Origin of the sequence: Allobaculum sp. (assembly GCF_047010065.1) — a bacterium.
In the GTDB taxonomy this organism is placed as follows: Bacteria; Bacillota_I; Bacilli_A; order Erysipelotrichales; family Erysipelotrichaceae; genus Allobaculum; species Allobaculum fili.
In genome coordinates this window covers 1-40,945 of the sequence record NZ_JBKXLD010000005.1, presented here as the reverse complement: position 1 = coordinate 40,945, position 40,945 = coordinate 1, and the positions used below count along the sequence as shown (strand labels likewise).

The window sequence follows — 40,945 nt, the reverse complement described above, 5'->3', positions numbered from 1 at the left end:
GAAAAGTAGATTTTTGAAACAGTAAATGGAACGCTCGTTTTTATCAGTTCAATGGTTGCGTTTACTATTTCAATTCATCCAATTCACCATTTTTATATGGATTTTTTTCACTCTATTCGTTTCTTTTTAAGATTCTGATTTTTTAAGACACGTTTGGACGGCTATTCCCTGTCGCCATGTGCGGATCTGAGAGTAGCTGCTATCCTCAGATTCGTAAAAAAGCAGGATACTTTCGTTTTCTGAAAGTATCCTGCCGTATTGAAAAACTAAAATCTGTTTTTGAAGCTTACCAGGCGATGATTTCCACGCCGTCATCGTGAACCGCAATCGTATGTTCCCATTGTGCTGAGAGCTTGCCGTCATCCGTATAGGAGGTCCAGTCGTTATCAGCGTCGATGAACAGACTGCATACGCCTTCATTGATCATCGGTTCAATGGTGAACACCATTCCCGGTGCAAGAATGATGCCCGTCCCGCGTGTTCCCACATGCTGGACCATCGGATCTTCATGGAAGTCGTTGCCGACTCCGTGACCGCAGTAGTCCAGAACGACGGAATAGCCGTTGGCGTGCGCGATTTCCTGAATTGCTGCGCCGACATCTCCAAGATGTCCCCACGGCTTCACGGCCGCAATGCCTGCTTCCAGACATTCTTTCGTCACATCCACCAGCTTTTTGGCTGCCGGGCTGACTTCGCCAATGCAGAACATGCGCGATGCATCCGCATAATGGCCGTTTACGATCGTCGTGCAGTCGACGTTGACAATATCGCCGTCTTCCAGAACGGTATCGTCTGGAATGCCGTGGCAAACCTGATCGTTAATCGACGTGCAGCAGCTTTTCGGAAAGCCTTCGTAGCCCAGACAGGCCGGAATGCCGCCGTGCTCGATCGTGTAGTCATGAACCATCTTGTCAATTTCGTTGGTCGTCATGCCCGCCTTGATTTTGGACTGCACCAGGTCGAGCGCGCCGTTATTGACTTTCGCCGCTTCACGGATCCACTTCAGATCTTCTTCGGACTTGATCATTTTATGCGTGGGCACCTTGCACCCTTTTTTCTTCAGGTCCATCAGTGTCCGGTCAAACGCTTCATGACACTTTTTGTATTTCTTTCCGCTTCCGCACCAGCACGGATCGTTACGCATGGTCATGTTTAGTTCCTTCTTTCTCCATCTGAACAATCAGAATTCTGTCTTTTCCATTGATATCCTTAAGGACTGTTACTTCCGCTTCCGGGAAGAACTTGGCAGCCAGCGTTTTCAGACGATCGCCCTGGTCCCAGCCCATTTCAAAGCACATCACGCCGCCCGGATTGAGCACCTGATCCGCTTTCTGGAAAATCTTCCGGTAAAAGTAAAGGCCATCTTCGCCGCCAAACAGCGCCACGTTCGGTTCATAGTCCACAACGCTGTGATCCATTTTTTCATTTTTCGGAATATAAGGCGGATTAGACACCAGAAGGTCACAGTGCATATTGCGGGAAATAAACGGATCCAGCATATCGCCCTGTACAAAAACAACCGAACCGCCTAACCGTTCATTGTTGGCGTAGGCCGTTTCGAGGGCTTCCCGGGAAATATCGGAAGCGAACACGTCGATCTGATCGTTTTCCAGGGAAAGGGTAATTCCGATGGCGCCGCTTCCGGTGGCTACATCAAACACAACAGGGTGTTCAATCTGCTCGCACAGCACATCGCACTGAATCAGAACCTGCCCGGTCAGTTCTTCTGTTTCCGGACGGGGGATCAGCACGTTTTCATTGACGGTAAAGTCGTATCCATAAAAGTTTTCATAGCCAAGGACATAGCCGAGCGGTTCGCCTTTTTCCATGCGGTGAATCCCCTCAAGATAGTCGGTCTGAATTTCCGGATCGACTTCTTCATCCATATCCATATACAGATTGATGTCCTTTTTCTGGCAGAGCTCGTTGAGCAGAAGCATCGCCGCCTGATCGGACTGACCAGCCGCTACCATGCGATCCTTGCCTTCGCTCAGAAGATCGCGGTAACGCATCATGACAGCGATTCTCCAGCCAGCTTCGCCTGCTGGTCCGCTTTCTGCAGCGCCTGCATCAGATCTTCCAGACGGCCGTCAATAATGCGGTCGAGCTGGTTTACGGTATAGCCGATGCGATGATCGGTGACACGGTTCTGCGGATAGTTGTACGTACGAATTTTTTCCGCGCGATCGCCGGTACCGATTTTGGTCTTGCGCTCTGCCTCGTTCTTTTCGTCGATGGCGCGCTGATGTTCTTCTTTGACACGTGCAGCGATCGTTGCCAGAGCCGTCGCACGGTTTTCATGCTGGGAACGGCCGTCCTGGCATTTAACGACGATGCCGGTCGGCTTATGAATAATGCGGACAGCGGAGTCCGTTTTGTTTACGTGCTGACCGCCGGCTCCGGACGCACGCATGGTCTCGATTTCCAGATCGTTCATATCGATATCGAAATCTTCTTCATCAATTTCCGGATAGCACAGAACTGTCGCGGTCGAAGTCTGAATGCGTCCCTGCGACTCAGTCTTTGGAACGCGCTGTACACGGTGCGATCCGCTCTCATATTTCAAAGTGCCATAGGCATGCTGGCCGCTGACTTTAAAAGCAATCAGAGAATAGCCGCCGGCTTCGGATTCTTCTGCATCCGTCACTTCGACTTTCCAGCCTTTGCCTTCAGCGTACTTGGCGTACATGCGGTACAGGTCACCTGCGAAAATATTGGCTTCGTCGCCGCCGGCTGCTCCGCGGATTTCCATGAATGCGTTATGAGAATCGTTCGGATCGGTCGGAACGAGCAGAAGTTCGAGGCGAGCAATATAATCGTCAATTTTCGGTTCGAGTTCCGTGATTTCCATCTGGGCCATTTCCCGGATTTCCTTATCATGTTCTTCGAGAAGCACGCGGGCGTCCTCCAGTTCCGAAACTGCTGCTTTGTATTCGTTATAGGTTTCTACAATCGGTGTCAGTTCGTTGGCTTCCCGTCCAAGTTTGGACATCTGCCGGCGATCGCTGACAACCGTTGGATCCATCATTTTTTCATTAATCTCATCCAGACGCGCTGCAAGCCTGTCGAGACGTTCTTCCATTTTTGCCATTGTTTATCTCATCCTTCCCTCTGAGTCTGTATTCTTGTTCGTATCGTTTTCATTATAGCAAACAGCTTTTCGCTCACCCTTTGTCAAGTCTTTTATGATTTTTTTGTGCCCGCTCTGAGGTTTCGGACAATTTCCCCCTGCGCCGGGCAAGGTTGAAGCCCCTATCCGTTCCGGATAGAATAATAGGTAAGCGTTATGAATATTTCACTTTCGCTCCGCAGGATATGCGGGTAAAGGAGAACCTATGAAACATAAAGTCCGCAAAGCGGTCATTCCGGCAGCAGGTTTTGGAACGCGCTTTCTCCCGGCGACCAAGGCCATCCCGAAGGAAATGCTTCCCATCGTGGATATTCCCACGATTCAGTACATTATTGAAGAGGCCGTAAATTCCGGCATCGAAGAAATCTGCCTGATTACCAATTCCTACAAGCAGAGCATTGAAAACCATTTTGACCGCTCCTTTGAACTGGAAGAAAAGCTCAAAGCCAGCAACGATCTGGAACATCTGGAAATGATCCAGAAAATTACCGATATGGTCAACATCGTATCGGTTCGTCAGAAAACGCCAAAAGGTCTTGGCCACGCCATTCTCTGTGCCAAGAGCTTTGTCGGCAATGAACCGTTCGCCGTTCTGCTCGGCGATGACATCGTCATCAATGCCGGTGGACCAGGCGCCATTCGCCAGCTCATGGACGTGTATGAAACGACCGGATGCAGCGTTGTCGGCGTTCAGCCAGTCGCTGAAGAAAATGTCTCCAAGTACGGCATTATCGACCCGCTGGAAAAAATCGAAGACGGCCTGATGACCGTTTCCACGTTCGTTGAAAAGCCCGCGCAGGAAGACGCGCCAAGCAACATGGCCATTCTTGGCCGCTACGTTCTTGGACCGGACATTTTCGAAAAGCTCGAAACCCAGGCAGCCGGCAAAGGCAACGAAATCCAGCTGACCGATGCCATTGACCGTCTGGCCAAGGAAGATACCGTCTACGCCTGCCAGTTCGACGGCAGACGCTATGACGTCGGCGATCGCAAAGGCTTCCTCCAGGCGCAGATCGAATTCGCACTCAACCGCGACGATACGCGCGAAGCCATGGAAGACATCATTGAATCGCTCGGCTATAAGAAAGTAAGCAAGTAGCATGATCACCGATACGCATTGCCATCTTACGTGTGACGAACTGTACGAAAACGCGGTGCCGCTGATCGAAAGCGCCCTGGAACAGGGCGTAGATCTGATGATGATCATGTGCACGAACCGTAAGGAATACGACCGGGCGCTTGCGCTGAAAAAACAGTATCCCGAAAATCTGAAAGTCGCCTGGGGCTTTTTCCCTGAAGACGCCAGAGAGATCACAGAAGAAGATCTCGAAGAGCTGAGAAAAGAAGCCGCCTGCGGCAATATGGATGTTCTGGGCGAAATCGGCCTGGACTATTACTGGGACATGTCGTTTAAAGAAGAACAGAAGGCCCTCTTCAAAGCTCAGCTCGATATCGCGGCCGAAACGGGGCTTCCGGTTTCCATACATATGCGGGACGCCGCAAAGGATTCCCTGGATATTCTTAAAGCCCATGCCCGTACGCCGATCATCTTCCACTGCTATTCCGGTTCAACGGAAACCATGAGAGAAGCCCTCAAACTGGATTCCATGATTTCCTTTGCGGGACCCATCACCTTTAAAAACAATAAACAGGGGCCTGCCAATGTCATCGCCTGTCCGCCCGAAAGAATTTTAAGCGAAACCGATTCGCCGTATCTCGCCCCGGTTCCGTATCGCGGCAAGCGAAATCAGCCTGCCTATGTCAAAGCGACGCTTGAAAAAATGGCTGAGTTAAAAGAAATGGATTCCGATGATCTGGCCCGACAGATCCGCGCCAACTTCCTGTCTCTTTTTCAAAACGGATCCGAATGAACGCATTCCACAGAATGCATTCCCGCGAATCGACCATCAGAAGCCGACCGTAGCCGACAGCGGATTCGATCGTAAATTCTGGAAACAAAAAACCGCCTGACGGCGGTTTTCTTTTTGTCGATTTATATCCCGCGGAAGACTGGAGAGTTCCAGAAATCCCAGACGAGCGTTTCCAATTCGATTTGGAATTAGTGACGGTTGTCGTCTTCGTGAACGAGAGCTGTCTGCAGCGCGTAGGACAGCGATTCGTTGAGCTCAACCGCTTCGATGGCAGCAGCTGCAAGCGGAGCAACGGAAAGAACTACCATTTCATCGTACAGTTTTGCGTTTTCAGTCTGATCGATGGTGTTCGTAACGATGAATTCACTCAGGCCGGAGTTTTTCAGACGTTCAATCGCCGGTCCGGAAAGTACGCCGTGTGCGCAGGCTGCGATAACTTCTTTCGCGCCTTTTTCGTAAAGCATGTTGATGCCGCTGGTCAGTGTGCCGGCGGTATCGACCATATCATCGATGACAACTGCAACTTTTCCGTCAACTTCACCAAGCAGGTTCATGGCAACCGCAACGTTTGGTTTTGGACGACGCTTGTCAATGATGGCAACCGGAGCGCCGAGGCGGTCAGCCAGACGACGGGCACGAACGGTTCCGCCGTGGTCAGGAGAAACAACGACAACATCTTCGATGTTCAGACCTGGTTTGTGTTTGAGGTATTCACTGATCAGAGACAGCGTATTGATGTCATCTGCCGGAATATCGAAATAGCCCTGAATCTGGGCAGCATGGAGATCCATGGTGATCACGCGGTTTGCACCGGCGCGTTCAAGAAGCGAAGCCACCAGTTTGGCTGTAATCGGCTGACGCGGTTTCGCCTTGCGGTCCTGTCTGGCGTAGCCAAAATACGGAATAACACAGTTGATGGAACGAGCCGAAGCACGCTTGCAGGCATCGATACCGATCAGAAGCTCCATAAGATTGGCGTTTACCGGGCGATTGGTACTCTGTACAAAGAATACGTCTTTTCCACGTACAGACTCACCGAGTTCAACAAGAATTTCTCCATCAGCAAAATGATGAACATCACATTTTCCAAGGGGGATTTCAAGAATCTCACAGATTTCTCTGGCCAGATTGCGGCTGCTGGTCAGCGCGAATACAACGGTTGAATTTTTAAGCTCATCTTTGTTTAACATGCTTGCGTACCTGTTCCTTCCTCATTTCCTGCGGGTTCCTCATCCAGGGCATTTGAAATCATTTCGTTCTGGACTTTGCACATCTGCAGGCGGACACCATCACCGATGACACTGTCTTTAATCCAGGTCTGGGGGAAAATTTCGACATAATTGCCCAGCGCCGTTTTGCCAAGGATTTCCGTATCCGGATAAATCACGGTATCGTGACCGATTTTCACATCCTGGCCGATAACCGTTCGCTGCGGATCTACAATTTGCACGCCGGCTAACATATGTCTGCGGTTAATTCTGTCTTTCATCCAGCGATATACATCGTACAGTTCGCTGACGGTATTAATGCCCGCCATCTCATCCGGATCCGAAGCGGCAATGGCATCCACGTGCTTGCCTTTTTCATTGAGAATTCGAACCAGATCCGTCAGATAGTATTCATTCTGGGCATTATCGGTTGTCAGCTCGCTGAGCGCATCAAAAAGATCTCGGTTGTTAAAGCAGTAAACGCCCGCGTTGATCTCTCGGATTTCTTTCTGCTCGGGAGTGCAGTCGCGAGCTTCGACGATCTCTTTTACCGCACCGGTTTCATTGCGGACAACTCTTCCGTAATTTCCGCCCTCTTCCAGTATGGCACTCAGAAGAACAAGAGCCTTTCCCTGTGCTTGGTCATAAAGCATTTCGAGGGTTTCCGGCTGGAGACAGGGGACATCTCCATTCATGACGAGCGTATAGCCGTCTTCGTCCTTGAGGGCCGAAACCTGCATGACCGCATGTCCGGTTCCGAGCTGCTCCTTCTGCAGCGCAAACTCTTCTTCGGGGAAAGCGTCCATTAAGGACTGTGCCTGATAGCCGGCAACAATGACAATCCTCTCTGCGCCTGCTTTTTTCAGCGCGCCAAGAGGATAAGCCAGAATCGGTCGGTCAATCAGATCATGCATTACTTTGTTTTTTTCCGACTTCATCCGGGTTCCTTTGCCGGCAGCCAGAATAATCGCATTCCGTTTTGTCATGGGACCACCTTTCGCAGGTATTCTAACACATCCCCGACATTCCTCCTCTTTGTTCAGGTTTTTTAGACAAAATCAAAAATGGCTTTTGATAAAACAGCAGATTCTCCTCAAAGCGTCTTCAAAAGGACCATGTCTGCGGCATGCCGGCATGGAAAAAGCCGGAAAAGCGATGACAATTTCGCTTTTTCCGGCTTTTCAAACGGTTCTGGAGCCGATCCGACGGACTTTCTTTTTCCGTCCGAACCGATCGCATTAATCAATGGAATCGTATTCGCTCTGCAGCTCGTTGATCTTGTTGTTCTTGTTATTGATTTCGGTTTCTACCGGGGAAGCTTCTGCCACAATCGCCTGCCAGTCGTTGTAGGCCGAATCCATTGCGGACTTCGCATCCGATTCGGAGCGCTGGGCATCGATCAGCGTATTGGTCGCGGAAGAAAGCTGGCTGTTGAGCGAATTGACGCTGTCGAGATCTTTCTGAAGGCTATTGATCTGCGACTGCAGCTGCTCTTTGTCCGCACCTGAACCGCCAGTATCCGATCCGTCGCCGGCATTAATGGCGTTGATCTGATCCTGGAGATCCTTGATCTGAGCACGAATACTGTCCGCGCTTGGATAGCTGTTCAGATCGTCCTGAATCTGATTGACTTTGCTCTGGGCTGTGTTTGTGGCCTGAACTGCCTGATCGTACGCATTCTTTTTGGAGTTGTACGTGTTTTCCGCATCGTTCTTTCGCTTATTGATACCGTCCAGCTTGCCCTGCAGAACCGCCACGTCGCCGCTGAGCGACTCGATTTCATCGCGGAGTTCCGCTTTTCGTTCCGCGTTTTTCACATCGGAGTTGGAAGAAGAAGGCTTCTGCTGAGCGCCGGCTTCAGCAAGCAGTTCATCAAACGTCTTGGACGTTCTCGCCAGCAGCTGTTCATTGATTTTTCGCTTTTCATCTTCGGAAAGCTTGTCATACACGGAACGGAAATCCAGAACCTGCTGCTTGTTGTCATCGGTAAGGCCGTTAAAGCTTTCTGCCCAGCTAAGGAGGTCGTTGTAGCCTTTGCTGGTCTGGGTCTGCGCGCCGGAGTTCATAAAATGAACCGCCATGTAGCCGCCGACCGAAACCACAGCGATCGCCAGCGCGATACCAGCAATAATGCCGACGGTCCTCATATTGTTTTTCGATTTTTTACGTGAATGCGAAGAGCGGGAAGGCGCCGGACGCGAAGAGCCGCGGGAATCGTGGTGACGGACTCTTACATGACGGTCTTCTTCATCGTAGTCGTCATAATCGTCCTCTTCGTCGTCGTACGAATCGTCATAGTCGTCGTAATCGTCGTCTTCGTCCTCGCGTACGTATTCCCGGTGAAGGAGCGGTTCATCTTTTTCCAGCAGACCGGCGATTTCATCGCTGTGCATCGTTACCGGTTTGGTCTGACCGATTTCGTCTTCTTCTGCCGGCGCAGCGCCGTTAAACACGCGCGTCTGCTCGCCCGGCTGAGCCGGAGCGCTCTGCGGCGCGCCAAACTCGCGGGTCATCCCCGCATTCTGGGCATACTGGTCTTCCGCCGAAGGGGCGGTTTCTTCTTTGGACGCAAAAAACGAATCGGATCCGTTTGGCGCACTGCCAGGCTTTTCTGTATAGATCACCTGGGGCGTTCCATTTTTCGCCGCTTCGTTTTCCGAACGCGCTTTATTGCGTGCGGCCGACGAATACGTCTGCTGGAACTGTTCCGATGTTTCTCTTGCCCGCTGAATGCGTTCAATCCGTTCTTTGTTCCGCGCAAAATCATCCATCTTTTTTTCAATTTCTTCGTTTCCGCTCAATGAATCCAGCAGGGAATCAAAATTATCATCACGGTTCTGATCGCTCATTGAAAAACCCCCCTTTATATTCCGGGTGCATGATCCGACAGCCGGTCTGCACGCCTTTGTTCTGTATCTTCTATGAAATCGATGTGTTCGAAATACGGAAAGGCTTTCGCGCTCTCCTGACTCTGTATACAGGTACCCCTTTTAGTTTATTGTACTGAATTTGCGCCTTTATCCTGCCGTTCAACCCTAAAGAAAAATCATTGTGGGTTATTCGCTTTCTTTTAGAATGTCGACCCGGATTTTGGCGGCAGAGGCTTTCTTTATAATGCCTGATTCTTTCTTCGGCTTCTCTAAAAGTTCTGCTAACATTTGCCTTCCCCCTGCATAAATCTCGGAAAAACGGATAGAAACGATGCCCGATTTGGATGAAAAACCGATTAAAGACGAAGTACAGACGATCGTATTATCATTTCCTTTTTGCATTTTGTTTACGCCTGCCCGTCAAAAAAGCCGGATCTGCGTCCGGCTTTTCTGTACGATCGCCACTTCTGAGTCCTGTCGGATGCGCTATTGAGCGGATGCTCCGATTGATCGTTTATCCCGCTGCTCGATCTGTCATCCTGTCTTTTTCCCTTCACCTTTTAAGACAGCGCTTCAGATGCTTTCGGTCGGCATCTTCTTTCTTCTGCATCAGGATCCAGATTTCCCGGCAGTCGTTATCTTCGAGGATTTCCTCGATTTGCGCATACGAAAGTCCCGTATAGCTTAAGGCTGTATAGAAAGTCGAAGGCCGCTTTCGTCGGCCTGTCTTTAACCGGCGCTTTTGCGCCAGCCGGTTCTGCCACAACAGCGCGCGCCGTCCAAAAAACGCTTCAAAAACCTGCGTGGAACACGCTTCTGCCTCAGCCACGCGAACCGGACGCCGGCAAAGCGCAGAAAGTTCGTCTTCGTGGCCATCGAGAAAACCGGAGGCGGCTTCCAGATCGCCGTTTTGCAAAATTCTTCGCAGAATGCGGTCGCATTCGCTGTTTCGATAGTACAAAATGCGCAGACGGCGCCCTTTTTTACGGATATCGATATTGGCCGTTTCCCGTAAAGCCGCGCACTGCGGGCAGAGCGCATCCGGTCCTCTTAAAAGAAACGGGAGCGTTTCGCAGCCGGAAAATTCTGATCCGCACCAGAGACAGAATTCATGTAGCGCAGCTGGCGAATGCAGGCATCGAGCGCTCTGGAGGGCGATTCGATTAAGGCGATTCCTTCGCCGGAGGGATCTTTGAAGCTTCTCCCGGCGCGCCCGAAGATCTGAATCAGAGAGGCGCTGGTGAACACCGGATGATCGGCCCGGTACACCGCGACCTGGACGGAGGGAACGGTGATTCCCCGTTCGAGAAGAGTTGTACATATGAGAACCATCGTCTTTCGGGCATGAAATTCAGCCATGACTTCATCTTTGTTTTTCGTTTTGGAATGAATAACAGAGCAGGGAAAAAACAGACGGATGACCGGCTTCATCCAGCGGGTATCCGCAATACGGGGGACAAAAAGCAGAACCTGCTTGCCGTTTTGAATGTACCGGCGGCAGTACGCGATTAAAATCAGCACCTGCTTCAGCTTCGATCCTCGTTTCACGACAGGAACGCAAAGCGGATGACGATGGGGCCGCAAGAAGAGATTGACCATTTCCATCTCACCCCGTTCGATGGCTTCCAGACTTTTCGCGTCCGGTGTGGCTGACAGCAGCATGCGCTGCCCGATACAGCTTTGGAGGGCGATCGCTTCCAGCACTTCGTTTCCTGCATACGGAAACGCGTCGAGTTCATCCAGAATGAGCAGATCGAAGCTGTAGGGGAAACGGTAAAGCTGATGCGTCGTGCACACGATCAGATCGCCGTCCGTTTCATCAGTAAAGCCCTCGCAGATCTGAACGATGTGCAGCTCCGGAAAGTTTTTGCGAAGCCGTTCGGCGATTTCCATCACCACCTGACGGCGGGAAATCGCAAAGCACACTTTCTTGCCCTGGGCCAGATACGCGCAGATGCTTTCAAGCGTCAGTTCCGTTTTTCCGCATCCAGCTGCCGCGTACACGAGCAGATCCCGATGGCTCTGCAAAATGGAAAGCGATCGGGCGGATGCTTCTTTCTGCAGCGGCGTCAGTTCAAATTCCAGAACCGGCTTTCCTTTCCACACACGATGGGACAGACTGGGCGCCTGTGGTTTCTGTCCGGCTTTCAGCGCGCCAAAATCCAGACATTTGCGGCAGTACCAGAAACCGTCATGGAAAAAGAAAAGCTTCGGATCCCGGTTGTGGCAGCGCAGACATTCCCGTCTGGGACTTTCTTCCTTCTTTGAAATCCGCTGAGCGGAATGCGTCGTCTGATTTTTGAATGGGTCATTTTCCATATTCTGTTTCCGCCTTTTCCAGTACTGCCAGTCGAACGGTCCGTCCGAGGACTGGATCTCCTGCTGTCTGGATATACGAAAGAAAGTCATCCGAATAAAGACGAGAACAAAGACCAAAGAAAACGCAGGCAAAAGAAAGCACAGACAAAAGAAAAACGGAAAAAGAACCGCGCTAAACTTCATCGACACATAATAAAAAAGCGCTCGTTATGAGCGCCTTGTGTGCAAAATGATCCTGAAACAGCGTTAAGCTTATTTCTTGTCGTTGCGTCCGTATTTTCTGTTGAACTTTTCAATACGTCCCTGGGCAGCCGCGAAACGCTGACGGCCTGTGTAGAACGGATGGCAGTTGCTGCAGGTATCTACGCGAAGGGTGTCACCTTTGATGGTGGAGCCGCTTTCGAATGTGTTACCGCAGGAAGAGCATACAACAGTTACGGTATGGTAATCAGGATGGATTCCCTTTTTCATCGCCATATCCTCCTTCCGCCTTAAATCAGGTGCTGATTTAAAGTAAGTGCCTATGCATTATAGCAATCCCCAATTTCCATCGCAACCCGGAAAACAATTTCTCTTTTTTTCCGTCATTATGCCGTATTTATCCCGTTTTTTTTGGTTTGTATAGAAGACCTGCGTGAAAAAAACACAGCCGGTCAGTTGGTGTCAGATGTGATTCGAATGGCAATATGCGACAATTGGAAAGACATACCGGACATAATGAATGTCCAGTTCATACAGAATTTCTTCCGCTCCATTAAGCGCAGACCCTTCTGTCTAACCGGTTTATTCCCTGCCCTGCTTCTTTATTTTCCATGAAGAAGGCGGCAGTCAAATATAAGGAGAGTATTCATGAACCCGTTATCGCATTCCCATTATGACTATCTGATTGTCGGCGCCGGCCTGTACGGTGCTGTATTTGCCCGCCAGGCTTACGATGCCGGCAAGAAGGTTCTCGTTCTCGAACGTCGTCCTCATATTGCCGGAAACGTGTATACCCGTCTTGACCATAACATTCATGTCCACGAATACGGTGCACACATTTTCCATACGGACAATGAAGAAGTCTGGAACTACATCAATCGCTTTGCCCGCTTCAGCCGCTACACCCACAGCGTCATCGCCAACTTTAAAGGCGAGATGTATTCCCTGCCTTTCAATATGTATACCTTCAATAAAATGTGGGACGTCCGCACCCCGAAGGAAGCCAGAGCCATGATCGAAAAGCAGCGTCAGGAAATCACCGGCGAACCGAAAAACCTGGAAGAGCAGGCGATTTCTCTGGTCGGACGCGATGTCTTTGAAAAACTCGTAAAAGGCTACACGGAAAAACAGTGGGGCCGCGACTGCAAAGATCTGCCGCCCTTTATCATCCGCCGTCTTCCGGTACGTCTGACGTATGACAACAGATATTTCAATGCGCTCTATCAGGGCATTCCGCAGGGCGGCTATACCGATCTTGTCGGACGCATGCTCGAAGGCGTGGACGTGCTCACGAATACCGATTATCTGAAGGCCCGTGAAAAATGGGACGCGCTTGCCGATCGGATTGTTTACACCGGTGCGATTGATGAATTTTTCGATTATTCCCTCGGCCATCTCGAATACCGTTCCGTCCGTTTTGAAATGGAAACGCTCGATGAACCGGATTTTCAGGGAACTTCGGTTGTGAACTACACCGATCGCGAAACGCCTTTTACCCGCATTCTCGAATTCAAGCATTTCGAAGATCTCGGCAGCGATTGCACCATCATCGCCCGCGAGTATTCCAGCGAATGGAAGCCAGGTGATGAACCGTACTACCCCATCAATGATGAAAAGAACGGTACGCTCTATGCCCGCTACAAAGAACTGGCGAATACGCGCAAGAATGTTCTTTTTGGCGGCCGTCTTGGCGAATACCGTTACTACGACATGGACGGTGTTATTGCCTCTGCTCTGGATGCAGCCAGAAAGGAACTGGCTTAATTTTCAGATCTTCAAACTTTCCAGACTCTGTATATGGCTTTGCCTGCACAGAGTCCATTTTTCTGGAACGCAAGTAATTATTTCGATCTCAGGTTTGAACTGGAGAATCAGGATCTGTTTGCGCGCGCGCCGACAGATCACTAGTATGAAACTATGAACCAGCTTGAAAAAATCAAAGGTCATCTGCTTACCATTAACGATCATAAGCTTCGGGTCATGGAACTGTGTTTTCGCTGCGGCCTGTATAAACAGGGCCTGCTTCATGATCTGTCCAAATACACTCCCGTCGAACTCAAAACCGGCTTTCGCTATTACCAGGGCTACCGCTCCCCAATCAATGCCCAGAAGGAAACAGAAGGCTATTCCTTTTCCTGGCTCCATCACAAGGGAAGAAATCCGCATCACTGGGAATTCTGGATGGATAACGGACCGCACGGAATGGTTCCTCGCGCGATGGAATTTAACTACGTTGTCGAGATGTTCTGCGATCGCGCAGCCGCTTCCCAGACGTATCTCAAGGATAAGTATCGCGACGACAGTCCCCTGCAGTATTTTGAAAACAATCTTTCCAGCACAGTTTTTCATCCCGACACCGAACGCCAGATCCGATATCTTCTGACCTATCTGGCCGAACACGGCATGGATAAAACGATTTTGCGCATCCGCTTTTTACTGAACCGCTGGCGCCATACTGGCGATCCCGGAATCTGAGTTTTCCGTAATTTTCAGGCTAGCAATTAAGGAATCAGTTCTTGTTGTCCTGAAGCCGGAAACTTCCGGATGTTCGCATTCCGTATCAAACAAAACCAGCTGACGCAGCTTCAAAATGCGCCAGCCGGTTTGCTTTCCAGGAATCGATTTTCGGTTATTCAAAATCAGTCCTGTTCTTTGGTCCTGCGATCCGCTTTTTCAACCGGAACAATTTCATCAGCAACCGCATGCTGGAAAGCCAGATCGTGTTCAACCAGCAGCATCGCTGGGTGATATTCCTGAATCAGCGCTTCGATCTGCTCGCGCGATTCAATATCGATATAGTTGAGCGGTTCATCCCATATGTAGAGATGCGCGCTTTCGCACAGACTGCGGGCAATCAGCACTTTCTTCTTCTGCCCCGCTGAGAAATCTTCCATGCGTACTTCAAACTGAGTCCGGTCAAATCCGAGCTTGCGCAGGATGGATTTAAACAGACTTTCGTCAATTTTCGATTCTTCCGCAAATTCGCGCAGCGTTCCCTTTAAAAAGGAAGAATCCTGCGGAACCCAGGAAATGATCAGACGAGAAGGACTGAACAGCTCGCCCGTATACGTAACTCCTCCTTCGCGGATCAGTTTGAGAAGGGTAGATTTGCCTGAACCGTTCGAGCCGTCGAGTACAATGCGGTCGCCTTCATGAAGGGTAAAGCTGACCGGCTTGTTGACGGGTCGGGAATCATAAAAGCAGACCACATCATGCGCCGAAATCAGGGTGCCATGCAAATCGTTCCTTGGCGAAAGACGAAGCGATTCGCTCTCTTCAAAATCCTGAAGCAGAGCGGATTTTTCTTCGATGGCTTTCTGGCGGCGGCGTTCAATCGATTTCGAACGCTTCATCATCTTGGCTGCCCGATGACCGATAAAGCCGCGGTCAACTGGAGCGTTTCCGTATTTGGACGCTTCAATGCGACCTGACCAGTCGGCGCTTTGCCGACTGCTTTTCTGCATGGCGGAAATTTCTTTTTTCAGACGGGTGTTGCGGGCATCTTCCGTATTCTGCCGGCTGATGAAATCGGATTTCCAGCTTGAATAGCTTCCTTTGACCAGTTCTACGCTCGACCGGTTGATGGCCAGCACATGATCCGTACAGCCATCGAGCAGTACACGGTCATGACTGACCAGAATAAAGCCATGCTTATCGTGCAGATAGGCAGAAAGAACCTGACGGCCGACGGTATCCAGGTGGTTGGCCGGTTCATCAATCAGAAGACACTTTCCTTCGTTTAAAAAGAGAGCCGCAAGCTGTACTTTTGTTTTCTCGCCATAGGAAAGGGTCGAGTAAATCCTCCACAAAATATCTTCATCCAGCTTGAGGGCATTCAGCTCCCGGACAAATTCCCACTGCTGTGGCTGCGGGGCAATTTCCTGCAGCACATCCGCGACCAGCTGTTCTTCTTCCGATACTGGACACGGAAAGTACGCAAATTCCACGGGGGAAGAAATGGTACCGGATCCGTGCAGTTCTCCCAGCAAAAGTCTCAACAGTGTCGTTTTTCCCCGGCCGTTTCGTGCACAAAGCGCCAGGTTCCAGCGGGGATCAAGATCCGCATTGAAATGTTCAAATACCGGTTCAGCCCCATTTTCATAGCTGAACGTCAAATCACGAATCTGAATCATAGACATATGCATTCCTCCTTAAACTTTTACACAGGCGAATTTGAAACATTCCGAACTCGCAAAAAGACCGCAGGAAATCTCCCGCGGTCTTGCAAGTCATAAAAAAGAATTCATAGTCTGCCTGTTCAAAAAAAACAGGCAATTCAAATATTTAGACCGGACAGTGGATGGTTTCCTGCTTCCAGGCACAGTCCGATACAAAATGTCATTGCGCCATCCGGCCATGACAAAACAGATCAGGAACATGCTTGGATTAACGTACTTTGCAGGAAATAGAATTCATCCTCTCACCAGGCCTTTCTGTCTGTTCATACCGAGTTAACCACAGTCGAAAACAGATTTCTACCCGCATGTCGTAAAAAAGAAGGGAAAACGGAAGAAAACGAGAAAGCTCTGACCGGATCTGGAGGTTTTCCAGTCGGTCAGAGCTTTCTTTTCTGGTTTTTTGTTTTCAATTTTTCTCGGGAATTACTCTTCTTCGGTTTCGGTCAGCGAAAGAAGTTCAAGAATCCGGGTCAGATCGTTATTGTCTTCGAAATGAATATCAATGGAATGGGCGCGGATTTTTACCGAAGTCTGGAAGTAGCCTTCCAGCTGATTTGCGGCTTCCTGAATAAAGAGACTTTCCTTGTGGGCTTTCTCTTTTTCTTCTTTTGTTTCTTCCCCGTCTGGATCCAGATCCGCATTTTTTCTTTCGTGAGCGTCTTTCTGCTCGATGACCTGACGGACTTTGGATTCCATCGTACGAACGGACCAGCCCTGTTCAAACGCATCGTGCGCGAGCCGGGTCATTTTGCTTTTTTCCTTTAAGGGAAGGAGGGCGCGGACATGACCCATGGACAGCTTTTTGTCGACGACCATCTGAGACACTTCGTCCGGGAGTTTAAGCAGACGCAGCAGATTGGCAATATGTTCACGGCTTTTGCCGACACGGGCAGCCAGCTGTTCCTGGGTGTAATGCAGACTTTTGATCAGCTGATCATAGGCTTTGGCTTCTTCAATGACATTCAGGTTTTCGCGCTGAATGTTTTCCAGCAGCGAAATTTCCATCATCTGCTGATCATCGAAATCCACAATAATGGCCGGAATCGTCTCCTGATTGGCCAGACGGCTGGCGCGCAAACGGCGTTCACCGGCGATCAGTTCGTAGCCCGAAATGCTTTTCTTGACCAGAACCGGCGTGAAAACGCCGTGTTCGGCAATGGAAGCAGCCAGTTCTTCGAGCGCGGTCTGATCAAAGACTTTTCGCGGCTGATATGGATTGGGGCGAATCTGACTGAGCGGAAGGCGGAGCGGTTCGCTGACCTGGGCGGCCGGCTGATTCTGTCCGTTCTGGATGTCGTCGAGCATCTGCGTGATATCGCCGCCGAAAATCGAAGAGAGGCCTTTGCCGAGATGACTGCTGTCTTTACTCATGCTTCATCTACCTCTTCAATGTGCAGCATTTCGCGGGTCAGAGCCGCATAGGCTTTGGCCCCCTTGCACTTTGTATCGTATTCGAAAATGGATACGCCACGGCTGGGCGCTTCGGAAAGCTTAACGTTGCGGGGAATGGAATTCTGATAGACCAGACGGCCGAACGTCTGGCGAACTTCCTGAGAAACATCGACCGAAAGGCGGGTACGGTAGTCAAACATCGTCATCAGAATGCCTTCAATGCTCAGATTGGGGTTGCTAGTCTTCTGAACCAGGCGGATCGTCAGCAGCAGCTGCGTCACCCCTTCCAGCGCGTAGTATTCGCACTGTACCGGAATCAGAACGCTGTCGGCCGCCGTCAGGGCGTTCGTATTGAGAAGGCCGAGTGAAGGCGGACAGTCGATGATGATGAAATCGTAGTCGTCGCGCAGCGGATCCAGAACGTTTTTCAGCAGCTGTTCCTTTCCGGTTTTCAGTCGATCCATGACCAGATCGGCACCGGCCAGCGAAATGTTGGCCGGAAGGATATCGATATTCGTCTTTTCGCCATGCACGATCGCATCGCGAACGGGATATTCTTCAAGCAGGACGTTGTAAATGGTCGGCTGCTGATTGGACTTCACCGCATTGAGCCCCTGCGAGGCGTTTCCCTGCGAATCGAAATCCACCAGCAGGACGTCCAAGCCCAGATAGGACAGGGCGCTGGACAGATTGATGGCGGTCGTCGTTTTTCCGACACCGCCTTTCTGATTGGAAATTGCGATAATTTTAGCCATTCGTCACCTCGAGCGGTTTTTTCTTAATCGTTCCGTACGGACGGGGATATTTTGCGGGAACTTTTCCCGTCTTTTTAAAATAAAAATTGATGCGGGTTCCTTCATCGTTGCCCAGTTCAAATTCTTCTTCATGGTCGAGCACAACCGGCAGCGCCTTTAAAGCCGGAGCCGCATTTTTGAGCTCTTCTTTTCCATTTGCGCCTTTGAGCGCGATAAAGGTACCGGAATCGTTCACCAGCGGGACGCAGAGCTCGAGCAGAATCGAAAGACGCGCGACGGCACGTGCCGAAACCGCGTCAAACTGTTCGCGATGCTCCTTCACAAAGTCTTCGGCCCGCGCGTTGACGATTTCTACGTTATCCAGATGAAGCTGGTTTTTGACTTCATTCAGAAAACGGCAGCGCTTGGCGAGCGGTTCCACTAAAACAAAAGAACGATTCGGCCAGGCAATGGCTAAAGGAATGCCGGGGAAGCCGGCACCGGAACCGACGTCGCAGAGCGTCTGGAACGATGTATGTAAAAACGGGACAACGGAGTCGTAAAAATGCTTCTGCCAGATTTCACTGTCATCGGTAATGGCAGTCAGATTCATTTTCTGATTCCACTCCTGAATCAGGTGAAGATACGTTTCAAATTGACCGAGCTGTTCTGCGGACAGATTCAGTCCTTTGGCAGCCAGTTCGTTTTTAAAAGAGTCTTTATTCATAAATTCAGTATACCCATCCGGATTAGGCCGGGCAATCTGGGCCCCTGACGGAGAACAAAGCCCGTTTTTCCAGAGCCGGCCGGTCAGGAAAATATACGAGATTTGCCGCCGAGAGGCAAACCGCAGGAGACTATCCTTGTACAGGAGGCTTTTTATTCGCAAACAAAGCGGACTTTTAGGCCATAATCCTTACGGTTTTTGTCACCGCTTTCAAAATTTAATCTATTAAAATACGGTTTAGTTATCGTCATTTTCTCGGTTTGTGCTCAGAATTTGCTTATTTATTTTTCTTAATTTTTTTCCTAAAGCGTTACATTTTACTTTTCAAGTATAATAACTACGCATTCACCTGCTTGGAAGATGCAAAACGCTGCAGGCAAAGAACAGGCGCCCATTTTTCTCATATCTTACAATTCCTGTTTCCCTGCATCCCTCAATTTTATAGAGACAGACAGTTAAGGAGGCGAAAGCAGATATGTCAGATCCAGTAAAAAACAATTCTTCGAATCGGGAAAAAAGCGGTGCCGAATCCGCACGTACCAGAAGTACGAACGAGAACTCCGCAGGGAAAATGCCCCGCAAGCGGAAAAAGCATTCTCTCAGTTTTAACGCCGTTCTCATGCTGGTCATTCTGGCTGTCGGACTGGTCGCAGGCGTCGGCCTTACGAAATTTTTTCAGGTTACAGACCGGTACGAGCAGAAGTCGACAACCCTTTCCAATGTTTTCGCAGAGTCCAACGACATCGTGACCTGCTACAACTACTACACCGGCATTGGAAAAATTGAAGGGTCCAAGCAGTTTCAGGAATGGAACATCCCCTTTACCGGAAAACGGCTGCTCTATACGTTCCAGGGAAAAGCCCTGCTTGGCATCAACGGAAAGAAGATTGAAGTCGACACGGACGAAGAAAACAAAATCATTCATGTGCACTGCCCGGCCATTCAGATTCTTTCCAACGAAATCGATCCAGGATCGATCGAAGTGTATGACGCGAGCAACAACATCTTCAATCCGCTGACCGCTGAAGAAATCTATGACAATCTTGAAGTGGAAAAGTCAAAGCAGGAAGAAGAAATGCTTTCCAACGGAGCCATTGAAGCCGCGGAAAGCAACGCCAAATCCGCGCTGACCGATATTCTCCGGCTTTCCGGAAAAGTAGACGGCTATACGATTGAAGTCACCGTAGAACCGACCGATCTGCTCACCGACCGCAGCGACATTCTTACCGACAGCGGCGAGAAGAGCTTTCCAAAAGACGCAGACGAAGCCAACTCGATCTTAGAATCGGCAGCCAGATAGATCCGCAAAAACCGGAGGCTCTTACAGAAAGCCGCACCGGCTTTGCTTATTAAAACAGGAAACATAAAGAACGGAGCTGTTCTTCTCAGGTGGAAGAGCAGCTCCGTTTATTTATCTGATCTGTATGTTTTCTTCGAATGCCGGTCTGATTTACTCTTGTCGGCAGGCGAAGGTCGGAAGAGTTCGAGAAGACTATTCTTCTTCCGATTCTGTTTCTTCGACGACTTCTTCTTCTGTTTCGTCATCGTCAGCCGGAACGAAGTCTTCTTCGTCCTCAACGCTGAGCGAATCTGTATCCACAACCGTCGATGCTACGGTCTGACGCGTACGCAGGTCCCATGTGTTTTTCGGCAGGGAAGCGAAGCGGCCGTCAATGGACAGGTCGCTGTAAAACTGTGCGATGTTGTCATCGGCCTGAGAAGGGGTAAATCCCATTCTCTCTTCTACGATGTGCCAGAGGTCCATGAACTGCATGGGCTTCTTTTCATCGGTTAAAATGTCGAACGCGTTATCGATCATAGATTTTTTCATACGATTATCTCCTCGTGATCACAAATTACATGGATTCAGGTGCGGATACACCAATCAGACTCAGAGCGTCGGCCAGCACAATGCGGGTTGCCTGCAGCAGACCAAGACGCTGAGCGCTGAGTTCGTGGTTAGACGGGTCGTTGACTTTGCATGCGGAATAAAAGCTGTGGAACTTCGAAGCGAGGTTCTGAATATAATGCGAAATCTTGTGAACCTGTCGGGTGCGAGCGGTCTGTTCGATGACGTTCGGATACTGAGCCAGAGTTTTGAGAAGATCAATTTCCTTCTCGTGAACGAGGCCTTCATAAGACTGTACGGTCGGATAGTTTTCACTCTGAGCGGCTTTCAGAATCGAACAGATTCGTGCATGCGCGTACTGCGCATAGTAAACCGGGTTTTCGTTGGACTGAGCAACGGCGAGATCCAGGTCGAAGTCGAGATGACTGTCGAGGGCTCTGCTGCTGAAAATGTAGCGGGCTGCGTCCACGCCAACCAGATCGACGAGGTCCATGATCGTCCAGGCATTTCCTAAACGCTTGGACATCTTGACTTCTTCTCCGTTGCGGACCAGACGAACCATCTGAATGATATCCACATCCAGTTTATCCGGGTCATTTCCCATAGCGGCCATGGATGCCTTTAAACGAGGAATATAGCCGTGATGGTCGGCACCAAAGAAATCGACCAGCTTGTCAAAGCCGCGTTCGCACTTGTCGTTATGGTAGGCGATATCCGGAACCAGATACGTCAGCGAACCATCCTGCTTGCGCAGAACACGGTCTTTGTCGTCGCCAAAGTCCGTTGTGCGAAACCAGAGTGCCCCGTCTTGCTCATAGGTATAACCGTTTCGCTCCAGAATCTCAAGAGCCGTGTCCACTTTTCCAGCGTCGCGTAAAGCCTGTTCGGAAGTCCATACATCGAAGTGAACACGGAAGCGGTCCAGGTCATGACGGATCTTGTCCAGCTCGTAGGCAATTCCCTCTTTTCTGAAGAAATCGAGGGTTTCCTTCGTCGGTTCGAGATAGACATTCGGGTGCTCGCGGGCAATTTCTTCGGCTTTGACTTTAACGTCTTCGCCCATGTAGCCGTCCTGACCGATTTCGGCTTCCTGGCCATGCGCCTGCGCATAGCGGGCCCATAAGGACTGCGCCAGATTGGCAATCTGGTTTCCTGCGTCATTGACATAGTATTCGCGGGTTACGTCATAGCCGGCTTTCTTCATAACGCGCGAAGCGGAATCGCCCCACGCCGCGCCGCGGGCATGACCAAGGTGCAGATCGCCGGTCGGGTTGGCGGAAACGTATTCGAGATTCACGCGGATGCCGTTGGGTTCAAACTGTCCGTATTCCGATTCCTTTTCCAGAATCGTCGGGATGACGCGGGAATACTGATCTTTTTTCATCGTGAAGTTGATGAAGCCGGGTCCGGCAATTTCGGCGCTTTCGATGGAATCGTCATCGAGCGCAGCAACCAGTTCCTGCGCAATAATCAGCGGCTTTTTGCGGAGGGTACGCGCCAGCTTCATCGCCAGGTTTGTCGCATACTCGCCCTGTTCTTTTCGTTTGGGAATTTCAATGGTAATTTCCCCGGGCTCCAGGCTCAGATCCCAGGCTTTTTTTGCGGCGGACGCCAGAGCGTTGGCCAGCTGCAGATCCATAGCAGACATATTGTTCACTCCTTCATGCCAGTTTTATGTCATCCGGTCCGCCCTGAGGGGGCAGCCGGTTCGTGTTCGATAAAACAGAAGTCTTCGCTTTGCAGTTCAAACTGAAATTCAGCTTCTTCTTCAATTTTGTAGCTCACCAGAATCCGATGCGGTTCGCGGACAATGCGCACATCGCTCAAGACGGCTTCCAGTTCGCCGAATTCGCTGAAAATTCGCACCCGGCCCTTGCCGGAATCAAACAGGGAAAGCACGCTCAGCGCTTCCTGCTGATTTTCAATCACAATGCCTTTCGGAAGAATTTTCCAGACGCAGTGACAGTCCTCGGCTTCCATGGTGACAAAAATTCCTTTGTTCTTTTCTTCAAACTCCGCTTCTCCTTTAAAAATCTCGGTTTTCGCAGTGAGTTCGCATAAAGCGGCTTGACTTTTCATAGCGAAGAAAAGTTTAACATACAGATTCTTCTTTTCAACGGATTACCCATCTCTCCGGCTTTATTCATCGTGAAAATCCGCCCATACACGCCTCGTCTGCCCCTCTGCGCAAAATCCCGTTTTCTCGCGGGAAGAAGGACCGCTGCAGAAAACGGGAAAAGACAGACTCAACAGGTATGCCAGACAGGCTTGCCGTCCGAATACAGGCGGCGTTTACGAAGAAGCGGTGTGGACTTCCTTGGGGAAATACACACGGATCTGCTGGGGATTTTTCATTTCCAGCAAAGACCGCACCACCACCGAACAGTCCGAAAGCGGAAGCAGTCTCTCCTGGTCAAGAACGAGAATCGGCTTGGACTGCTCTTCCTGATACGGCAGAAATTCTTCCAGTCGAATCGGTTTAAGATGAACATAGTAATCCGGATCAAAACTCGCTTTTCGCGTCTTTTCGCGAATGGCTTCGATTCGCTCGGGACTAGCTTCGTTTTCCCAGCGCGGCAGACGCCGATCGCATATGCGATGGGCCAGATCGGCAAGAATGGGATCCTTGGCGGATTTCGCCGCTCCGATTTCGCTGATCAGAACGTAATCGTCCAACTGCAGAAAGCGCTCCGGATCAAAGGGCTGATCAAATACAGGCTCGAGCGCTTTCGATCCGTATTCTTCAAAGTTTTCCTGACGCAGTCTGGCATAGCGCGCAAAGAAAGCCTGAACGAGCAGATCGTAGCCAAACGCATCGGGATGGAGATACACCTGCCAGTACATCTGATAGCGGCCCATGATGTAGTCTTCGACCGAATGGACGCCGCTTTTTTTAATGCACAGACGGCCGTCCTTCACACGCAGAGTACGCAGTATGCGTTCCAGATCGAAGCGGCCGTAGCTCGTTCCTGTTTCGTAGGCGTCGCGAAGCAGATAGTCCATGCGGTCGCAGTCGAGCTGCGAGCTGATCAGATCTTCCAGAAGCGCGCAGCCGGATCGATGCTCCAGAATGGCAGCCACCATGGCGGGCAGTTTCGGATTTTCCCCGGTCAGAATTTTATACACTTCGCCTTCGGGGTTCGTAATCAGACGGCACGTAACGGCCTCATGGTGAATATGGGAGATCGCCTCATAGCTGTGCGAAAGCGGTCCGTGACCCAGGTCGTGCAGGAGCGCCGCGCAAAGCGCCGCGGTCTGTTCGAATTCATCGAGCGTATCCGTCACGCCGGGCACTTCGTTCAGAATGCGCCGGCAGATTTCATACACGCCCAGACAGTGGGAAAAGCGGGAATGTTCCGCGGTATGGTAAACCGCCATAACGCCCCCTAGCTGATGAATGCGGCGCAGACGCTGAAATTCCGGCGCGTCGAGAAGCTTCCAGACGACCTGCAGATCAATATGGATATAGCCGTGGACGGGATCGCGCAAAACGCGCGTCTCATTCAGCCGGCGCATCATAGTCTTTTTTCTCTTCGCGCAGCACTTCAAACATCAGAAGCGCTTTTTCCTTGGACGCCTGTTTCGGCGTATCGAGCACCCTCACTTCCAGAAGCCGGTTGCCAAACTCCATGCAGATCACATCGCCTTCTTCGACTTCGCTCGACGGTTTCGCCGTGCGTCCGTTGAGCTGAATGCGTTTTTGAAGGGCAAGTTCCTTAGCGGCTTCGCGGCGTTTGAGAATGCGCGCGGTTTTCAGATATTTATCAAGTCTCATGGTTTACCCCTTTCGAAAGAGCGGATCGGACAGGACCGAAATCACCTGTTTGAGCTGAGCCATATAGTTTTTCTTTTTCGGCAGGCTGACCTGAATTCGTCCATTTTTGAAGGTGAGCGCGATTTCCTTGGAAAGAGCGTTCATGGCTTCAAACAGCTTGAGGCCGTCTTCGTTCCGGCTCCAGGATGCGCTCATGACAATCTGAATCCGGCTGTTCTGTTCGCTGACTTCATCGACGCCTGGACGCGAAGCGAACAGATCGAGGCGCTTGGCATCGAACAGAGCCTGCACTTCCTTTGGAATTTTTCCGAACAGGTCGGCCGTTCGGAATTCAAAGTCTTCGAGTTCCTTTTCGGTGCGAATGGCCCGGATTTCCTGGTAGAGCGCCAGCTTGTCGCCGTCGTTATCCGAGAATTTTTCCGGAATATAGCCCTGAATCTGCACATTCGCGCTTCTGGCGCTGTCGGCTTCCGCCGTTTCTTCGGCTTCTTTCAGTTCTTCATCGACCGGCTGACCCGCGGCTGCCTTCTTGCGGGCGATGGCATCGGAAAGCATGTCGAGGTACAGATCGAGACCGACGGAATCGATAAATCCAGCCTGTTTTGGACCAAGCATGTCGCCGGCACCACGGATCGTCAAATCGCGCATCGCGATTTTGTAGCCGGAACCGAGCTGCGTGAATTCCTTGATCGATTTCAGACGCTTCGTCGACTCTTCGCTCAGCTGCTTGTCCGGCGTTACAAGCAGATAGCAGTACGCCAGTTTTTCCCGTCGGCCAACACGGCCGCGAATCTGATACAGCTGGGCCAGACCGAAACGGTCTGCGTTTTCGATAATGATCGTGTTCGCGTTGGCGATATCGAGTCCCGTTTCGATAATCGTCGTGCAGACGAGCACCTGATATTTACCGCGCGCAAATTCTGTCATGACGTCTTCAATCTGTTCACGGCTCATTTTTCCGTGGGCAACGCCAATGGAAATATCCGGGAATTTCTGCTGAAGCTCATGCGCCTTGAGGTAAATGTCTTCGACACGGTTGTGCAAAAAGAACACCTGGCCGCTGCGGGAAAGCTCGCGCTGAATGATTTCTTCCACTACCGGACCGCGCTCTTCCATAACGTACGTCTGGATCGGATGACGGTGCGCCGGCGGAGTGGTCAGCTGGGAAATGGTGCGAACGCCGATCAGCGACATCTGCAGCGTCCGCGGAATCGGGGTAGCCGAAAGCGCCAGCACGTCGATCGAGTTTTTCATTTCCTTGATTTTTTCCTTGTGACGAACGCCAAAGCGCTGCTCTTCGTCAATGATCAGAAAGCCAAGATCCTTAAAGCTGACGGTATTGGACAGCAGCCGGTGCGTACCGACGACAATATCGATCTGTCCGTTTGCCAGATCTTCCCGGATCTTTTTCATTTCCTTTGTGGAAATGAAGCGGTTGACCAGCGCGATGCGCGCTCCGGTCGGTTCAAAACGTTTTAAAAGCGTCTGGTAGTGCTGCATGGAAAGAATGGTAGTCGGGCAAAGGAACGCCACCTGCTTGCCGGCGCAGATCGCCTTATAGGCACAGCGCATGGCCACTTCGGTTTTTCCATACCCGACGTCGCCGATCAGCAGATGGTCCATCGGCTTGGCCTTTTCCATCTCGGCTTTAATTTCCGCCGTTGCCTGCAGCTGGTCGGGCGTGGATTCGTATTCAAACGATTCATCAAATTCCCGCTCGAGCGCGTCGTCTTTCGGGAACGCAAATCCAATGTCTTCCGTACGGGCGGCATACAGTTCGACCAGACGCCCGGCGATTTCTTCGACTTTCTGGTTAACCTTCTTTTTCGTCTTTTCCCATTCGCCGGTGCCCAGCTTGGACAGCTTGACTGCACCGTCCTTGGACACGTACTTGCGGATCAGCTGGAACTGAGAAAGCGGAACGAAGAGGTTTTCGTTGCCGCGGTACATAACGTGCAGATAGTCCTGCTTGACTCCGTTCTGCTCGCGGGTTTCCACGCCGATATACTGTCCAATTCCGTATTCCGCATGGACGATATAGTCGCCGGCCTCAAGTTCCATAATGTTATTGAGCGCATTCGAACGGGAGAACGTCTTCTGATACGGCACTTTACGGTTCAGATGCGAGAAAATTTCACGGCGCGTATACACCATATAATCCGGGGTCCGAAAGCCCTGATAAAAAATCGGATCGGTCAGCTTCAGTGAAGAAATATCGATCTTTTCCTTAAGCAGATCGACGTCTTCGCGCTCGAGCGCAAAATAGACATTGTCCTTTCTGGCTTCTTCAAGAACCCACTGCCGGTAGTTCAGACCCGGAGCGTCGATGTTTTCAATTCCCGACTGGACGGGATGATCGTGATCCAGGAACGTATGAATTTTGAGCGGCTCGGACTTCTTTTCGAGTTTGTACAGATCATGAAACAGGATGTATCTGGGCAGCGCGTGGAAATCTTCGACTTCTTCCTGCATGAACTGCACGTTATCCTGCACAGTCTTTTTCGCATTTTCTTCTACGCCTTCCACTGTGGAGAATACGGTCATCGCGTCCGGCGCATAATCGAGAACGGAGGCGCTGTCGAGCCAGGCGTAGTAGCGGTACAGATGAGGCTGCGGATCGTGCGTTTCGATCGCTTCCAGATCCTTTTCGATCGCATCCCGTAAAAATTCCTGCCCCGCCGGATCTGTGCGTTTCAGCTGTTCTTCCAGTTTGACCGGCAAAATTTCCTTAAGTTTTTCAATCTGTTCGTCGCTGAACAAAATATCGCTGGCCGGAACGAGCACCGCTTCATCAGTGGCGCGGATCGTCCGCTGGGTATCCGGGTTAAAGAAGCGGATGGAGTCGATTTCCGTATCAAAAAATTCGATACGGATCGGATCCGGGTAATTCAGCGAGTAAACATCGAGAATGCCGCCGCGGGAAGCAAAGCTTCCCGGGGTCTGCGCGTAGTTGACGTGCGCATAGCCGATACACAGCAGATGCTCCATGAGCGCTTTTCGAGAAAGCGTCTGCCCGGTACGAATGGTCAGGCAGCTTTCGTCAAAGTAGTTCACATCCGGCAGAAAGCGGGTGTAGGCAGCGGTATTGGTAATGATGATTTTTGGAAAGTCCTGACGCATCTGCACGAGAGCGGACAGCTGGCCTTCCCTCTCTTCGGGAGACGCTGCGATCGCCTGCAGACGCAGAGACTCATCCATGACGAAAAGTACGACTTCCTGCAGCAGCATCGCCAGACGACGGTACAGCTGCTGGGCTTCGTACTTATTTTTCTTCACAACAATGCGTGTTTTTCCATCCTGAAGGAAAGCAGCGGCCAGAAGCAGCGCTTCTTCCATCTCCCCGAGGTTGCCGACATTTCCATGAATCGACATCATTTCCTTTGTAACGGGATTGGCTTCGATGGAATTCAGAATGGGATTGATATTCTGGTCGGAAAGCATGGCCTTACTCCTTACTGTTCGGATTTATTCTGTCTATCCAGTGTTTCTTCTCTCTGATAGGTATACGAAGCGGATGCATTCTGAGATGCTTCCTGTGCGGCGAGCGCTTCTTTTTTCAGCTGCTCGGCGATGGCAGAGTCCGAAAGACTCCGGCCGGTCTCTTCCTGATAAAGAACATCCTTTTTTCCGGAATGGAACGTCTGCGCGTTCTGCTTTTTCAGCGCGGCGGCGAGCTTTTCGGCTTCCGGGTCGCTCTTTTTCTTTTTCGGCTTCACGTTGTAGCGATTCATCGCCTGGGTAAAGCCGTGATCAATGGAAAACCAGGCCGCTTTGACCGCCTGATCAATCGCCGCGTTCAGATCGTCCATTTCATCAGCGCGAAAGCGGGTCAGCACATAATCAATAATCTTAATTTTCGGATCCCGGCCGATGCCGACGCGGATCCGGTCAAAATCCTGTCCCATCGCCGCGCTGATTACGCTTTTCATTCCGTTATGACCGCCGGCGGATCCGGACGGCTTCAGACGGATGGCGCCTACCGGGGTATCAAGATCGTCATAAATGACCAGAAGATCCTTCGGTTCAATTTTGAAAAAGTCCATGCAGGCGCGAACGGCGAAGCCGGAGTTGTTCATATACGTCATCGGCTTCAGCAAAATAACGTCTTCCCCCTTGATGCGGGTTTTGACGTACTGGGCTTCAAATTTGTTTTTATTGATCTCCACGCCGGCTTTTTCGGCCAGCCGGTCCATGACCATAAACCCGGCATTGTGCCGGGTACGCGAATATTTTTCGCCTGGATTTCCCAGGCCGACAATCAGTTTCATAAATTTCTCCTTTTGCCGGGATCCGGCACGATACAAAGATCCGCTTGCTGCGCAAATTGCGCTGTGCTTCGGCTTGTTTCTGCTTCCTGTTTCGGCTTCGTTTTCGATGTTCCTATCTTATGCTTTTTCCCATGGAATACATGAAAATTCGCTTTTGCCAGATTGAAGACAAACCCTGTCAAATCGATGAATGCCAGCACCTCTGCCTGCGATCCGGATTGAAAACGAAGTTCTGTCCATTTATTCCCCATACCGTCTTGTCTTTTGAAGACAGTATTCTTTTTATAAATAAATTAGTTATAACTTTAACAGAATTTGAAATAGTCATGAAACAGAAAAAGACCACGTTTTCGGTCTTTATAGACATTGATTTAAATGTACTTCGATATAATCAGAATGTCAGCTGACTGTTTAAACACTATTCATGCATGAATGTATGAAAGAGGTGAAGAAATGCCAAACAAGCGATTTACGCTGGAACAGATTATTGCGCTTCAGGGTAATCCGTACACCCAGCGCGTGACAAACGATACCATCGAATTCACCCAGGTGTTCTGTCTGATGTATGTGCGCCTGCGCACACGCCATGCCACGCCGGAAGATATCCTTCTGACGCTGGGCTACAATCCAGAATTCATCGGGAAAGAGCGGATGATCGCCATGGATCAGCGGCTGCGCGGATCGCTGGAGTATATTCTGAGTCCGGAAGACAAAGAATTTTAAAAAGGAAAAAGAGTTCTGTATACGGCAGAAATCCAGAAACGGATTTCTGCCTTTCTGATTTTCTCTGTCCTTTTCCTGTTTCCTGTCGTTTTTCCTGCTGCTTTCGAATCTGCACAAAAAAAGGGGAAGCAATCCCCTTTTCTTTCGGAATTCATTTGGCGTAAATCGGATTATTCAGCGGGCTCGCTGACTTTTCCGGGCGTATACAGAATATGAATACGGCGTTCCGGTCCTTCGCCATGCGACTTGGTGGAAATGTCATCCATATCGCTCAGGGCGTTATGAACGGCTTTTCTTTCATCGGCAGGCATCGGTTCAAGAACCGCGTCCACTTTCGTGCGGCGTACGTCACGGGCAACGCGGATCGCCATGCGTGCGACTTTTTCGTAGCGCTCTTCCTTATAGCCGTTGACGTCGATCATCAGACGGATATGTTTCTTGAAGACCGCGCTGGCCGCGGAACGAACGAGGACGGTGAAATCCTGAAGCGTTCTTCCCTGACGTCCGATCAGAACCGCATTGGCGTTCGTATCGACAGAAATACGATAGAAGCCGGTGTCATCGAGTTCGATCGAGACGGTTCCATCCATTTCGGCGTTGTCAAAATAGGTCTGAATGTAGTCGTGAAGGAAAACGATAATGTCGCTTTCGGCCCAGGCTTCAATGGTGATCGTCCGACCGAGACCGAGGAAGCCAGACTTTTCTTCTACAACGGTATACGTGAGTTCTTCAACAGCCGCATTTTTCGCATTGCAGGCAGCGGCGAGAGCCTCATCGAGAGTTTTCCCGGAAAAACGATCAAATTCCATACTTTCCTATCCCTGCTTCTTTCTGTTTTTCAGAATGCCTTCGGTATCGCGTACTCTTTCTTCTTTTTCACGTTTTTCTCTCTGATTCAGCGAAATGTAGTGGCTGAGAACACTGGTGAAGGCACGGATAATGGACGAAACTAGCCAGTAGAAGGACATCGCAATCGGCCAGGAAATATACATGAAGGCGATCAGTGCCGTCGTCATGTACATGGTCATGTTCATGGTGTTGGCCATCATGCCGCCCGCTTTCGGTTCTTCCTTCTGGGCTTTGACACGGCCGGTTTTTACATCCAGCTTGCCAAGCCATTTCGGAATCTGCATCTGCAGGATGGACATGACGATCATCAGAATGTAGACGGTCATGATGCCCCAGTCGAGATGCTGAAAACCGGCCAGCGGCGTTTCCGACAGCGGCATGCCCATGAAGGAGCCGTATACGGTCGTTGCCGCACGCATGGTGGCGTAGAACATACCCATCATGACAGGCAGCTGAATGAACATAACGAGCATGCTTCCGAACGGATGAATGTCGTTATCGTTGTAAAGCTTCTGCATTTCCTGCGCCATCAGCATTTTCGAACGTTCGTCGTTCTTGCCTTCGTATTTGGCCTGCAGGCGCGTCATTTCCGGCTGGATTTCCTGCATGCGCTGCTGGGAAATCTGCGAACGGAACGTGAACGCAAAAATGAGCAGCTGGATCAGGAGCGTTGCCAGGATGATGCCCCAGCCGGCATCGGTAAAGCTGGCAAACAGGTTGATCAGCTGGGCGATCGGCCAGACGATCAGACCGTCGAACCATCCTCTCTTCCAGGAGGAGGACCAGCTGGTGGGTTCAATAGTTACTGTTTCTGATTCTGAAGATTCGACTTCGGCTTTCAGATCTTCATCCGTGATTTCGGAAATGTTGACCTGTTCCTTATTAATGGTCTCTTGGTTAAGAGCAATAATCTGGTCGAGTTTGGTTTTTCCGTCAGATCCTCGCGGGTTGGAACAGGCCGCAAGACCCAGGGATACCAGTACGCACAGAAACAGAATCCGTGATTTTTCAAGAAGCGATTTTTTCATGGGATCCTCTTTCGTATTTTAGGCGGGCCCGCTCATGCAGTTCAGAGAGCATCTTGTGTCTCTGTTCGTAATCCATCTTTAAAAAGGCAGGGCGGACAATAACAATGGAATCAAACGATTCGTCAAAGGTGAATACAGAATCGATCAGCGCGCGAAGCTGGCGTTTTACACGGGTGCGGACAACCGCTTTTCCAACTTTCTTGCCGACGCTGATCCCAACACGGGCATGTTCTTCCTTTTTCGGCGCCGTATACACAATCATGGCCGGGCAGACGAAGGACTTCCGTTTGGAAATGATGGATGAGAACTCTGCATTCTTAAGGATTCTCTGATGTTTCTTCATTGACTCAGACAGAGAAAAAATCACCTTTGCAGGTGATTTATTAAGCGGATAAAACCTTTCTGCCTTTAGCTCTTCTTCTTGCTAATACTTTGCGTCCGCCTTTGGTAGCCATACGAGCGCGGAAGCCGTGAGTTCTCTGGTGTTTGATTTTACTTGGCTGATAAGTACGTTTCATGTCGACTCAGTTCCTTTCGTTCTATAAGAGTGATTCTTATTTTCTTATTAATTGCGCATGTCACTATATCATGATGAAAAAAAGGATGTCAACGCGCACGAAGCCGTTTCAGGGGGTGATTTTCTTAAAGGTCCTTTTCATTCATGCGAAATATAAAAGAAAAATGGATTGCGCAGCTTGATCGATTCCTATCTGTTCACCGCTAAACAGCAGCGATCCTGTATCGTGGCAATCTGTAAACAAGGATAACAGAAACGACACGCGCAATCACCTGTAAACAGGCGGTTTTTCCAATTTTTTTCGCCTTTTTTTCGGATTCTTCCCCCCACAGACCCCGGCAGGTCCTGCCTGCACCCGAAAATACAGCGGTGATCTTCTTTTCTGTGGATTGTCAGCATTTCTGCTTCGTCCCGATTCCTATTTTATTATCTGTATATTTTCAGCGCAGTATTCTCGCCGCTGTTCGTTCTGCTCTTCTTTCGGTTCTCGATCCAGCCGGATCTCCATGCATCCGCACAGCCTTCTTTTTCCCTGTCTCTCCCTGTTTCTTATCCCCCGTTTCTTATCCGCCTGTCTCTTTTCCAGATGCAGTCTTCCATTCTTTCTTTCCCCCTCTCCTCTTTCTGGAACTGTCTGTTCAGGTGATGTTTAAAAGCCGCAGATTCGTCTGCGGCTTTTTTGCGATGGTCTGGTTCGTCCGCCCTGAATCGGCGTGACTTGCAGTTATCCCCCGTCTGGGTGGAAAGCGGGGACGGTTCGATTACGGACTGGGAGCGTATGGCAGTTCTCCCTCTGTTTTCATACCCGCATCTTCCGGTTGGGGCCTTCTTCGGGTTATCCCCGTTATCCACCGTTTGCGGGGGATTGTGCAGGATTTCGTCAAAAACGGGGGACTGCCTTTGGAAAAGCGGCTTTTTTTCCGTAAATCCAGGGGAAAATCCCCGCTTTTCGGGGGATATGCGCGTTATCCCCCAGTTATCCACAGGTTATCCACATCCTGTCCCCATCCCTTTTCCCCGCGTTTCAAAGCAATGAGGACAATTACCCGAAACTGGGAGATTCTTTGCGTGCTTTCCCCCTGTGCATTTTGGTTATCCCCGCGCTGTCCCCCGAAAAGATATCCCCGGAAAGGGGAATGCTGCGCACAATCCCCCATGGGGGATAACTCGGATTTCTCCTTTAGCTATGGAGGATTGGATTCAGCCTGGGCGGGGATACAGCCTGCGGGCTCTGCACAATTTGCTGAAGTTATCCACCATTGTCCCCATTGGGGATAATTTTCCGTTTCTAGGTGTGCCAAAGAGTTATCCCCCAAAAACAGGGGATAATGCGAATAGCCACACGTCCCGAATGGAATAAAATCGGTTATGATAAACATCCAGGTGGAAAGGATGGATTCAATATGGATTCCTCGATCAATCAGTACTGGGATCAGACGCTTTCGATGATTCGCACCAGCCAGTATTTCGACGAAAGCACACTTACATGGATCTCAAAGACTTCGCTATTTAAAATCGAGAACGGAAAGGCCTACCTGACCTATCGAAATATCATTGCTTCCAATCTGATCAAGGATAATCTGTCGCTGTTTGAAGATACTCTTTCCCAGATCTGGGGATCGACGCTTCAGATCGAACTCATTTCCCAGCGGGAGATGGAGCAGATGATGCCGGACGAAGCGCTGAAAATTCGAACCAATAAGCTGGTAGACCGCCCTTTTGACAAGGCGTATACTTTTGATTCCTTTGTCTCCGGCCCCAGCAACCAGGAAGCGCTGGCTGCCTGCCGGCTGGTCACACGGGAAAACCGCTTCAACCCCCTGCTGATTTACGGCAGTTCCGGTCTGGGCAAAACGCACATGCTGAATGCGGTGGGCAACTACCTCGCCGTTCACCGGCCGGAATGCAAGGTCAATTATTTTTATGCGGGCGATCTGGTCAGCCTCATGCTGGAAGCGATGCGCTCCAAAAACCCCTCTTCCAATGCGGTGGATGTGGTCAAGGCTCAGCTGATCGACTGCGACTTTTTTCTGGTGGATGACATCCAGAACCTGCGCAGTGCGTCCTGCCAGGAAGTGTTCTTTACCGTCTTCAATGAATTAATACGTTTAAATAAGCAGATTATTCTGACATCCGACGTGCATCCTTCGGAAATTCCGACGCTGACGAAGCGTCTGATCAGCCGCTTTCAGTCCGGTCTTACCGTAAGCATCAAAAAACCGGGCACGGAAACGGCCAAACTGATTCTGAAAAAGAAACTCGACGGGCACGAACAGGTGCAGCCCATCGATGAAGATGTTCTGGATTTTCTGGCCGTCAGCTATTCGCATGACGTCCGCGCACTGGAGGGCGTGCTCAACCGTCTTTTATTCAACGCGACCCTTTTTGATCCGCCTTCCATTACGATGGAATTCACGATGGGCGTTCTGCGCGATGAGCCGGCTGTGGCCCCGACCGAAGAGCTCAGTCCGAAAACCGTCAAGAAAGCGGTCATCCGTCATTACGGTCTTTCGTACCAGGATCTCGAGGGCAAAAGCCGCCAGAAAAAAATTGTGCAGGCCAGACAGATCTGCATTTATCTGATGCGCGATCTGCTGGGGATTTCCTATTCCGCCATCGGCAAGGAAATCGGCGGACGCGATCATACGACGATTTCTTCGTCCTGTTCCCGCGTTCGCAAGCTGATCGATTCCGATCCAGCCTGGAAAGAGGCTGTAGATACGCTCCGAAAGAAAATCAGCGGGTAATCCACCGTTTTTGGGGGTTATCCCCGGCCTTTGCGGGTTATCCACAGACAATCCCCGCCCCGATTTTCCGTTTTTTCCCTTTATCTTTCGTATAAAGCTTTGAGTTATCCCCGTCTGGGGCATTCCTTATTGTTATTATTCTTTAATAAGAGAAGAAGAAAGGAACTTTCTCATGCGTTTTTCCATTAATCGTTCATACTTTGCCGACAAGCTCGCGACGGTTGCACACGCCATTCCTTCGGTTTCCCCGACCATCGCGCTGACCGGCGTTCTGATCCAGGTGTTTCCGGACTATATTGTTCTGACCGGATCCGATTCCAATCTGGCTATTCAGGTCGTCATTTCTCCCGATGAGAAAAACCAGCTCGTCATTGAAGAGCGCGGATCCATTATCATTCGCTGCTCCGCTCTGATCGAACTGACCCGCCGCATGAACGGCGATATCCTGCACGTCGAATCGATCGACGATACGCTGATTCGCTTTAATGGGCCTTCCGATTCCAAATTCGAACTGTTTGGGCGCGCCCCCAGCGAATACCCGGATCCCAATCTCACGCAGCCGGCGAAGCATCTGACGCTGCCGATTCATGCGCTGCAGGATATTTCCCGTCAGGTAGCCTTTGCGGCGGCAACCAACAGCCCGCGTGTCTATCTCAACGGCGTCAACCTGCGCATCAATGACCATAAACTGATCGCGACGGCGACCAATACGCTGGCGATGGCCCGCAAAATTGTACCGGTACAGACCGATGCGTCCGCCCAGGCGAACATCCCGGTCAAAGCCATCAGTCTCGTGGCTTCGCTTTTTGGAAGCGAAGGCGAATGCGATGTATATCTCGACCGTCAGCGCATTCAGTTCGTCAAGGACGATCTGCTTTTGCAGACGACGCTCTACGACGGCGTATTCCCCGACTGCGACCGGATTTTGCAGACGCATCCGACAACCCATATGATTCTCGATACGAATGAGTTCGAAGGCATGATGAGCCGTTCGATCATTTATACGGGCGCGCAGACTTCGGATTCTTCCGTCATTCCAGTACGCATGACCTATACTCCGGATCAGACGTTTGTCGAAGTTCTTTCCAGTACGCTCGGATCCTGCCGCCAGAATATTGAAAAGATGGAGATGGATGGAGAGTCGGGAAATATCGCGTTTAACGCGAGTTTGATGATCAATGGTCTGCGGGCGATTAAGGATCATGAAAAATTCAATCTCGGACTAAGCGGCGAACTCAAACCGCTCTACATCACCCTCCCGGATGACCCTTCCCTCGAACTGCTCTTTGTCGCCATGCGCAGCAACGTCTAGCGTTTCCTGTTTCCTGCATTTTTCATACGACGATTTATTTCTGTCCATACAAAAAACGAGCCGATGCTGCATGCTGCAGAGCACCGGCTCGTTTTTTTTTTGCACAGGAAAATCGAAAGCGTCCGCTAAGCCGAACGTCATCCGTTCGCATGCAGACCTGGAAGGCGCTCAAAAGGCTTAGAAAAGGCCTTTTTCCAGAAAACGAGGCGGCCCGTCGCCGCCTTGTCGAATTTGAGAAGCGATTTGCACCCTTCAAAGTCACAATATGTGCCCCATGCGAAGGATTCTTTCTCAAAAAAGCCGTTTAAAGGGCCGTAACGCTGAATTTTTGATTCATCGTATTTCCCTATGTTCCGGCGGTGATCTCTGTCCTGTGGAAAATAAAGGCTTTTTTTGATATAATTGAGCTTGAAGTGAGGTTCAAATATGAAGTTTAACCTGAAAGATGAATATATTACCCTCCAGCAGCTGCTGAAAGCCTGCAATGTCATTGACTCCGGCGGGCAGATCAAAGCGTGGCTGGCACAGAACGAAGTGCTCGTAAACGCAGAGCCAGAAAACCGACGCGGAAAGAAGCTTCGTTCGGGTGATGTCGTAGAAACCGGCAATATTCGGATTGAGATTGAATGAACATACAGAAGCTGAAGCTTTCTGACTACAGAAACTTCGAAACGGCTTCTTTTTCTTTTGATCCGGATACGATTCATATCTTTTGGGGAAAAAACGCGCAGGGAAAAACCAATCTTCTCGAATCCATTTACTTTTTAAGCCACCTGCGCTCGTGGCGAACATCAAAGACACTGTCCTTAATCCGGCACAGCCAGGATTCATTTGTGCTCGAAGGAACCATCGAAAACAAAGGCCGCCTCGAAAAGCTGAAAACGGTGTTTTCACAGGGGAAAAAATTTCTGTACCGCAATGACAAGCCGGTCCGCTCTTTTTCGGAGTTTGTCGGCATTCTCAATGCGGTTCTCTTTTCACCGGACGATCTGACCCTTTTTTCAGATTCGCCAAAGGAAAGAAGAAAAATGATCGATATGGAACTGGTGAAGCTTTCCCGTTCCTACACGTCGCTTCTTTCCCAGTTTCAGAAACTGCTCAAGGAACGTTCCGCGATTCTTAAATCGTGGAAACCCGATGAAATTCTGCTGTCGACCGTGACAGCCCAGATGATTGAGGCGCAGGCCGTGCTCATTGTGCAGCGGCGCGCCTTTATCACGCTTCTGGAACAGAAAGCCTCTGAAATCTTTCCTCGTTTTTCGCAGGGGAAGGAACAGCTCAGCATTCGCTACAAAACCTGTGTGGATCCCGATCAGGATATCCGCGAACAGCTCAGGCAGATTTATGACTCGACGCTTGAGCGGGATCGCCGCATGAAAACAACGTCCGCAGGCATCCACAAGGATGATCTTGAATTTTATCTTAACGGAAAGCTGATTACGCAGACCGCCAGCCAGGGCCAGAAACGATCGGTCATGCTGGCGCTGAAAATCGGACTTTGTCAGGTGATCCGGGAAAAGACCGGACAGAACCCCGTCCTGCTTCTCGATGATGTATTTTCGGAGCTCGACGAATCCCGCCGGCAGGGGCTCATCGCCTCTTTTCCGGAAGAAATTCAGATTTTTATTACCACGGCCGAACCCGTCTCCCCAGGCTGGTTCAAGCGGCCGGTCAAGTTTTATACAGTTGATCACGGCAAGATGAAGGAGGGAATATTTGATGTCTGAAACTGAAAACAAGTCGCTCGAGGCTTCTGTTCTTGAGTTCGACAAGCTTGAAGATGAAGCAATTCATGTCGATCATGCCTATACCGCCAACGATATCCAGGTTCTGGAAGGTCTGGAAGCGGTTCGTCTGCGTCCTGGCATGTATATCGGCTCAACGTCTTCGCGAGGTCTTCATCATCTCGTCTGGGAAATTGTCGATAACGGCATTGACGAATCCCTGGCCGGCTACGCCAGCCAGATTGATGTTGTCATTGAAAAAGACAATTCCATTCTCGTTCGGGATAACGGACGAGGCATGCCGGTAGGCATTCACCAGAAAACAAAAATCAGTGCGGTAGAAACCATTATGACCGTACTGCACGCCGGCGGAAAATTCGGCGGCGGCGCCTATAAAGTTTCCGGCGGTCTGCACGGTGTCGGTGCTTCCGTTGTAAACGCCCTTTCCGAGTGGCTCGAAGTCACCGTTGACCAGGACGGCAAACGCTACTACATCCGCTTTGAAAACGGCGGCCATACCGTGGCGCCGCTCAAGCAGATCGGAACGACCGAGCGTACCGGTACGACCGTACGCTTCAAACCGGATCCGAAAATCTTTACCGAAACGACTGAGTTCAATTTCGATGTGCTCGATTCCCGTATTCGTCAGCTCGCCTATCTGAACAAGGATCTGAAAATGACTCTCTGCGACGAGCGCGGCGAACATCCTGTCTGCAAGGAGTATCAGTACGAAGGCGGCATTATCGAATATGTCCGCCATCTGAACAAAGGCAAGGAAGTCATCTCCGACAAGGTAATTTACGCCGAGGGCGGACAGGACCACATTCTGGTCGAAGTCGCGGTGCAGTACAACCGGGATTACCAGAACCAGATTTACTCCTTCGTCAACAACATCAATACCCCTGAAGGCGGCTTCCATGAAGACGGCTTCCGTCTGGCCCTGACCCGTGTTCTGAACAAGTACGGGCGGGAAAACAACCTTCTGAAAAAAGACGAATCCCTCACGCAGGACGATGTCAAGGAAGGTCTGGCAGCGATCATTTCGATCAAGCATCCGGACCCGCAGTTCGAAGGACAGACGAAGACGAAGCTCGGAAACAGCGAAGTCCGCAAAATCGTTTCCAGCATTTTCGGCGACGCTCTTTACCGCTTCCTGATGGAAAACCCGACCGAAGCCAAGGCGATCGTTGAAAAAGGTCTCACAGCCGGCCGCGCGCGCATTGCGGCAGCCAAGGCCCGTGAAGCCGTACAGCGCAAATCGGGACTCGACGGCATCACTTCCCTTCCTGGAAAGCTGATGGACTGCTCGAGCCGCGATGCGAGTGAATGCGAAATCTTTATCGTCGAAGGTAACTCTGCCGGCGGCTCGGCCAAGATGGGCCGAAATGCCCGTACCCAGGCCATCCTGCCGCTGCGCGGAAAAATCCTCAACGTGGAAAAAGCCAGAGAAAACCGGATTTTCGCCAACGCGGAAATCAACTCGATGATCACGGCGTTCGGATGCGGATTTAAGGAAAATACGGACCTCTCCAAGCTTCGCTATCACAAGATCATCATCATGACCGATGCCGATGTCGACGGTTCGCACATCGCCACCCTCATGCTGACGTTCCTCTACCGCTTCATGAAGCCAGTTATTGAACACGGCTACGTCTATCTTGCCCAGCCGCCTCTGTACAAGATTCAGAAAGGCAAGCGCATGGACTACGCCTACAAGGAACAGGAAATGGATGCTCTGCGTGCCGAGTACAAGGACGGCTACAAAGTACAGCGCTATAAGGGTCTTGGTGAAATGGATGCCGAACAGCTCTGGGAAACGACTATGGACCCGGAACGCCGTATCCTCAAGCGTGTCACGATTGAAGACGCGATGATGGCGGACGATACCTTTGCCATGCTCATGGGCGAAGACGTCGAACCCCGTAAAGAATTTATTCAGAACAATGCGGAATACGCGACTCTGGATCTCTAGAAAGGAAATAAAGGAAATATCCATTTATGGAAGATAACGCAAATAAAACTCCCGAAGAAGATATTCTGGACGATTCCTTTTCTGATGAGGAAAGCCAGAAAGCCAGGGACGCGATTGAAGATATTGAAATCTCGAAAGAGATGAAAGATTCGTTTCTGGACTACTCCATGTCGGTTATCGTACAGCGCGCTTTGCCGGATGTACGCGACGGCATGAAGCCGGTTCACCGCCGGATTCTCTATGCGCTGGCAACCCTGGGCATTACCCCGGGCAGCGCCCACAAGAAAAGTGCCCGTATCGTCGGTGATGTTATTGGTAAATACCACCCGCACGGCGATACCGCCGTTTATGACGCCATGGTCCGCATGGCGCAGGACTTCTCTTATCGCTACCCGCTCGTTGACGGTCACGGAAACTTCGGTTCCCTGGACGGCGACGGCGCTGCGGCTATGCGATACACCGAAGCCCGCATGTCCAAGATTTCAACTGAAATGGTTGCGGATCTGAACAAGGAAACCGTCGACTTCATTGAAACGTATGACGGCGACGGTAAAGAACCGACGGTTCTGCCGTCCCGCATTCCGAACCTGCTGCTCAACGGTGCAGTCGGTATTGCGGTCGGCATGGCCACCAACATTCCGACGCACAACCTCACCGAAGTCGTCCGCGCCATTAAGGCGGTCATGGACGATCCGGAAATTTCCGTACCGGAACTGATGGAATATCTGCCCGGACCGGACTTCCCGACCGGCGGCATCATTCTTGGCCGCAAAGGCATTCGCGAAGCGTATGAAACCGGACGCGGCTCGATCACGATCCGTTCGAAGTACCGCATCGAAGATCTGCCCAACGGCAAGAAGCGTGTCATCTACTACGAAATTCCATACGGCATCAACAAGATGAAGCTGTACGAGAAGATGGCGCAGGTCATCCGCGAAAAGAAAGTCCAGGGCGTTACCTATCTGAACGATGAATCCAACCGTGAAGGTATCCGTATCGTCATGGATCTGAAAAAGGACGTTCAGGAAGATGTTGTCATCAACCAGATGTTCCGAGAAACGCCATTGCAGTCTACGTTTGGCATCAACATGCTGGCGCTTGAAAACGGAAGACCAAAACAGCTGACGATCCGCGAGATGATCATTGACTACGTCAAGCATCAGACGGATGTCATCGTCCGTCGGACCCGTTTCGACCTGAAGAAAGCGCAGGAGCGTCTGCACATTGTCGAAGGTCTGCGTATTGCGCTCGACCATCTCGATGAACTGATCAACCTGATCCGTTCCTCCCACAAGGAAGAAGCCGGTCTGATTGAAGATATGAACGCGCAGTTCGGTCTGGACGATCTGCAGTCCAAGGCGATCCTCGCCATGCAGATTCGCCGTCTGTCCGGACTGGAACGCGAGAAGATTGAAAACGAATACGAACAGCTGCTGGCCGCAATCGCGGACTTCAAGGATATCCTGGCCAACCACTCCCGCGTTCTCGATATCATTCGCAGCAACCTCGACGATATCGAAGCCAAGTACGGCGATGAACGCCGCACGGAAA

At 50.6% G+C, this 40,945-nt stretch carries 37 protein-coding genes and 1 pseudogene; 12 read left to right on the top strand and 26 right to left on the bottom strand.

The genetic code is table 11. The features are described 5' to 3' along the window. Positions 1-286: 286 nt before the first annotated feature. Genes ACLUYS_RS01100 through prfA form a run of 3 tightly spaced genes read right to left on the bottom strand, consistent with a single transcriptional unit; the run spans position 287 to position 3,091 of the window. Positions 287-1,150 carry a methionyl aminopeptidase gene (locus ACLUYS_RS01100; RefSeq protein WP_230266996.1) on the bottom strand — a complete coding sequence of 288 codons (864 nt, stop codon included), beginning with the start codon at positions 1,148-1,150 and terminating at the stop codon, positions 287-289. Continuing rightward, positions 1,137-2,015 carry a peptide chain release factor N(5)-glutamine methyltransferase gene (prmC, locus tag ACLUYS_RS01095; RefSeq protein WP_230266995.1) on the bottom strand — a complete coding sequence of 293 codons (879 nt, stop codon included), beginning with the start codon at positions 2,013-2,015 and terminating at the stop codon, positions 1,137-1,139. Before prmC ends, ACLUYS_RS01100 begins: the two co-directional genes overlap by 14 nt. After that, positions 2,012-3,091, bottom strand: coding sequence for a peptide chain release factor 1 (prfA, locus tag ACLUYS_RS01090; RefSeq protein WP_412658701.1), 1,080 nt, complete (start codon positions 3,089-3,091; stop codon positions 2,012-2,014). The genes prmC and prfA overlap by 4 nt, the downstream gene beginning before the upstream one ends. Before the next feature lie 244 nt (positions 3,092-3,335). On the opposite strand from prfA, the gene galU reads away from it, so the two are divergent. Both galU and ACLUYS_RS01080 read left to right on the top strand, forming a co-directional pair. Continuing rightward, complete coding sequence (galU, locus tag ACLUYS_RS01085) at positions 3,336-4,229, top strand: UTP--glucose-1-phosphate uridylyltransferase GalU (RefSeq protein ID WP_288339825.1); 894 nt, start codon at positions 3,336-3,338, stop codon at positions 4,227-4,229. 1 nt (position 4,230) lies between these two features. After that, positions 4,231-5,001 carry a TatD family hydrolase gene (locus ACLUYS_RS01080; protein ID WP_230266992.1) on the top strand — a complete coding sequence of 257 codons (771 nt, stop codon included), beginning with the start codon at positions 4,231-4,233 and terminating at the stop codon, positions 4,999-5,001. Between the two features lie 188 nt (positions 5,002-5,189). Here the strand turns inward: ACLUYS_RS01080 and ACLUYS_RS01075 are convergent, their stop codons facing one another. The 7 genes from ACLUYS_RS01075 to rpmE all read right to left on the bottom strand — a co-directional run bounded on the left by ACLUYS_RS01075 (position 5,190) and on the right by rpmE (position 11,869). Then, complete coding sequence (locus tag ACLUYS_RS01075; protein WP_412658700.1) at positions 5,190-6,191, bottom strand: ribose-phosphate diphosphokinase; 1,002 nt, start codon at positions 6,189-6,191, stop codon at positions 5,190-5,192. Beyond that, positions 6,185-7,195, bottom strand: a complete 1,011-nt coding sequence (locus ACLUYS_RS01070; RefSeq protein WP_412658699.1) for a bifunctional N-acetylglucosamine-1-phosphate uridyltransferase/glucosamine-1-phosphate acetyltransferase — start codon at positions 7,193-7,195, stop codon at positions 6,185-6,187. The genes ACLUYS_RS01075 and ACLUYS_RS01070 overlap by 7 nt, the downstream gene beginning before the upstream one ends. A 252-nt stretch (positions 7,196-7,447) precedes the next feature. Continuing rightward, the gene (locus ACLUYS_RS01065; RefSeq protein WP_230266989.1) at positions 7,448-9,058 is read right to left on the bottom strand and encodes a hypothetical protein; all 1,611 of its coding nucleotides are present in this window, start codon (positions 9,056-9,058) and stop codon (positions 7,448-7,450) included. A gap of 207 nt (positions 9,059-9,265) precedes the next feature. Further along, entirely contained in the window at positions 9,266-9,481 is a 216-nt protein-coding gene (locus ACLUYS_RS01060) for a hypothetical protein (RefSeq protein ID WP_230266988.1), read from the bottom strand. A 151-nt stretch (positions 9,482-9,632) separates the two neighbouring features. Continuing rightward, a complete protein-coding gene (locus ACLUYS_RS01055) occupies positions 9,633-10,040 on the bottom strand; it encodes a hypothetical protein (protein WP_230266987.1) in 408 nt (135 codons plus the stop codon). An 89-nt stretch (positions 10,041-10,129) separates the two neighbouring features. Next, positions 10,130-11,398, bottom strand: a complete 1,269-nt coding sequence (locus tag ACLUYS_RS01050; RefSeq protein ID WP_230266986.1) for a helicase-related protein — start codon at positions 11,396-11,398, stop codon at positions 10,130-10,132. A 252-nt stretch (positions 11,399-11,650) separates the two neighbouring features. Next, complete coding sequence (rpmE, locus tag ACLUYS_RS01045; protein WP_288876027.1) at positions 11,651-11,869, bottom strand: 50S ribosomal protein L31; 219 nt, start codon at positions 11,867-11,869, stop codon at positions 11,651-11,653. Positions 11,870-12,247: 378 nt separating this feature from the next. Here rpmE and glf point away from each other — a divergent pair, with 378 nt between their 5' ends. Next, a complete protein-coding gene (gene glf / locus ACLUYS_RS01040) occupies positions 12,248-13,363 on the top strand; it encodes a UDP-galactopyranose mutase (RefSeq protein WP_230266984.1) in 1,116 nt (371 codons plus the stop codon). Between the two features lie 153 nt (positions 13,364-13,516). Then, the gene (locus ACLUYS_RS01035; protein ID WP_230266983.1) at positions 13,517-14,074 is read left to right on the top strand and encodes a DUF5662 family protein; all 558 of its coding nucleotides are present in this window, start codon (positions 13,517-13,519) and stop codon (positions 14,072-14,074) included. Positions 14,075-14,238: 164 nt separating this feature from the next. Here ACLUYS_RS01035 and abc-f read toward each other — a convergent pair whose 3' ends face one another. The 4 genes from abc-f to rsmG form a co-directional block, all read right to left on the bottom strand. After that, positions 14,239-15,738 carry a ribosomal protection-like ABC-F family protein gene (gene abc-f, locus ACLUYS_RS01030; protein ID WP_412658697.1) on the bottom strand — a complete coding sequence of 500 codons (1,500 nt, stop codon included), beginning with the start codon at positions 15,736-15,738 and terminating at the stop codon, positions 14,239-14,241. A 462-nt stretch (positions 15,739-16,200) separates the two neighbouring features. Next, positions 16,201-17,148, bottom strand: a complete 948-nt coding sequence (locus tag ACLUYS_RS01025; RefSeq protein WP_230266981.1) for a ParB/RepB/Spo0J family partition protein — start codon at positions 17,146-17,148, stop codon at positions 16,201-16,203. Beyond that, positions 17,145-17,924 (bottom strand): ParA family protein, encoded by a 780-nt coding sequence (locus ACLUYS_RS01020; protein ID WP_230266980.1) that lies wholly within the window; start codon positions 17,922-17,924, stop codon positions 17,145-17,147. Before ACLUYS_RS01020 ends, ACLUYS_RS01025 begins: the two co-directional genes overlap by 4 nt. Then, the gene (rsmG, locus tag ACLUYS_RS01015) at positions 17,917-18,630 is read right to left on the bottom strand and encodes a 16S rRNA (guanine(527)-N(7))-methyltransferase RsmG (RefSeq protein ID WP_288339839.1); all 714 of its coding nucleotides are present in this window, start codon (positions 18,628-18,630) and stop codon (positions 17,917-17,919) included. Before rsmG ends, ACLUYS_RS01020 begins: the two co-directional genes overlap by 8 nt. Before the next feature lie 475 nt (positions 18,631-19,105). Between rsmG and ACLUYS_RS01010 the strand changes: the two genes are divergently transcribed. Continuing rightward, on the top strand, positions 19,106-19,930 hold the full coding sequence (locus ACLUYS_RS01010; RefSeq protein WP_288340396.1) for a DUF4230 domain-containing protein: 825 nt from the start codon (positions 19,106-19,108) through the stop codon (positions 19,928-19,930). 192 nt (positions 19,931-20,122) lie between these two features. On the opposite strand, the gene rpoE is transcribed toward ACLUYS_RS01010, so the two are convergent. From rpoE to ACLUYS_RS00970, 8 genes and pseudogenes are all read right to left on the bottom strand, one after another. Next, positions 20,123-20,461 carry a DNA-directed RNA polymerase subunit delta gene (gene rpoE / locus ACLUYS_RS01005; protein WP_230266977.1) on the bottom strand — a complete coding sequence of 113 codons (339 nt, stop codon included), beginning with the start codon at positions 20,459-20,461 and terminating at the stop codon, positions 20,123-20,125. Positions 20,462-20,486: 25 nt separating this feature from the next. Beyond that, the gene (argS, locus tag ACLUYS_RS01000; protein ID WP_288340394.1) at positions 20,487-22,127 is read right to left on the bottom strand and encodes an arginine--tRNA ligase; all 1,641 of its coding nucleotides are present in this window, start codon (positions 22,125-22,127) and stop codon (positions 20,487-20,489) included. Positions 22,128-22,156: 29 nt separating this feature from the next. Continuing rightward, positions 22,157-22,558: a hypothetical protein gene (locus ACLUYS_RS00995; RefSeq protein WP_288340392.1), complete on the bottom strand. Its 402-nt coding sequence runs from the start codon at positions 22,556-22,558 to the stop codon at positions 22,157-22,159. Between the two features lie 213 nt (positions 22,559-22,771). Then, positions 22,772-23,998 carry an HD domain-containing protein gene (locus tag ACLUYS_RS00990; protein ID WP_412658693.1) on the bottom strand — a complete coding sequence of 409 codons (1,227 nt, stop codon included), beginning with the start codon at positions 23,996-23,998 and terminating at the stop codon, positions 22,772-22,774. Continuing rightward, a complete protein-coding gene (locus ACLUYS_RS00985) occupies positions 23,979-24,254 on the bottom strand; it encodes an RNA-binding S4 domain-containing protein (protein WP_230266973.1) in 276 nt (91 codons plus the stop codon). Before ACLUYS_RS00985 ends, ACLUYS_RS00990 begins: the two co-directional genes overlap by 20 nt. A 3-nt stretch (positions 24,255-24,257) precedes the next feature. Then, positions 24,258-27,695, bottom strand: a complete 3,438-nt coding sequence (mfd, locus tag ACLUYS_RS00980) for a transcription-repair coupling factor (protein WP_412658691.1) — start codon at positions 27,693-27,695, stop codon at positions 24,258-24,260. Positions 27,696-27,964: 269 nt separating this feature from the next. After that, positions 27,965-28,522, bottom strand: a pseudogene (gene pth, locus ACLUYS_RS00975) (aminoacyl-tRNA hydrolase); the annotation flags it as partial. Beyond that, positions 28,519-28,773: a hypothetical protein gene (locus tag ACLUYS_RS00970; RefSeq protein ID WP_230266971.1), complete on the bottom strand. Its 255-nt coding sequence runs from the start codon at positions 28,771-28,773 to the stop codon at positions 28,519-28,521. The gene ACLUYS_RS00970 and the pseudogene pth, both read right to left, overlap by 4 nt. Before the next feature lie 202 nt (positions 28,774-28,975). On the opposite strand from ACLUYS_RS00970, the gene ACLUYS_RS00965 reads away from it, so the two are divergent. Further along, positions 28,976-29,245, top strand: coding sequence for an HTH domain-containing protein (locus ACLUYS_RS00965; RefSeq protein ID WP_230266970.1), 270 nt, complete (start codon positions 28,976-28,978; stop codon positions 29,243-29,245). Between the two features lie 170 nt (positions 29,246-29,415). Here the strand turns inward: ACLUYS_RS00965 and ACLUYS_RS00960 are convergent, their stop codons facing one another. Genes ACLUYS_RS00960 through rpmH form a run of 4 tightly spaced genes read right to left on the bottom strand, consistent with a single transcriptional unit; the run spans position 29,416 to position 31,640 of the window. After that, positions 29,416-30,054 carry a protein jag gene (locus ACLUYS_RS00960; RefSeq protein ID WP_288338974.1) on the bottom strand — a complete coding sequence of 213 codons (639 nt, stop codon included), beginning with the start codon at positions 30,052-30,054 and terminating at the stop codon, positions 29,416-29,418. Positions 30,055-30,060: 6 nt separating this feature from the next. Continuing rightward, complete coding sequence (locus ACLUYS_RS00955) at positions 30,061-31,122, bottom strand: YidC/Oxa1 family membrane protein insertase (RefSeq protein WP_230266968.1); 1,062 nt, start codon at positions 31,120-31,122, stop codon at positions 30,061-30,063. Next, a complete protein-coding gene (rnpA, locus tag ACLUYS_RS00950; protein WP_230266967.1) occupies positions 31,103-31,465 on the bottom strand; it encodes a ribonuclease P protein component in 363 nt (120 codons plus the stop codon). The genes ACLUYS_RS00955 and rnpA overlap by 20 nt, the downstream gene beginning before the upstream one ends. Positions 31,466-31,505: 40 nt before the next feature. Then, a complete protein-coding gene (gene rpmH / locus ACLUYS_RS00945) occupies positions 31,506-31,640 on the bottom strand; it encodes a 50S ribosomal protein L34 (protein ID WP_230225730.1) in 135 nt (44 codons plus the stop codon). Positions 31,641-33,042: 1,402 nt separating this feature from the next. Between rpmH and dnaA the strand changes: the two genes are divergently transcribed. The 6 genes from dnaA to ACLUYS_RS00915 form a co-directional block, all read left to right on the top strand. Continuing rightward, positions 33,043-34,386 carry a chromosomal replication initiator protein DnaA gene (dnaA, locus tag ACLUYS_RS00940; RefSeq protein ID WP_230266966.1) on the top strand — a complete coding sequence of 448 codons (1,344 nt, stop codon included), beginning with the start codon at positions 33,043-33,045 and terminating at the stop codon, positions 34,384-34,386. Positions 34,387-34,558: 172 nt separating this feature from the next. Next, complete coding sequence (gene dnaN / locus ACLUYS_RS00935; RefSeq protein WP_230266965.1) at positions 34,559-35,698, top strand: DNA polymerase III subunit beta; 1,140 nt, start codon at positions 34,559-34,561, stop codon at positions 35,696-35,698. Positions 35,699-36,124: 426 nt separating this feature from the next. Then, a complete protein-coding gene (gene yaaA / locus ACLUYS_RS00930; RefSeq protein WP_230266964.1) occupies positions 36,125-36,328 on the top strand; it encodes a S4 domain-containing protein YaaA in 204 nt (67 codons plus the stop codon). Continuing rightward, positions 36,325-37,425 carry a DNA replication/repair protein RecF gene (gene recF / locus ACLUYS_RS00925; RefSeq protein WP_412658687.1) on the top strand — a complete coding sequence of 367 codons (1,101 nt, stop codon included), beginning with the start codon at positions 36,325-36,327 and terminating at the stop codon, positions 37,423-37,425. Before yaaA ends, recF begins: the two co-directional genes overlap by 4 nt. Beyond that, positions 37,418-39,394: a DNA topoisomerase (ATP-hydrolyzing) subunit B gene (gyrB, locus tag ACLUYS_RS00920; RefSeq protein ID WP_230266962.1), complete on the top strand. Its 1,977-nt coding sequence runs from the start codon at positions 37,418-37,420 to the stop codon at positions 39,392-39,394. Before recF ends, gyrB begins: the two co-directional genes overlap by 8 nt. Before the next feature lie 140 nt (positions 39,395-39,534). Beyond that, on the top strand, positions 39,535-40,945 hold a 1,411-nt coding region (locus ACLUYS_RS00915; RefSeq protein ID WP_412658702.1), incomplete at its 3' end, for a DNA topoisomerase (ATP-hydrolyzing).

What these genes read in the sequence shown, in the direction of transcription:
- rnpA (WP_230266967.1), bottom strand. Translation starts at nt 31,465, where the DNA reads ATGAAGAAACATCAGAGAATCCTTAAGAATGCAGAGTTCTCATCCATC.
- prfA (WP_412658701.1), bottom strand. Translation starts at nt 3,091, where the DNA reads ATGGCAAAAATGGAAGAACGTCTCGACAGGCTTGCAGCGCGTCTGGAT.
- rpmH (WP_230225730.1), bottom strand. Translation starts at nt 31,640, where the DNA reads ATGAAACGTACTTATCAGCCAAGTAAAATCAAACACCAGAGAACTCAC.
- ACLUYS_RS00985 (WP_230266973.1), bottom strand. Translation starts at nt 24,254, where the DNA reads ATGAGACTTGATAAATATCTGAAAACCGCGCGCATTCTCAAACGCCGC.
- ACLUYS_RS01025 (WP_230266981.1), bottom strand. Translation starts at nt 17,148, where the DNA reads ATGAGTAAAGACAGCAGTCATCTCGGCAAAGGCCTCTCTTCGATTTTC.
- dnaA (WP_230266966.1), top strand. Translation starts at nt 33,043, where the DNA reads ATGGATTCCTCGATCAATCAGTACTGGGATCAGACGCTTTCGATGATT.
- ACLUYS_RS00990 (WP_412658693.1), bottom strand. Translation starts at nt 23,998, where the DNA reads ATGATGCGCCGGCTGAATGAGACGCGCGTTTTGCGCGATCCCGTCCAC.
- ACLUYS_RS01010 (WP_288340396.1), top strand. Translation starts at nt 19,106, where the DNA reads ATGTCAGATCCAGTAAAAAACAATTCTTCGAATCGGGAAAAAAGCGGT.
- rpmE (WP_288876027.1), bottom strand. Translation starts at nt 11,869, where the DNA reads ATGAAAAAGGGAATCCATCCTGATTACCATACCGTAACTGTTGTATGC.
- ACLUYS_RS01075 (WP_412658700.1), bottom strand. Translation starts at nt 6,191, where the DNA reads ATGTTAAACAAAGATGAGCTTAAAAATTCAACCGTTGTATTCGCGCTG.
- ACLUYS_RS01050 (WP_230266986.1), bottom strand. Translation starts at nt 11,398, where the DNA reads ATGGAAAATGACCCATTCAAAAATCAGACGACGCATTCCGCTCAGCGG.
- gyrB (WP_230266962.1), top strand. Translation starts at nt 37,418, where the DNA reads ATGTCTGAAACTGAAAACAAGTCGCTCGAGGCTTCTGTTCTTGAGTTC.
- prmC (WP_230266995.1), bottom strand. Translation starts at nt 2,015, where the DNA reads ATGATGCGTTACCGCGATCTTCTGAGCGAAGGCAAGGATCGCATGGTA.
- ACLUYS_RS00995 (WP_288340392.1), bottom strand. Translation starts at nt 22,558, where the DNA reads ATGAAAAGTCAAGCCGCTTTATGCGAACTCACTGCGAAAACCGAGATT.
- ACLUYS_RS01035 (WP_230266983.1), top strand. Translation starts at nt 13,517, where the DNA reads ATGAACCAGCTTGAAAAAATCAAAGGTCATCTGCTTACCATTAACGAT.
- ACLUYS_RS01020 (WP_230266980.1), bottom strand. Translation starts at nt 17,924, where the DNA reads ATGGCTAAAATTATCGCAATTTCCAATCAGAAAGGCGGTGTCGGAAAA.
- glf (WP_230266984.1), top strand. Translation starts at nt 12,248, where the DNA reads ATGAACCCGTTATCGCATTCCCATTATGACTATCTGATTGTCGGCGCC.
- rsmG (WP_288339839.1), bottom strand. Translation starts at nt 18,630, where the DNA reads ATGAATAAAGACTCTTTTAAAAACGAACTGGCTGCCAAAGGACTGAAT.
- ACLUYS_RS00970 (WP_230266971.1), bottom strand. Translation starts at nt 28,773, where the DNA reads ATGGGGAATAAATGGACAGAACTTCGTTTTCAATCCGGATCGCAGGCA.
- ACLUYS_RS01070 (WP_412658699.1), bottom strand. Translation starts at nt 7,195, where the DNA reads ATGACAAAACGGAATGCGATTATTCTGGCTGCCGGCAAAGGAACCCGG.
- dnaN (WP_230266965.1), top strand. Translation starts at nt 34,559, where the DNA reads ATGCGTTTTTCCATTAATCGTTCATACTTTGCCGACAAGCTCGCGACG.
- ACLUYS_RS00965 (WP_230266970.1), top strand. Translation starts at nt 28,976, where the DNA reads ATGCCAAACAAGCGATTTACGCTGGAACAGATTATTGCGCTTCAGGGT.
- ACLUYS_RS01100 (WP_230266996.1), bottom strand. Translation starts at nt 1,150, where the DNA reads ATGACCATGCGTAACGATCCGTGCTGGTGCGGAAGCGGAAAGAAATAC.
- galU (WP_288339825.1), top strand. Translation starts at nt 3,336, where the DNA reads ATGAAACATAAAGTCCGCAAAGCGGTCATTCCGGCAGCAGGTTTTGGA.
- mfd (WP_412658691.1), bottom strand. Translation starts at nt 27,695, where the DNA reads ATGCTTTCCGACCAGAATATCAATCCCATTCTGAATTCCATCGAAGCC.
- argS (WP_288340394.1), bottom strand. Translation starts at nt 22,127, where the DNA reads ATGTCTGCTATGGATCTGCAGCTGGCCAACGCTCTGGCGTCCGCCGCA.
- ACLUYS_RS00955 (WP_230266968.1), bottom strand. Translation starts at nt 31,122, where the DNA reads ATGAAAAAATCGCTTCTTGAAAAATCACGGATTCTGTTTCTGTGCGTA.
- ACLUYS_RS01065 (WP_230266989.1), bottom strand. Translation starts at nt 9,058, where the DNA reads ATGAGCGATCAGAACCGTGATGATAATTTTGATTCCCTGCTGGATTCA.
- yaaA (WP_230266964.1), top strand. Translation starts at nt 36,125, where the DNA reads ATGAAGTTTAACCTGAAAGATGAATATATTACCCTCCAGCAGCTGCTG.
- abc-f (WP_412658697.1), bottom strand. Translation starts at nt 15,738, where the DNA reads ATGTCTATGATTCAGATTCGTGATTTGACGTTCAGCTATGAAAATGGG.
- ACLUYS_RS01060 (WP_230266988.1), bottom strand. Translation starts at nt 9,481, where the DNA reads ATGCAAAAAGGAAATGATAATACGATCGTCTGTACTTCGTCTTTAATC.
- rpoE (WP_230266977.1), bottom strand. Translation starts at nt 20,461, where the DNA reads ATGAAAAAATCTATGATCGATAACGCGTTCGACATTTTAACCGATGAA.
- recF (WP_412658687.1), top strand. Translation starts at nt 36,325, where the DNA reads ATGAACATACAGAAGCTGAAGCTTTCTGACTACAGAAACTTCGAAACG.
- ACLUYS_RS01080 (WP_230266992.1), top strand. Translation starts at nt 4,231, where the DNA reads ATGATCACCGATACGCATTGCCATCTTACGTGTGACGAACTGTACGAA.
- ACLUYS_RS00960 (WP_288338974.1), bottom strand. Translation starts at nt 30,054, where the DNA reads ATGGAATTTGATCGTTTTTCCGGGAAAACTCTCGATGAGGCTCTCGCC.